Raw genomic sequence first — 56373 nt, 5'->3', positions numbered from 1 at the left:
CGCTTTGCGGCACCAGCTCGCCGCCGACGAGCGAAAGGCCGAGCAGCAGCAAGACGCCGGCGCCCGCCGACAAAAAGAAGCCGAGCCAGTCGAGCCGGCCCGGATGTTCTTCGCGCGAGTCGGCGATGTAGCGATTGGTCAGGTAGATGCCCGCAATGCCAATCGGAATATTGATGAAGAAGATCAGCCGCCAGTGCAGATACGTCGTGATGAAGCCGCCGAGCAGCGGGCCGGCGGCCGGGCCGAGCATCGCGGGAACGGAGAGATAGTTCATCGCGCGAATGAACTCGGAGCGGCGCACCGAACGGAAGATGATGATGCGGCCGACCGGTACCATCATCGCGCCGCCCACGCCCTGTATGAAGCGCGCGACAGTGAAGGGCCCGAGCGACGTCGATGCCGCGCACAGGATCGAACCGGCAACGAACACGCCGATGGCCGCGCGAAAGACGGCGCGCGCGCCGAAGCGGTCGGCCACCCAGCCGCAGATCGGAATGAAGACGCCCAAGCCAAGCACGTAACTGGTGACGGCGACCTTGAGTGTGACGGGATCGCGTCCGAAGGCGCGCGCCATTTCGGGGATTGCAGTGACGATGACGTTGGCGTCGACGCTTTCCATGAACATCGCACACGCGACGATGAGAGGAGCGATGAAAGCTTTGACGGCGAGCGGCATCAGAGAATGCGATCAGTCATGGCGGCAAGAGCGGCGATTATGGCACCGATACCACGCGCATGCGATCGCACGCCGGGCGCTATGCGATGCGATGCGACGCGATCAACCCAACGAGGAGTGAAGACACGATGGACCCGCAAGACCTGCAGCGTCTCGTGACGCAGACCATGCCTTACGGCAAGTACAAGGACAGACTCATCGCCGACTTGCCCGGTCACTATCTCGCGTGGTTCGCGCGTGAGGGTTTTCCTGAAGGCAAGCTCGGTGCGTTGCTTGCGCTCATGCACGAGATCGATCACAACAATCTGCGCTCATTGCTGAACCCTTTGAGGCGTTGACTCCACGCGCTATAGGTAGTAGAGCAGCGCTAGATCGGACACAATATATAGTGGTAAAGCAAGGCCGCGAATGCTAAACTTCGGCACGAATTCGAAGCGCGCGAAGGCAACGAAGACACGTCGCTCAGCACGCAAGCGTCATCGAGCGCAGCCGCAACGCAACCGCAGCCGAACGCGCTTTCATCTTCGCTTGCATCGCACCACAACTAAGCAACAGGACACGCGTCGATCGATCATCGCGGGCTGTCGCCAAGCGTTCGCATGACCGCATCGAAGCATCGACCGAATCATCGATCGAAGCATTGAAGCCACGCAGTCCGATCACACATCGCAACGCTTGAAGAGAGTCGATGAGGACCGCTTCACACCCGTCTTCCTCTTGCTCGCATCACGCATGAAAGACCATGCGCAGAGCCAAGTGTTGTATGCAGGTAGCAACGCTGAATCCAAATCGCTAGAAAACGAGAATTTTCATGAGCAAGCTCTTTTATCGCTCATGAAAAGATGGTACAAACCGATCTAAATTGATGGTGAGAATTTATGCTCAACTGGGATGACGAGACCACTGCCGTAACTCCGTCGAGCGGTTCGCAACACAACACGTTGCGCAACGCTCAAGGCACGGCTTTCGGTACGCAGAGCGCAGCGCATGCTGCCCAATCGTTCGATCATCAAGCCGCCCATCAGACTGCCCAGGCGCAGAACATCTTCTCGGATGGCTTCGTGCCTCCCGCAGCCGCCACGCCTTCCGCTGGCGCCATCGCCGCGCAGAGCGAAGCGCGCGTCAACGTCGCCGACAAGCGCATCATCAACGGCAAGACCGACGTCAACCAGCTCGTGCCGTTCAAGTACAAGTGGGCGTGGGAGAAGTACCTCGCCGGTTGCGCGAATCACTGGATGCCGCAGGAAGTGAACATGTCGCGCGACATCGCCCTGTGGAAAGACCCGAGCGGTCTGTCCGACGACGAGCGCCGCATCGTCAAGCGCAACCTCGGCTTCTTCGTCACGGCCGACTCGCTCGCCGCGAACAACATCGTGCTCGGCACGTATCGCCACATCACCGCTCCGGAGTGCCGCCAGTTCCTGCTGCGCCAGGCGTTCGAAGAGGCGATCCACACGCATGCGTATCAGTACATCGTCGAATCGCTCGGCCTCGACGAAAGCGAGATCTTCAACGCGTATCACGAGGTCAAGTCGATCCGTGACAAGGACGAGTTCCTGATCCCGTTCATCCAGACGTTGACCGACCCGGCCTTCACCACCGGCACGCTGGAAGCGGACCAGAAATTGCTCAAGTCGTTGATCGTGTTCGCCTGCATCATGGAAGGGCTCTTCTTCTATGTGGGCTTCACGCAGATTCTGGCGCTGGGTCGCCAGAACAAAATGACGGGCGCGGCGGAGCAGTATCAGTACATCCTCCGCGATGAATCGATGCACTGCAACTTCGGCATCGACCTCATCAACCAGATCAAGCTCGAAGAGCCGCAACTGTGGACCGCCGAATTCAAGGCGGAGATTCGCGAGCTCTTCAAGCAAGCTGTCGATCTTGAATATCGCTACGCTGAAGACACCATGCCGCGCGGGGTTCTCGGCCTGAACGCGTCGATGTTCAAGAGCTACTTGCGGTTCATCTGCAATCGGCGTTGCCAGCAGATCGGCCTGGACCCGCTCTACCCGAACGAGGAAAACCCGTTCCCGTGGATGAGCGAAATGATCGACTTGAAGAAGGAACGCAACTTCTTCGAGACACGCGTGATTGAGTATCAAACCGGCGGCGCGCTGACCTGGGAATAACAACAAGCCCAGGACGTGTTGCAGACGAAATCGATGGGACGGCGGGGCAGCAGCGTGCGTCATTGCGCGCGCCCCGCCGACAAGGTTTAGGAGAACGGTCGCCTGATGCAAAGTGCGCCTACTGACTTGACGGACCGTGTGGTTCGATTGAAAGACAGGCGTTTTGCGTTCCCTTCAATGGGATGGGCAAACTTCCCCCCGGAAAATGCCGGCGACAAGCTCGCTGGCTCGATCAAGCGATGGCCGGCGCCGTGTATGGGCGCTGACTTAATTTGGCGCGCGGTGCCTCGGGGCACGGCGCGCCTTGCCGTATTCATTAGCGTAAGCAGGTGGGATCAGCGTACGCCGATGAATAATCCGCTTCGTAGCGTGTGCCCTGAGAGCCTCCACGCCAAGAAGCGGGTTTTGACGAAGGGTGTTGTTTGAACTGACTCTCATCTGAAAACCTGAAGGAGAAAAACCATGGCAGTTGCCAAGAAGAAACCCGCCGCGAAAAAAGCTGCAGCAAAGAAAGCCCCCGCCAAGAAAGCCGCCGCACCGGCGAAGAAGGTAGCAGCGAAGAAGGTCGCCGCGAAGAAGGTTGCAGCCAAGAAAGTCGCCGTGAAGAAGGTCGCGGCGAAGAAGGCTGCGCCGGCCAAGAAGGCAGCAGCAAAGAAGGTCGCAACGAAGAAGGTAGCGGCCAAGAAGGCGCCCGCGAAGAAAGCCGCAGCGAAGAAGGTTGCCACCAAGAAGGTAGCCACGAAGAAGGCCGCAGCCAAGAAGGCGCCTGCGAAGAAGGCCGCCGCGAAGAAGGCGCCTGCGAAGAAGGCCGCCGCCAAGAAGGCGCCCGCGAAGAAAGCGGCGGCGAAGAAGGCCGCTGCGAAGAAAGCGCCCGCGAAGAAGGCTCCTGCGAAGAAGGCGTCGGCGAAAACCGCCGCTGCTCCCGCTGCGCCTGCTGCTTCCGCGCCTGCTCCCGCAGCGAAGAAAGCCGAGCCTGCTGCGAAGAAGGCGCCGGCCAAGAAGGCTGCTGCTGCAAAGAAGACGACGGCTGCCGCTCCCGCAACGACGGCTACCACGGTGTCGACGCCCGCTCCGGCGGCTCCGGCCACTGCGGTCAAGACGGCGCTGAACCCGGCGGCGGCATGGCCGTTCCCGACGGGCAGCCGTCCGTAAGTCGCGGCAACGGCAGTCCGAAGCACTGCGGCACACGTCGATGTGCCTTACGACCGGGTAGGCCTACCCGGCCTCGACCCGTCGCCGGTCAACTCCGGCGGCGGGTTGTTCGCTTCGGCGCCCGAAGCAAGTTAGCGCCGTGCTCGCAGCCCGTGACGAACGACAAAAGCGCATGCTTCTTTCGATGCATGCGCTTCTTCGAGCAACCGCAGGCTCGCTGCGATTCCCCGGTCGAATACCTCAGACGAACTCAGTGCGTCACGCGCGTCACGCCGCCGCTCGAGAGCAGCCGTACGCGCTCGCCCGCTTGAAACACTTCGCCATTCGACGTCTGGGTGATGGCGCGCAGATCGCCGTTGTCCAGACGCACGGTGATTTCCAGCCCGTTCTTCGTCGAGACGCTGTTCTCGACCGCGTTGCCCGCGACTGCGCCGGCCAGACCGCCGATGATGCCCGCGATGATCGACCCGTTGCCGCCGCCGATTGCGCTACCCGCCGCGACGCCGCCGAGCGCGCCGCCGCCGATGGCGCCGAGGCCGGTCGGCTGGCCGTTGTTCGAGCTGATCTTCACGCCGCGCACGCTTTCGACGGTCGCCATGCGCACCGTTTCCTCGCGCTGCGCCTGCGACGCCGTGTAGACGTCCGGCGAACTGCTGTTGTAGGCGCAGCCCGTCAGCGCGACTGAGCCGATGAGCGATGCTGCCAGCACGATGCGACTTACCGTTTTCATTCCTTTACTCCCTTCATCCACTCGATCACGACAGGCTGCTTCCGAATGCCTGCTTGAAACGCTCTTCGATTTCGGCGCGCGTCGGCGCATAAGTTTGCGGGCCCTGATGCTCGATCTTCAACGCACCCATCAGACTCGCGAGACGCCCCGTCTTTTCCCAGCCAAGCTTGTTCTCGATGCCGTACAACAGGCCGCCGCGAAATGCGTCGCCGCAACCGGTTGGGTCCACCACTTGCCGCGCCTTCACGGCCGGCACGTCCATCACGCCATCTTCATGATAGATCTGCGCGCCGTGTTCGCCGCGCGTGACGACCAGCGCCTCGACCCGGCTCTTGATGTCTTCGATCGACCAGCCGGTCTTGTTGCTCAACAACTTGGCTTCGTAATCGTTGACCGTCACGTATGTGGCAAGTTCAATCATGCGACAAAGCTCTACACCTTCAAGAATGGGCAAACCCTGACCCGGATCGAAGATGAACGGCACGCCCGCCACCGCAAACTGCTTGGCGTGTTCGCGCATGCCATCCGCGCCGTCCGGCGCCACGATGCCGAGCGTAATGCCCTGCGCTTCGTCGGCGCGGTTCAGGTGCGATTCCATCATCGCGCCGGGGTGGAAGGCGGTGATCTGATTGTTCGCGAGGTCGGTCGTGATGAAGCATTGCGCCGAATGCTGGCCGGGCAGCACGCGCACGTATTCCTTCGACAATCCGAGCGCGTCGAGCCGGTCGATATAGAGCTGCGCGTCCGCTTCGCCGAGCGTCGCCATGATCTTCGCATCGCCGCCGAGCAGCTTCAGCGCATACGCGATGTTGCCCGCGCAGCCGCCGAAGTTGCGCCGCATCGTCGGCACCAGGAAGCTGATGTTCAGCATGTGCACCTGGTCCGGCAAGATGTGGTCGCCGAAGCGGCCCTGGAAGGTCATGATGTTGTCGTAGGCGAGCGAGCCGCAGATAAGCGTAGCCAAGGCGAACGTCCTTATTAGTTAGGCGCGAGGAAAGAGTAGCGCATACGGCGCGCGGCGGCGTTGGCATCGGCCGAACCGAAAGACCGCCGCGTCCCGTATGCGGACCGCCGCAGCGGTCCGTCGATGCACTTTACTTCAGTGCGGCGAGCGCCGAATCGTAGTTCGGCTCGTTCTTGATTTCCGGCACGAGTTCGGCGTGTACCACCTTGTCGTTTTCGTCCAGCACGACGACCGCGCGCGCGGTCAGCCCTTTGAGCGGACCGCTCGTCACGTCCACGCCGTACGACTGCGCGAACTCGTGGCCGCGGAACGTCGAGGCCGTCACCACGTTAGCCAGACCTTCCGTCGTGCAGAAACGCTTGGCCGCGAAGGGCAGGTCGCCGGAGACGACGAGCACCACGGTGTTGTCCAGCTTGCCGGCCGCTTCGTTGAACTTGCGCGTCGACGTGGCGCACGTGGGCGTGTCGAGGCTCGGCACGATGTTCAGCACCTTGCGCTTGCCCGCGAAGCTCGCGAGCGTGATATCGCCGAGATCCGCGCCGACGAGCGTGAACGCGGGCGCTTGCTGTCCTTCGCTCGGGAACGTGCCGCTGACTTCGATCGGGTTGCCGCCGAGGGTAACTTGACTCATGTTGCGCTCCAGAGGATGTGTCAGATGCTGACGGGAACTGTGCGACCGGCTCGTGCTGCCGGGTCGCGTCTTGAAAAGCCGGGCGCTCGCGCCACTATCCGGTTACGGATAGAAGACCTGCACCCGGTAATTCGCGGCGACGGCATCGCCCGTATCCAGCCGGACGACGACCGGTTGCGCGCTTTGCGGCGGAAGGCCGATGGCGAATATCGTACCCGGTCGCGCGTAATCCTGCGGCCACAGCACGCGGCGAATGGCGACGTCGCTCTTGTCGTCGAGCAGCGTGAGTTCGAGCGCCGGATAGGCAAGCGCCACATCCGAGCGGTTGCGCAGCATGAGCTTCAGTTCGAGCTTGTGCGGGCCGTCCACCTGACGCAAGCCGGAGCTCTCGATTTGCAAACCGGAGATGTAACGCGGCGGCGAAATCGCGCAGCCGATCTGGTCGCAGATACTGACGTAAAACGCATGCGTGCCGGGGACATTCACCATGATCGTTTCGCGTTGCCACCAGGCGAACTGGACCAGGAGCAGCAACGCGAGCAAGACTGCAATGACGATACCGAGCGCACGCAAGCCCTTGCGCGCAGACTTCGCCGGTGGCGTCGTCTCGATGCGCGGTTCCCGCGAGACCGGAAACGCTTCGTTGGCGCTCGGCGGGTGCGCGGTGCCGAGACCGGCCGGCCGCGCGCCGAAGCCGGGCTCGTCCTCGTCCCATGCGGAAGCCGGCGTCGGGGGCGGGGTCGGGGTAGCGGCGGGGCGCGCGCGCGGCGGTTCGGGCCGGTTTTGTGCCGGACCGATGAAAGGCTCCGCGCGGTCGTCGAGCGGATCGACAAAGCGCGAGGGCGGCGGCGCGGGTTCCGGGCGCCTCGGCGCTTCGCTTCTGGTGGGCGGCGCGGATGCGTCGTCGTTGAGCGGCGTGCCGGACACGGCCACCGGCTTCACGCGGCCGAGCGGCACCGGTTCGACGACAGGCTCGGCGTCGGGTTCGTTCGCGGCGTCCTTGCGCGGCACGTTGCGTTCGGGCGGCGGCATCGACGCGCCGGCGAATGCGGGTGCCTTTGCATGCACGGTCGGATCGTTGTCCTCTTTCGCCGGGGGCGGCGAGAAGGACTTCGCGGCCGACTTGTTGCCGAGATCGAGCTGACGCGGCACTGCCAGCGTGGGCGGCACGCTCGTGGCTTCCTTTTTCGACGACGAGAACGTCGAAGGCCCGACCGCGACTTCATCGTCGATCAGCGCGGCGTGCTGCGCTTCGTCGGCTTCGGCCGACTCGTCCGGCAACTCGAACCGATGATGCGCGGCGTCGAAAACTTCCTGGCAATGGCCGCAACGCACCCGCCCGTCATGCGGCGCGAGCAGATGCGGATCGAGCTTGAAAACGGTTTCGCAGTGTGGGCAGCGGGTAGCCAGCGCCATAGGAAGTGCCAGTGGAAAGTGCCAGCGGCCTCACGGCCGAAACGGTGACGATGGCGCTATTCTAAAGGCTTTCGCGCCGCGTTCCGGCAAGGCACACCCAGCCTTCGTGCTCGCGCCAGACGCCGATGTCGATCCACTTCGCATAGACCGCCGCGACCTCGTCGGCCTGGCGCGCGAGGATGCCCGACAGCGCGATCCGCCCGCCCGGCTTCACCTTCGCGGCGAGCATCGAGGCCATGAGTTTGAGCGGATTCGAGAGGATATTGGCGACCACGATATCGAACTCGCCGGCGGGGCAGTCGTCGGGCAGGCCGTAGGTGACGTCCGCGTGATTGCGCTCGCTGTTCTGGCGCGCGGACTCGACCGCTTGCGGGTCGATGTCGATGCCATAGACCGGATTTGCGCCGCACTTCTTCGCGAGAATGGCGAGGATGCCGGAGCCGCAGCCGTAGTCCAGCAACGACTGCCCCGGTTTCACCGATTGCTCCAGCCACTCCATGCACAAACGCGTGGTCGGATGGCTGCCCGTGCCGAACGCGAGGCCCGGATCGAGTTCGAGCACGAGGGCGTCGGGATCGGGCGCGTCGTGCCATGACGGCACGACCCAGATGCGCTCGCCGATGGCAATCGGATCAAACTGCGCCTGCGTCAGACGCACCCAGTCCTGCTCCTCGACTTCGCGCAGCGAGAACGCGGGCGTCGCTTCCAGGCCGATGTCGTTGGACGCCGCGGCGAGCAGTACGGCCGGGTCCGCGTCTTCTGCGAGCAGCGCGACCACGCGCGAACGCTTCCACGCGCTGCGCTCGGGCGTGAGCCCCGGCTCGCCGAAGAGCGGCTGCTCGTCGGGCGTGTCGGCGTCGGCGTCCTCGACGGACACCGAAAGCGCGCCCATGTCCAGCAGCGCATCCGACAGCGCCTCCGCGTGCTCGCGGTCCAGCTCGGCGATCAGTTCCCGGTAACTCATGCTCGTTTCTCTGCCAAGGCGCTTCAGGACTCTTCGGCTACCGCCGCCTGACGCGCGGCGAGCTTGTTTTCGAGGTAATGGATGCTCGTGCCGCCTTCGACGAACTTGGCGTCGATCATCAGTTCGCGATGCAGCGGAATGTTGGTCGAGATGCCTTCCACGACCATTTCGGACAGCGCGATGCGCATGCGGTTGATCGCCTGCTCGCGCGTCGCGCCGTACGCGATCAGCTTGCCGATCATCGAATCGTAGTTCGGCGGGACGAAATAGCCGTTGTACGCGTGCGAATCGACGCGAATGCCCGGGCCGCCCGGCGCGTGCCACGACGTGATGCGTCCCGGCGACGGCGTGAACTTGAACGGATCTTCCGCGTTGATGCGGCATTCGATCGCGTGGCCGCGGAACTGGATGTCCTTCTGGCGCAGCGTGAGCTTCTCGCCAGCGGCAATGCGAATCTGTTCCTGCACGATATCGACGCCCGTGATCAGCTCCGTCACCGGATGCTCGACCTGCACGCGCGTGTTCATTTCGATGAAGTAGAACTCGTTGTTCTCGTACAGGAATTCGAACGTGCCCGCGCCGAGATAGCCCATCTTCTTGCACGCTTCGGCGCAGCGGTCGCCGATGCGGTCGATCAGACGCCGCGCGATGCCCGGCGCCGGCGCTTCTTCGATCACCTTCTGGTGGCGGCGCTGCATGGAGCAGTCGCGCTCGCCGAGCCACAGCGCGTTGCGGAACGAATCCGACAGCACCTGAATCTCGATATGCCGCGGGTTCTCCAGGAACTTCTCCATGTAGACCTGCGGATTGCCGAACGCGCGGCCCGCTTCTTCACGCGTCATGTTCACCGCGTTGACGAGCGCCGCTTCGGTATGGACCACGCGCATGCCGCGACCGCCGCCGCCGCCCGCCGCCTTGATGATGACGGGATAGCCGACCGCGCGCGCAATTTTCACGATCTCTTTCGGATCTTCCGGCAACGCGCCTTCCGAACCCGGCACGCACGGCACGCCGGTCTTGATCATGGTCTGCTTGGCGGTGACCTTGTCGCCCATCAGGCGAATGGTTTCCGGACGCGGGCCGATGAACGTGAAGCCCGATTGCTCGACGCGCTCGGCGAAATCCGCGTTCTCGGAAAGAAAGCCGTAGCCGGGATGGATGGCTTCGGCGTCGGTGACTTCGGCCGCGCTGATGAGCGCGGGCATGTTCAGATACGACAGATTCGACGGCGCCGGTCCGATGCAGACGGCTTCGTCGGCGAGCTTCACGTACTTCGCTTCCTTGTCGGCTTCTGAATAGACGACGACTGTCTTGACGCCCAGTTCGCGGCACGCGCGCTGGATGCGAAGCGCGATTTCGCCGCGGTTCGCAATGAGAATTTTTTCAAACATGGCAGTGGGTCGGCTCATCAACGGGCACGCGCGAGCGGCCCTCGGGATTCGAATCGGCGGCGCGCGCAACCGGATGCTTGCGGATGGCGCGCGCCGGCGCGGTGAAGCCGGGCGGACCGGAGCGAGGCGTCCGGCGCACGGCCCGACGCGCTTAGTCGCCGATCACGAAGAGCGGCTGGCCGTACTCGACCGCTTGACCGTTCTCGACAAGAATTTCCTTCACGACGCCGGACTTGTCCGATTCGATTTCGTTCAGAAGCTTCATGGCTTCGATGATGCACAGCGTCTGGCCTTCCTTGACCGTATCGCCGACCTGCACGAAAGGATCGGCGCCCGGCGACGGCGCGCGGTAGAACGAGCCGACCATCGGCGAGGTCACGACGTGGCCCTGCGGCGCGGCGGCGCTCGCGGCGGCGCCAGCGCTCGCGCCGGCATCGCCCGATGCGGATGCGCTCGGTGCGGCTTGCGCCTGCACTTGCGGCGCGTATTGCTGCGGCGCCTGCATATAGACGGGCGCCGCGTTCTTGACGATGCGAACCTTGCCTTCGCCCTCCGTCACTTCCAGCTCCGAGATGCCGGATTCCGAGACGAGGTCGATCAGCGTTTTCAGTTTACGAAGGTCCATCGAAAAATCCCCTTTCAATACTTGGAGACCGGGACTGCCCGGTGCTTGACTTGATTTGTGGGTGTGTTCTGTGCGTCAGCCGCGTGCCGGCGCGGCCATCATCCGGTGCGCGCGGGCGTGCGGCACGGCGCGCCCGCGGCGAAACTGGCGGCGAAGCGACCTGTCATTTGGGGCGCGGTGGCTCGGCCGGCGCCGCTTTCGCTGGCGGCGGAACGGGCGGCTGCGTGGCCTTGCTGCACCGGCGGAATAGTCATGGTCGCTTCGGGTTGTGCGGAATTCGGCGCACTTTAGCGCCGTTTAGAGAATTTTGTCTAGTTTTACAGCGCGACAGACCGTGCTCGTTCGCGCGTGCGACCCGACATTATCGCAGCGAAACAGAGAAGATACAGCAAACGTCCGGCAACTAGCTGCTTAATCCCGCGAACGTCAGCCGAAGTCGCAGCGAATTTTTACAGCGCGTCGAGCGCGTGGCGCAGTTCGGCTTCGTTGACTTCGCCGAGCTTGGTCGAGTGAACCACGCCCTTGCTGTCGATGACGACGGTGAACGGCAGGCCGCCCGCGTTGTTGCCGAAGCTACGCGCAAGGTCCGCGCCACCAAAGCCGGTAACGTAGACGGGATAGTCGACCGGGACCTTCTTTAAGAAATCGTTGACGTTCTTCTCGCTGTCCACGCCCAGCCCGATGAACGTGATGCCCTTCTTCTGATATTCGCGCTGCAAGGCCGAAAGCGTCGGCATTTCCTTGACGCACGGTCCGCACCACGACGCCCAGAAATTCACGACGACCGGCTTGCCCTTGTATGCCGCGAGCGGTTGCGACGTGCCGGACGCGGCGGGCGGCGTGATCTTCCACAGTTGATCGACGGCGTTTCCGCCCGGCTGCGTCGCAGCTTCGGTGTCGTTGCCGGTAAGCAGATGACCTGCGTAGAAGCCGCCGACCGTCGCGGCGATGGCGACCGCCAGGGCCGCAAAGATACGTGTGCTGTTCATGGAGGTGAGATTGAAAGCGCCTTGCCGTTTCACTCGCCAATGTAAAGCGGCGGGCGATCCGGATCGTCGGATTGATCGAGCAGCGCGCGCACGGCGGCGGCGTTCGCGCGGGCGAGCCGGCCGCGTCCGTCGGCGCGCACCGCGCCGCGCAGATCCACGGTGGTGTAGAGCGCGATGTGGACCCCGATCGGCTCCTCGCCGCGCAAGCGATGCAGAAAGCTCAATGTCTCCACATAACCGCGCCCCGCGAAGTGCCGCGTCTCCGAGACGTCGTATTGAATATTGGCGTTGAGCAGATAGATCGCGACTTCCTTCGGGTTGTCGCAGAAGCATTGAAGATGAATATCCGAATGCTCGCCCGCCGTGCCGTTGAGCACCGCGCCGGTCAGATACGGATCGTAGGGCTTCAGGCGCTCCATCCATTCGAGCGCGGTTTCGCGCATGCGGCGCAGCACGGCGGGCTGGCTGTCGCTCTGGAAAATCGCCTGATATTCGCGGATTTCCTCTTCGATCTGATCGTTGTCGGGCAAAAACTCGCCGCCGATCTTGCTTTCGCCCACCACGAGCCGCGCCGCTTTGCGCTTGGCGGTGGAGTAGTCGAGACCGTCTTCGGCGATCATTCTCGCGGCCGCGATCGCGATTTCCTCGCGCACGCGCTGCGGATCGATATGTGATTTGCGAACCATGGGGGCATCATACTAGATAACGTCTGGGCGTCCGGCGGGGGCGGCGGCCGTGGCAGCCCTGGCCTCAGGCCGGCGGGCGCGCTCGGTTACAATATGCGCCTCCGGGCGCACTCCCGCACGGCTTTTATCCGTGGTGCGCCGTTCCAGTTTTCCGCACTCCATCGCCCGCGCGGCGCGACACGCTTTATGCACATCCACATCATCGGCATCTGCGGCACCTTCATGGGCGGTCTCGCCGTCCTGGCGCGCGAGGCCGGACACAAGGTCACCGGCTGCGACGCCGGCGTCTATCCGCCGATGAGCACCCAGCTCGAAGCACAAGGCATCGAACTGATCGAAGGCTTCGGGCCCGAGCAGATCGAGCTCGCGCCGGACCTCTTCGTCGTCGGCAATGTGGTGTCGCGCGGCAATCCGCTGATGGAAGCCATTCTCGATCGCGGCCTGCCGTACACGTCAGGCCCGCAATGGCTCGGCGAGCATGTGCTTGCGGGGAAATGGGTGCTGGCGGTCGCGGGCACGCACGGCAAGACCACGACAAGCTCCATGCTCGCGTGGCTGCTCGAAGACGCCGGCATGAATCCGGGCTTTCTGATCGGCGGCGTGCCGCTCAACTTCGGCATTTCCGCGCGTTTGACGGATTCGAGCTTCTTCGTGATCGAAGCCGACGAGTACGACACCGCCTTCTTCGACAAGCGTTCCAAGTTCGTCCACTACCGCCCGCGCACGGCGGTGCTCAACAATCTCGAATTCGATCACGCCGATATCTTCCCCGATCTCGCGGCTATCGAAACGCAATTTCATCACCTCGTTCGAACGGTGCCGGGCGTGGGCCGCATCGTCACGAACGGACGCGAGGCGGCGCTCGAGCGCGTGCTCACGCGCGGCTGCTGGTCGGGCGTGGAGCGTTTCGGCGTGGAGGGCGGCTGGCAGGCGCTGCCCGCCGAGGACGGCGCGACCGTCGACGAACAGTTCGCTGTCTACTGGCAAGGCGAGCGGCAGGGCGTGGTCGACTGGCAAGTGCAGGGCGAGCACAATCGCATGAACGCGCTGGCGGCCATCGCGGCGGCGCGCTCGGTCGGCGTGCCGGCGGCGCAGGCGGCGAAGTCGCTCGCGAGCTTTCGCAACGTGAAGCGGCGCATGGAAGTGAAGGGCAGCGTCGACGGCGTGACTGTCTACGACGACTTCGCGCACCATCCGACCGCCATCGAAACGACGGTGGCGGGATTGCGCACGCGCATCGGCGATTCGGGTCACGCGCGCATTCTCGCCGTGCTCGAACCGCGCTCGAACACCATGAAGCTCGGCACGATGAAGGCGCAATTGCCCGCGAGCCTCGCCGGCGCGGACCTCGTCTTCGGCTATGGCGCGCGCGAAGGCCGCGACAAGCTCGGCTGGAATCTGGCGGAGGCGCTGTCCCCGCTCGGCGACAAGGCGCACGCCTTCGACGAAATTGACCCGCTCGTCAAGGCGGTCACCGCCGCCGCGCGCCCGGGCGATCACGTGCTCGTGATGAGCAACGGCGGTTTCGGCGGCGTGCATCAGAAACTGCTCGACGCGCTTTCCGCGCGTCCGTCCGGCACCACGACACGAGGCCCCGCGTGATCCTCTACCTGCACGGCTTTCGCTCGTCTCCCCAATCGTTCAAGGCGCGCGCCATGCGCGCGCGCCTCGCGGAACTTGGCCGGTTGAGCGAATGGCAGTGCCCGGTGTTGCCCGTGTCGCCGTGCGAAGCCATCGCGCTGGCGGAAACCATCGCGAGCACGGCGGCGTCGGACGATGTCACCGTCGTCGGCAGTTCGCTCGGCGGCTATTACGCGACCTATCTCGCGGAAAAGCACGGCTGGCGCGCGGTGCTGCTCAATCCCGCCGTGGTGCCGCAATCGGACCTGAGCGCGTACCTGGGCGAACAGCCGTTGTGGCACGGCGGCGGCAGCATCACCGTGTTGCCGCGCCATCTGGACGAACTGCGCGCGCTCGCCGTCGATGCCATCACGCGGCCCGAGCGCTACTTTCTGATTGCCGCGACCGGCGACGAAGTAATCGACTACCGCACGATGCTCGCGCGCTATCCCGGCGTGCGCACCACGTTGATTCAGGGCAGCAATCACGCGATCAGCGACTTCGCGGACTATCTCGGCGACGTGCTCGCCTTCTGCGATCAGTCGCCGCGCGCGGCCGTCGCGCCCGCGGCGGCATGACGCCTCATTCATCCACCGGCGCATGCCGCGTCCGGTCCACCGTCTTACGAGAGTATTGAGTGAACGTTTTCTTCGAGGAATCGGGTAGTTTCAAGGCCGGCTCGGTCTTGTCGAAACAAGGCGACGCGTTTCAGGTCGAGTTGCCGGGCGGACGCCGCGCAAAGGTGCGCGCGAAAGACGTGCTGATCGAATTCGAGAAGCCCGCCGCCGCCGATCTGATGCAGGAAGCCGACGCCATCGCGCAGGACATCGACCTCGATTTCCTGTGGGAATGCGCGCCCGAGGAAGAGTTTCCGTTCACCGCGCTCGGCGCGGACTACTTCGGCGACAAGTTCGGTCCGAGCGAGCGCGCCGCGCTGGTGCTGCGCATGCACGGCGCGCCGGTGTACTTCCGTCGCAAGGGGCGCGGGCAGTATCAGCGCGCGCCGCAGGAGCAGTTGCAAATGGCGCTCGCGTCGCTGGAGCGCAAGCGCCAGCAGGCGCTCGTGCAGGCGGGCTACGAGGAAGAACTGAAGGCGGGCAAGCTGCCCGAGGCGCTGAAGGACAAGGCCATCGGCCTTCTGACGAAGCCGGACAAGAATTCCATCGAATACAAGGCGCTCGAGGCGGCGGCGGCCGCGCGCGGCATTTCGCAGGCGCGGCTCATGCTCGAATGCGGCGGCATTGCGTCCGCGCGTCAATTGCACGAAGCGCGTTTCCTCGCCGAGTACTTCCCGCACGGCGTCGGCTTCCCGTCCGTGCAGCCCGCGCCGCTGCCCGAAGATTTGCCCGAAGCGGACGTCGAAGCGTTCTCCATCGACGATGTGACGACCACCGAAATCGACGATGCGTTCTCCGTGCAGCATCTGGCGGACGGGCGCGTGCGCATCGGCGTGCATATCGCGGCGCCGGCGCTCGGCATCGCACGCGGCGACACCATCGATTCGATCGCGCGCAGCCGTCTTTCGACGGTCTACATGCCCGGCGACAAGATCACGATGCTGCCCGACAACGTCGTCAATGTCTTCACGCTCGGCGAGGGCGGACTGCGGCCGGCGCTGTCGCTGTACATCATCGTGAATCGCGAGACGCAGGACATCGTCGCGAGCGAAACGCGGGCCGAGCGCGTGTTCATCAAGTCGAATCTGCGCCACAACCATCTCGACGAGCACGTCACCGAAGAAAGCCTCGCCGCCGGCACGGGCGATTATCCGCACAAGGAAGACATCGCCGTGTTGTGGCCGCTCGCGCAGGCGCTTTTCGAAAAGCGCCAGCAAGCCCGCGCGACGTACGGCCTCAAGCGCGAAGTGCAGCGCAACAACGACTTCAACTTCTACGTCGAAGGCGAGCACATCACCATCACGCCGCGCCGTCGCGGATCGCCACTCGACCTGATCGTGGCGGAACTCGCGATTCTCGCGAATTCGTCGTGGGGCGCGTTCCTCAACGATCACGGCGTGCCGGGCATCTACCGCTCGCAGCGCGGCTTCGGCGGTCCCGGCCCCAAGCGCACGCGCATGCAGACGACGCCCGCCCCGCACGAGGGCCTGGGCGTCGCGCAATATGCGTGGAGCACGTCGCCGCTGCGCCGTTACGTCGATCTGGTCAATCAGTGGCAACTGCTCGCGTGCGTGCAGCACGGCGTGACCGCGAAGCTGGCCGCCCCTTTCAAGCCGAAGGACGCGGACCTGTTCGCCGTCGTGCAAGGTTTCGACGATACGTACACCGCTTACGCGGATCATCAGCGCCGCATGGAGTACTTCTGGTGTCTGCGCTGGCTGAAGCAGGAGAACAAGCGGCAGGTTCCGGCGTCGGTGGTGAAGGACGATCTCGTGCGCTTCGAGGAGATCCCGCTGATCCTGCACGTGCCCGGCCTGGGCGTGCATGCGCGCGGCACGCGGGTGATGCTCGAAGTGGTGTCGATCGATGAACTCACCGTCGAGGCGTCGTGTCGTCTGCTGCACGTGATCGACGCGCCGTCCGCGGCCGCGCCCGTCGAAGAAGACGAAGCCGAGGAAGAAATCATCGAAGCCGACGACCTCAGCGCCGAAAGCGAAGCCGAAGCGCAGGCGGAGGCATCGGTGGATGAATCGGCGGAAGCATCGCCGCAGCCACAGGAGCCGAACGCATGAACGCGCCGCAGCCGCGCGACCGGTACGCGGTGATCGGCAATCCGGTCGAGCACAGCAAGTCGCCGTGGATTCACGCGCGCTTTGCCGAACAGACCGGCGAAGCGGTCGAATACGGGCGCATTCTCGGACCGCTCGGCGGCTTCGAGCAGGCAGTCGAAGCGTTCATCGCGTCGGGCGGACGGGGCATGAACGTGACGGTGCCGTTCAAGCTCGACGCCCACGCGTTCGCCGATTCGCTGTCGCCGCGCGCGGCGGCAGCGGGCGCAGTCAACACGCTGTCGTTCACCGAAGACGGCGTGCGCGGCGACAACACCGACGGCGTCGGCCTCGTGCGCGACATCGAAGCGAATCTCGGCGTGAGTCTGGAAGGCGCGCGCGTGCTGCTGCTCGGCGCGGGCGGCGCGGCGCGCGGCGTCGTCTTGCCGATTTTCGACCGGCGGCCGGCGTCGCTCGTCATCGTCAATCGCACGGCGGCGAAGGCGCAGCAACTCGTCGGTCAGTTCGCGCAGGCCGCGCAGGAGGCGAACGTGCGCCTGTCGGGCGGCGGCGCCCACAGCATCGAAAAGACGCGCTACGACGTGATCGTCAACGCGACGGCCGGCAGCCTCGACGCCGCGCTGCCCGAATGCGACGACGCGGCTTTCGGCGCGGGCACGCTCGCCTACGACATGATGTACGGCCCGAAGCCGACGGTCTTCATGCAGCACGCGGAGCGGCTCGGCGCGCGCGCGGCCGACGGCCTCGGCATGCTGGTCGAACAGGCCGCCGAATCGTTCTTCATCTGGCGCGGCGTGCGCCCGGACGGCGGCGCCGTGCTGCGCGAACTGCGTCAGACACTGACGGCAAAAGCCTGATGACCACCGCGCCCGGCCACAGCCGCACGTCGCCGAGCGACCGGCCTACGCGCCGCGCGGTGCGGCTCGGTCCCGCGCGATGGATCGCGTACGGCGTATCCGTCTTCTTCATCGCGGTTCTCGCGACGCAGCTCTACTTCTTCCTTCAGATCGGCGTGTGGACGGTGACGAATCCCGGTTCGACCGCCTTCATGCGCGCCGACGCGTGGACGCTCGCGAAGACGCATCCCGGCATCGCACTGCAACGCACATGGGTGCCATACGACCAGATCTCGCGCAATTTGAAGCGCGCGATCATCGCGTCCGAAGATGCGAACTTCGTCAATAACAACGGCTACGAAACCGACGCCATCTTGCAGGCGTGGGAGAAGAACAAGTCGCGCGGAAAGATCGTCGCGGGCGGCTCGACCATCTCCCAGCAACTCGCGCGCAATCTGTTTTTGTCGCGCGAGAAGAGCTATATCCGCAAGGCGCAGGAGCTGGTGATCACGTGGATGCTCGAGTTCTGGTGGACCAAGGAACGCATCTTCGAGGTCTATCTGAATTCGGTGGAGTGGGGCAACGGCGTCTACGGCGCGGAAGCGGCGGCGCGTTATTACTACAAGACGTCGGCGGCCAAGTTGACGGCGGGACAGAGCGCGCGCCTCGCCGTGATGCTGCCGCGTCCGAAGTACTTCGACGACCATCGCAATTCGGCGTATCTGACGATGCGGGCGCGCGTCATCGCCCGGCGAATGGGCGCCGCCGAACTGCCGGAATAGAATTTAGCTCGCGTCGCTAAACTCGATAAAGCCCTGATCCGTCAGGGCTTTTTTGTTCGCGTGTCGCTTTCAGTTGTCAGCTAGACTCCCATTATGTGAACAGCGCGGTCACATATTGAAGATTTGAGATAGCCGGAACTACAATCCGGTCCAAGCCTTCGACGACACCGCCAGAAGGCACTGCGCAGGCCAGGATGCCTCGCGCCAACAAGAACAAAACCGGAGACACGTCATGCATTCGATCGCCTGCCCGCGCTCGCGGGTCGCGCCGCACGATTCATCCGCCTCACGCGAAAAGCGCGCGCCGTCTTGCTCGCTCATCGAGGGGTGATCGACATGACCAAGCTCCAGCATGCCGATACGGACAACGGCCTCGCCGCCAACGACGCCCGAGCGCGCGAAACCGGCCGCCGCGACGCCGACGCCATCGCGCTGCCGAGCGCGCTCGTCGATGTCACGCCGCAGCAGGCCGGCACGCAGACGCTGTTGCGCGGCCTGGCGATTCTCGAAGCGGCCGCGAACGGCGCGCGCGATCTGCGCTCGTTCAGCGCGGCGCTCGGCACGACGCGCAGCACCACGCACCGGCTCGTAAGTTCGCTCGTGCAGGCGCGGTATCTGCGGCAAGTGCAGGGCGGCTATCTGCTCGGGCCGAAGCTGATCGAACTCGGCACCATCGCGCTCGAACAGATGCCGCTGACGGCGGTCGCGCGTCCGCATCTTCAGGCGCTCGCGCAGCATACGCACGACACGATTCACTTGGGCGTGCGCGACGGCGACGACGTGCTCTACATCGACAAGATTCCCGGCACGCGCGGGCTCGAAATGCGTTCGCGCGTCGGGCACCGCATGCCGCTCGCATCGACGGGCATCGGCAAGGCGATGATGCTCGACCTCGAAGCGAACGCGTGGAAGAAGCTGCTCGACGCGTCGCACCGGGCGCTCGCCCGCACGAGCTTCAAGCCGGAGAACCGCCCGGACGTCGATACGTTTCTTCAACGCATGACGCGCTATTCGCAAGGCGGTTACACCTTCGACCTCGAAGAAAACGAGGCGTCGATTCGCTGCGTCGCCGCGCCCGTGCGCGATGCGTCGGGCGCGATCGTCGCGGCGCTTTCTGTCGCGAGCACTATCCCTTATATGCCGGACGAACGCATGGAAGAACTGATCCCGGTCGTGCAGCGCGAAGCGCGTTCGATCTCCGAAGAACTCGGCTGGCGCGCGCCGCAGGCCAATCGCAGGATCAAGCGATGACCGCGCCCGCTCTCATTGCGCTCGACTGGGGCACCACGTCCCTGCGCGCCTATCTGCTCGGCGACGACGGCACGGCGCTCGACACGCGCGCGTCGTCGGCAGGCATCATGAAGCTGCCCGCCGGCGGCTTCGACGAGGCGTTCGAGGTAACCTGCGGCGCGTGGCTCGACGCGCATCCGCGCTTGCCCGTGATCGCGGCGGGCATGATCGGCAGCGCGCAAGGCTGGATCGAAGCGCCGTATGTCGATACGCCCGCCGACGCCAACGCGCTTGTCTCGGGCATCGTCACGGTGACGGCGGCGCGCGGTGTGATCGTGCGCGTGGTGCCCGGCGTGCTCGAACGCGGCGTGCTGCCGAACGTGATGCGCGGCGAGGAAACGCAAATCGTCGGCGCGCTTTCGGCGGACGCGTCGCTGTCCGCGCCGGGCGGCGCGCTGATCGGCCTGCCCGGCACGCATGCGAAATGGGCGTTCGTCGAAGACGGCCGCATCGAGCGTTTCTACACCTTCATGACCGGCGAGACGTTCGGCGCGCTTCGCGACCACACGATTCTCGGCCGCACGATGCAGCACGGCGCGGCCCCCGATGCGGCCGCGTTCATTCGCGGTGTCGATACCGCGCGCGATGCCGGTCATCCCGGCGTGCTCGCGACCATTTTCAGCACGCGCACGCTGGGCCTCACCGGGCAACTGACGCCCGAACAGCAGCCTGATTACTTGTCGGGACTGCTCATCGGCCATGAACTGCGCGGGCTGAACGAAGTGCTGGCGCGGGATGCGTCGTCGCTCGCAGGCAGGACGCTGCGCCTCATCGGCAACGATGCGCTCTGCGACCGCTATCGCGCCGCGCTCGCGCGTTTCGACTGCCAGGACGCGCAGACGGTCGCGCACGCCACCGAACACGGTCTGTACCGAATCGCCGCGCAAGCCGGGCTCGTGACCGCGCCCGCGAGCGCCGGCTGACGCACGCAGACGAACCCGAACACGCAAGGAGCAAGACGATGCAACCTCACATCAATCTGCCGGGGCCGTACGAGATGCACGCCGGTCTCGCGAAGGCGTTCGCCCAGTGTCCGCTCATCGCAATCCTGCGCGGCGTCACGCCCGCCGATGCCGCCGAGCACGGCCGCGCGCTCTACGAAGCGGGCTTTCGCATCGTCGAGGTGCCGCTCAATTCGCCGCAGCCGTTCGACAGCATCTCGGCGATCCGGCAGGCGCTGCCGGACGACGCCATCGTCGGGGCGGGCACGGTGCTGCATCCGAGCTACGTGGACAACGTGAAGGACGCGGGCGGCGAACTGATCGTGATGCCGCACAGCGACGGCGATGTCGTGCGGGCCGCGAAGGCGCACGGACTCGCGTGCGCGCCGGGCGTGGCCACGCCGAACGAAGGTTTTCTCGCGCTGAAGAACGGTGCGGACGTGCTGAAAATGTTTCCCGCCGAGCAACTCGGCCCGACGGTGGTGAAGGCGTGGCGGGCGGTCATCGCGAAAGAAGTGCCGCTGGTGCCGGTCGGCGGCATCGCGCCGGACAACATGGGGCCGTTTCTCACGGCGGGCGCGAACGGCTTCGGCCTAGGCTCGGCGCTCTACAAGCCGGGGCAAAGCGTGAGCGTGACGGCATCGCACGCGAAGGCGTTCGTCGAAGGACTCGCCATCGCGAAGGGTGAGAAGCGATGAACCGGCTCGCCGGCAAAGTCGCGATGGTCACCGGCGCGGGCCGCGGCATCGGCGCGGCGATCGCGCTGGCGTTCGCGCGCGAAGGCGCGGCGGTCGCGCTCGCGGAACTGGATATCGAGACGGCGCGCGAGACGGCGAAGCGCATCGCCGACGAAACGCAATCCGAGCGCGTCATTGCGGTGCAGACCGACGTGACGCAAAGCGCGTCAGTGAAAGACGCCGTCGCGCAAACGGAAGCGAAGTTCGGCGCGCTCGACACGCTCGTGAACAACGCCGGCATCAACGTGTTCTGCGATCCGCTCACCATGACCGACGACGACTGGCGGCGCTGCTTCGCCGTCGATCTCGACGGCGTGTGGAACGGCTGCCGCGCGGTGCTGCCGGGCATGGTGGAACGCGGCCGGGGCAGCATCGTGAATATCGCCTCGACGCATAGCTTCAAGATCATCCCGGGCTGCTTTCCGTATCCGGTCGCGAAGCACGGCGTCATCGGCCTGACGCGCGCGCTCGGCATCGAATACGCGCCGAACAACGTGCGCGTGAATGCCATCGCGCCGGGTTACATCGAAACGCAATTGACGCTGGACTGGTGGGACTCGCAAGCCGATCCGAAGGCAGCGCGGCAGGCGACGCTCGATCTCCAGCCGATGAAGCGCATCGGCAAGCCGCAGGAAGTCGCGATGACGGCGGTGTTCCTCGCATCGGACGAAGCGCCGTTCATCAACGCGAGTTGCATCACGGTAGATGGCGGGCGTTCCGCGCTCTATCACGACTAAAGACGCACGTATCGAAGAAATGACGCACTGGCCGCGGTGCGGCATCCACGCAGAATGACACGCGGCCACACGCTTTTTACCGCCCGCACGCGGGTATTTTGAGACAACGGAAAAAGTCGGGAGACAAAAGATGAAACGCAGACTGTTCCTCACGCTGATCGCCGCCGCCACGGCCACGAGCGCCACGATGATCGCCGCGCCCGTCGCGCAGGCCGCCGACGACATCAAGATCGGCTTTCTCGTGAAGCAGCCGGAAGAGCCGTGGTTCCAGGACGAATGGAAGTTCGCCGAGACCGCCGCCAAGGAGAAGGGCTTCACGCTCGTGAAGATCGGCGCGCCGTCGGGCGAAAAGGTGATGAGCGCGATCGACAACCTCGCCGCGCAGAAGGCGCAGGGTTTCATCATCTGCACGCCGGACGTGAAGCTCGGGCCGGGCATCGTCGCGAAGGCGAAGGCCGACAAGCTGAAGATGATGACGGTGGATGACCGCCTCGTCGATGGTTCCGGCAAGCCGATCGAGTCGGTGCCGCACATGGGCATTTCGGCCTACAACATCGGCAAGCAGGTGGGCGACGGCATCGCCGCCGAAATCAAGAAGCGCGGCTGGGACATGAAGGATGTCGGCGCGATCGACGTGACTTATGAGCAGTTGCCGACCGCGCATGACCGCACGAGCGGCGCGACCGACGCGCTTCTCGCCGCCGGTTTCCCGAAGGCGAACGTGATCGCCGCGCCGCAAGCGAAGACCGACACGGAGAACGCGTTCAACGCGGCGAACATCGCGCTCACGAAGAACCCGCAGTTCAAGCACTGGGTCGCCTACGGCCTGAACGACGAAGCCGTGCTCGGCGCGGTGCGCGCGGCGGAAGGACGCGGCTTCAAGGCGGACAACATGATCGGCATCGGCATCGGCGGCTCCGATTCGGCGCTCAACGAGTTCAAGAAGCCGAACCCGACGGGCTTCTTCGGCACGGTCATCATCAGCCCGAAGCGTCACGGCGAAGAGACCTCCGAACTGATGTACGCGTGGATCAAGGACGGCAAGGCGCCGCCGCCGCTCACGCTCACGACCGGCATGCTCGCCACGCGTGAGAACGTGTCGTCGGTGCGTCAGCAAATGGGCCTGGCGTCGAACTAAATCCATCGAGGCAGGCGGGCCGCATGACAGCGCGGCCCGCGCAGAACAAGGAGGCGATGTGTCAGCGACGCTGCGTTTTGACAATATCGGCAAGGTGTTTCCAGGCGTGCGCGCGCTCGACGGCGTGTCGTTCGACGTCAACGCCGGCGAAGTTCACGGTTTGATGGGCGAGAACGGCGCGGGTAAATCGACCTTGCTCAAGATTCTCGGCGGCGAGTATCAGCCCGATTCGGGGCGCGTGCTCATCGACGACCGCGAAGTGCATTTCGGGAGCGCCGCGGCTTCGATTGCATCGGGTATCGCGGTGATTCACCAGGAATTGCAGTACGTGCCGGACTTAACCGTCTCCGAGAACCTGCTGCTCGGCGCGCTGCCGAACCGGCTCGGCTGGGTGGACAAGCGCGCGGCGAAAAAGCACGTGCGCGAGCGGCTCGCCGCGATGGGCGTCGATCTCGATCCCAACGCGAAGCTGCGCAAGCTCTCCATCGCGCAGCGGCAGATGGTGGAAATTTGCAAGGCGCTCTTGCGCAATGCACGCGTGATCGCGCTCGACGAGCCGACTTCTTCGCTCTCGCACCGCGAAACCGAGGTGCTGTTCAAGCTCGTGCGCGACCTGAAAGCGGACAAGCGCGCGCTCATCTATATCTCGCACCGCATGGACGAGATCTACGAGCTATGCGACGCCTGCACCATTTTCCGCGACGGCCGCAAGATCGCATCGCATACGCGCTTGGCCGAAGTGCCGCGCGACACGCTCGTGCAGGAAATGGTCGGCCGCGAGATCTCGGATATCTATAACTACCGTCCGCGCAAACTGGGCGACGTGCGCTTCGCGGTGCAGAACGTGCAGGGCGAGGCGCTTTCCGCGCCGGTGAGCTTCGAGGTGCGGCGCGGCGAGATCGTCGGGTTCTTCGGGTTGGTCGGCGCGGGGCGTAGCGAACTGATGCATCTGATCTACGGCGCGGACAAGAAGAAGGAAGGCACGATCCAGCTCGACGGCCAGCCGATCAAGATTCGCAGCACCGGCGAAGCGATTCGCCACGGCATCGTGCTGTGCCCGGAGGATCGCAAGGAAGAGGGCATCGTCGCGATGGCGACTGTCGCGGAGAACATCAACATTTCGTGCCGCCGTCATTTTCTGCGCGCGGGGCTTTTTCTCGACCGCAAGAAGGAAGCCGAGACGGCGGACCGCTTCATCCAGCTTCTGAAGATCAAGACGCCGAGCCGCCGTCAGCGCATCCGCTTTCTGTCGGGCGGCAATCAGCAGAAGGCGATTCTCTCGCGCTGGCTCGCCGAGCCGGATCTCAAGGTCGTGATTCTGGATGAACCGACGCGCGGCATCGACGTCGGCGCGAAGCACGAAATCTACAACGTGATCTATCAACTGGCGGAGCGTGGCTGCGCGATCGTGATGATCTCGTCGGAACTGCCGGAAGTGCTCGGCGTGTCCGACCGCATCGTCGTGATGCGGCAGGGGCGCGTCGCGGGCGAATTGCCGCGCGGACAGGCGAACGAGCAGTCGGTGCTGAGCCTCGCGCTGCCGCAATCGGAGACGGTCGCCGAGGCCGCGTAAAAGTTAAAGGGGACAAGGGACGAATCATGGAAGCCAGAGAAAACATCGTGGGACAGGCTAGCGAAACGGTCGCGAACGCGCTGATCCCGCAGAGAAGCGACAAGCAGAAGTGGTGGCAGCAGATCACGGAATACAGCCTGATCGTGATCTTCATCGTGATGTTCGTCACGATGTCACTGACCGTCGATCACTTTTTCTCCATCGAGAACATGCTCGGGCTGGCGCTGTCGATCTCGCAGATCGGCATGGTCGCCTGCACGATGATGTTCTGCCTCGCCTCGCGCGACTTCGACTTGTCGGTGGGCTCGACCATCGCGTTCGCGGGCGTGCTCTGCGCGATGGTGCTGAACGCGACGAACAACACCTTCATCGCAATCATCGCGGCGGTGGCGGCAGGCTCGGTGATCGGCTTCGTGAACGGCGCGGTGATCGCGTATCTGCGCATCAACGCGCTGATCACCACGCTCGCGACCATGGAAATCGTGCGCGGGCTCGGCTTTATCGTGTCGCACGGGCAGGCGGTGGGCGTGTCGTCGGATACGTTCATCGAACTCGGCAGCCTCACCATGCTCGGCATTTCTCTGCCGATCTGGGTCACGCTCGCGTGTTTCATCGTGTTCGGCGTGCTGCTGAACCAGACGGTTTATGGCCGCAATACGCTGGCTATCGGCGGCAATCCGGAAGCGTCGCGGCTCGCGGGTATCAATGTCGAACGCACGCGCGTATGGATTTTCCTCGTGCAGGGCGCGGTAACGGCGCTCGCAGGCGTTATCCTTGCATCTCGGATCACGTCGGGACAGCCGAACGCGGCGCAAGGTTTCGAACTGAACGTGATTTCGGCCTGCGTGCTCGGCGGCGTCTCGCTGCTCGGCGGCCGCGCGACGATTTCCGGCGTGGTGATCGGCGTGCTCATCATGGGCACGGTCGAGAACGTGATGAACCTGTTGAACATCGACGCGTTCTATCAGTACCTCGTGCGCGGCGCGATTCTGCTCGCTGCCGTGTTGCTAGACCAGTTGAAAAATCGCGGATCGCGCGACTGAAAGGACGGCGAAACATATGACATCCATCGACAAATCCCTCGCGCGCTACCCGAGCCTCGCGGGCAAGACCGTGCTCATCACGGGCGGCGCGACCGGCATCGGCGCGGCGTTCGTCGAGCATTTCTTCGATCAGGGCGCGAAAGTGGCGTTCTTCGATATCGACACCGAAGCCGGCGAGGCGCTGGCCGACCGGCTCGGCGCGGACCTTGGCGCGGACCGCACGCGGCCGATGTTCCTGCGCGTGGACCTGACGGACATCGACGCATTGCGCCAAGGCATCGCGGATGTGCGCGGCGCGCTCGGGCCGATCGGCGTGCTCGTGAACAACGCGGCCAACGACAAGCGTCATACGATTGAGGAAGTCACGCCCGAATCGTTCGATTGGGGCATCGCGGTGAATATCCGTCACCAGTTCTTCGCGGCGCAGGCGGTCGTCGACGACATGAAGCAACTCGGCGGCGGCTCGATCATCAATCTCGGCTCCGTCAGCTGGATGCTTAAGAACCCGAATCTGCCCGTGTACGTGACGGCAAAATCGGCGGTGCAGGGCTTGACGCGCGGTCTCGCGCGCGACCTCGGCAAGTTCGGCATCCGCGCGAATTCGCTGGTGCCCGGCTGGGTGATGACGGAAAAGCAGAAGCGCCTGTGGCTCGACGAGGCGGGCAAGCTCGCGATCAAGCAGGGACAGTGCATCGACGCCGAAGTGCTGCCCGAGCATCTCGCGCGCGCCGCGCTCTTTCTCGCATCGGACGATAGCAGCATGATGACGGCGCAGGAAATCATCATCGACGGAGGATGGGTCTAATGAACCAAAGCGGCGCGACCGATGCAACCGAGGCACGTCTTCTGATCGACAGCCGGTGCGCGCTCGGCGAGGGCGCGACGTGGTGCGCCGCGAGCGGGCGGTTCTACTGGACGGACATCGAAGGCAAGCGGTTCCTGCGATACGATCCGCGCGACGGATCGACCGAAGCCTTCGACATGCCGGAGCGCCTCGCGTGCTTCGCGCTCTGCGCGGACCCGGACGTCGTGCTGCTCGGGCTTGCGTCGCGGCTCGCGTTCTTCCAGTTCTCGACGGGCAAGATCGAGACGATCACGGAAGTGGAAGCCGGCCTGCCGACGCGCCTGAACGACGGCCGCTGCGACCGCGAAGGGCGCTTCGTGTTCGGCACGAAGCACGACGTGGACGATGCAGAGCCGCTCGGCGCTTACTATCGGTTGAACCTGGATTTGTCGCTGGAGCGCCTGCCGCTCGGGCAGTGCGCGATCAACAACAGCACCGCGTTCAGTCCTGACGGCACGACGCTCTACTACTGCGATACGCCGACGCGACGCATTCGCGTCTGCGATTACCCGAGCCTCGCGAACGACCGCGTGTTCGTCGAATTGACGGACGATACCGGCGCGCCCGACGGCTCCACGGTCGACGCAGAAGGCGGCCTGTGGAACGCGCAGTGGGGCGGGCGGCGCGTGGTGCGCTACGCGCCGGATGGCCGCGAGACGGCGCGCATCGAGGTGCCGAGCGCGCAGCCGAGTTGCGTCGCGTTCGGCGGCGACTCGCTCGATACGCTCTTCGTGACGACAGCGCGCATCGGCTTGAGCGAAGACGCGCTCAAGACCGACGCCCACGCAGGCGGCATCTTCACCGCGCAGCCCGGCGTGCGCGGCATCGCGGAGCCGGTTTTCGCGGGCAAGCCGCAAGCATAAGAAACCGAGGCGGCGCGCGATCCGACGCGCCGCCCGTCCAGCCCCCGGCCGCGGCCGCGCCGGGTTTTTCGCCTCTCGATGGAGCACAGGTCATGACGGTTGCGCGCAATGAGCAAAGGGTGAATAGGCCGTCCGCGTCCACGGCGCAGGCGAACGCGCGCCGTTCGCGGCTCGCGGCCGCCGCCGAACCGCCGATCCGGCCGGGGCCGAGCACGGCGGTCGTCGCCATTGGCGGCGCGGCCGTCGAAGGCTGCATCACGCTCGCGAACGCGCACTTGAGGCTCGATGTCGCGCCGGCGCTCGGCGGCGGCGTCACGCGTTTCGACTGGCGTCACGAAGGCGCCCTCGTGCCGATTTTCCGGCCGTGCGCCGAACCGGGCCCGGACACCGATCCGAACCAGCTCGCGTGTTATCCGCTCTTGCCGTATTCGAACCGCATCGGCAACGGGCATTTTCGATTCTCCGGACGCGCCATCGACGTGCCGCGCAATCGCCCGGATGAGCCGCTGCCGCTGCACGGCGACGGCTGGCTCGGCGCGTGGACCGTCGAAGAAGAAGAGGCGACTCGCGTGCGGCTTGCGTTCGAGCGCAGCGACGGCAAGCCGTACTCGTTTCGCGCGTCGCAGACGTATGCGCTCGACGAAGCTACGCTCGTCGTCACGCTCGACGTGCAAAACACCGGCGACGAGGCGCTCCCCTTCGGTCTTGGCTTGCACCCGTTTCTGATGCGCGAAGCCGATACGGAGCTTTCGGCGGCGGCGGGCGGACTGTGGCTTTGTGGCGACGACTGGCTTCCGGTGCGCCATGTGCCCGCGCCGCCCGCGTGGCAATTCGGCGTCGCGTATCCGATGCCGTCCGAAATGGTGAACAACGCGTTCACCGGCTGGAGCGGACGCACGAGCGTGCTCTGGCCGAGGCGCCGTCTATCGCTGACGATTGCCGCGGACACCGATTACTACGTGCTTTATGCGCCACCGGGCGAGGACTTCTTCTGCTTCGAGCCGGTCGATCATCCGATCAACGCGGTGAACCTGCCGGGCGGCGGCGAGGCGAACGGCATGACAGTGCTCGCGCCCGGCGAGCGGCTTTCGCGCGAGTTCCGCTTCACCGTCGAGCGCACCGGCGAGGCCGCGCGCCGCGGCCGGCCGCGCACGCGTGCGGGAGCGAAGGCGCGAGGCCGCGCGGCGCTCGCGCGCTGAACGCGCCAAACCCGCCAAACCCGCCAAACCCGCTGAACGCGCCGAACGCGCCGAACGCGCCAAACGCCCGAACAGGAAAGCGATGCCGCGCACGTTAAAATGCGTGGCATCCCTTTCCGCCGATTTTTCCCATGTCTTTCATCCAGTCGCTCAACGCCGCGTGGTCGCGCACGCAATCGCTCCTGTGCGTCGGCCTCGATCCCGAGCCGTCGAAGTTTCCCGGCGCGCTCGCGGGCCGCGCCGACGCGATCTTCGAGTTCTGCAAGACCATCGTCGATGCCACCGCGCCGTACGCGTCGTCGTTCAAGCCGCAGATCGCGTACTTCGCCGCGCATCGCGCGGAAGATCAGCTCGAAGCGCTGATCGCGCATATCCATGAAAAGCACGCGGGCCTGCCGGTCATTCTCGATGCGAAGCGTGGCGATATCGGCAGCACGGCCGAGCAATACGCGAAGGAAGCGTTCGAGCGCTACAAAGCGGACGCCGTGACGGTGAATCCGTACATGGGTTTCGATTCCATCGAGCCGTATCTCGCGCATGAAGGCAAGGGCGTGATCGTGCTGTGCCGCACGTCGAACGCAGGCGGTTCCGACCTGCAATTCCTGACGACGGACGGCAAGCCGCTGTATCAGGTCGTCGCGAAGCTCGCGGCCGAGAAGTGGAACGCGAGCGGGCAACTGGGGCTCGTCGTCGGCGCGACGTTTCCGAAGGAAATCGAAGCGGTGCGTGGCATTGTCGGCGACATGCCGCTGTTGATTCCGGGCATCGGCGCGCAAGGCGGCGATGTAGAAGCGACCGTCCGCGCGGGCCGCACGGCGAATGGCACGGGCATGCTCATCAACTCGTCGCGCGCCATTCTGTACGCCGGCAAGAGCGACGATTACGCGAACGCGGCGGCCGAAGCCGCGAAGAAGACGCGGGATACGATCAACGCGTATCGGTGATGAGGGCGGCGCGGGTTATCGCTCGCGCTGATTCAGGAAGCGGAGCCGTTTCTCGCAGCGCACGTCTAAGAAGCCAATGCGAGCGGCGCAAATTCACCGTTCCCGCTGTTCCAAAAACTCCAGCAACTTCCTCAAAGCGTGCGCCGCCGCCTGCGTGCGCACCTGCTCGCGGTCGCCCTTGAAATGCTGCGTCTCGAACGCGGTATGCAGGCGATTGCTCCACGCAAAGCAAACCGTGCCGACCGGCTTCGCTTCGCTGCCGCCGGCGGGACCGGCGACGCCCGTGATCGACACCGAAACCTGCGCGCGGCTGTTGCGCAGCGCGCCTTCGGCCATGGCTTTCGCGACCGGCTCGCTCACCGCGCCGTGCTGCTCGATCAGCGCGGCCGGCACGCCGATCATCTCCGTTTTCGCCAGATTCGAATACGTGACGAAGCCGCGCTCGAACCACGCGCTGCTGCCCGAGATATCCGTGATCGCGGCCGCCACCATGCCGCCCGTGCACGATTCGGCGGCGGCGAGCATCAGCCGTTCGTCGCGCAGCTTGTTGCCGACGCGGATCGCAAGTTGATGAACGACGGTATCGGTTGGCATGGCGGTGTCTCGCAGACAAAGGAGTGAAACGTCACACGGTCATGCGCCACAGCGCAATCACGAGCAGGCTGAAGAACGCGGCGACGAGATCATCGAACATGATGCCAAAGCCGCCTTTCAGATGGCGGTCGAAATAGCGAATCGGCGGCGGCTTCACCATGTCGAAGAAGCGGAACACGATGAACGCCCACAACTGCCCGGTGAACGTCGCGGGCGTCACGACCAGCAGCACGAGCCAGAACGCGACGATCTCGTCCCACACGACCGGCGACGGGTCCGCGACGCCCATCTTCTTCGCGGTGAAGCCGCAAAACCAGCATCCGGCGATGAAGCCGACGGCGATCAGCGCGCCCCATTCCGCCACGGTCAAATGCCGGTTGAGCGGCACGAACGACGCCCACGCGAAGAGCGTGCCGACCGTGCCGGGCGCAATGGGCGAAAGGCCGCTGCCGAAGCCGAGCGACAGAATGTGCAGCGGATGCGTGAGCATGAATCGCGCGCTCGCCTTGCGCGGTTTGGAGGGAGACGGCGAACGCGGCGGCGCGGATTCGCTCGCGGCGGTGGGGTCAGTCTGCATGAAAGTGATCGAAGCCTTGCAACGTCAGGGAAAGCGGCGCGCCCGCGCCGTCGCGCCAGGCGATGGCGGGCGCGCCCGCGGAGTCGATTGTACCGATGCGCGTGAGCGGCACGCCCACCCGCTCGCCGATGCGCGCCACCGCATCGCGCGCCCCGCGCGGCGCCGTGAAGCAGAGCTCGTAGTCGTCGCCGCCCGCGAGCGTGCACTGGCGGCGCGCGGTTTCGGGCATCGCGCGCACCGCGTCGGAACACGGCACGGCGTCGGCATCGACTGTTGCGCTAACGCCCGAGCGCGTGAGGATGTGCATGAGGTCGCCCGCGAGGCCGTCGGAGATATCGAGCGCCGCGTGCGCGATGCCGGCGAGCGCGAGTCCGAGCGCCACGCGCGGCTCCGGGCGTTCGAGCGCCTGCTTCCATGCCGATGCACTCGCTTCGTCCGGCGCGCGCCATTCGTCGCGCAGGACGCCCAGGCCAGCGCGGGCATCGCCGAGCACGCCCGACACGTAGATCTCGTCGCCGGGTCTTGCTGCGTCGCGCCGCAGCGCCGCGCCGTGCGCAACATCGCCGAATACAGTGATGCAGATGTTGAGCGGCCCGCCCGTCGTGTCCCCGCCGACGAGCGCGCAGTCGAAGCGTTCGGCCAATGCGAACATGCCGTCGCTGAACGCGGCGAGCCACGCTTCATCGGCGCGCGGCAAGGCGAGCGCGAGCGTGAACGCGTGCGGCTTCGCGCCCATCGCGGCGAGATCCGACAGATTCACCGCGAGCGCCTTGTGACCGAGCGCGTACGGATCGACCTCGGGGAAAAAGTGTCGGCCGGCGACGAGCATGTCCGTCGAGATCGCAAGCTGATGGCCGGCGGGCGGCGCGATCAGCGCGCAGTCGTCGCCGATGCCGAGCGGCGCGTCGCCTTGTCTCGGCGAGGGCGCTTTGGCGCGGCGGGCGAAGTATCGATCGATCAGGGAGAACTCGGAAAGCATCGTCGGGGAAGCGGTTATTTGTGCGGTGCAAGAGAAAGACGGCGCGGCAACGGCTGCGCCTCCAAGCGCCGCCGCACGTCTCGAAAAAACGGAATGATGTGTCGAAAGCCTTGCCCAGCCGGGCGATCAGGCGTTCTCCGGTCATGGCACTTGTAGCCGAATTGCATGGACTGCGCGTAAAAGCGGGGCTTGATTGGCGCTACAATGCGTTCGAGGTTCCATTCTAATTCCCGCACTGCTAGCCCGCCTTATGACGACTCCCGCCAATACGAAGTTGCGCGAAGCCGCGCTCGATTATCACGAGTTTCCGACGCCCGGCAAAATCGCGATCGCCCCGACCAAGCAGATGATCAACCAGCGCGACCTTGCGCTGGCCTACTCGCCGGGCGTGGCGTTCGCATGCGAAGCGATCGTCGAAGACCCGCTGAACGCCGCGCGCTTCACCGCGCGCAGCAACCTCGTCGGCGTCGTGTCGAACGGCACGGCGGTGCTCGGGCTCGGCAACATCGGGCCGCTCGCCTCGAAGCCGGTCATGGAAGGCAAGGCCGTGCTCTTCAAGAAGTTCGCCGGCATCGACGTGTTCGATATCGAGCTGAACGAAAGCGACCCGCACAAGCTCGTCGATGTGATCGCCGCGCTGGAGCCGACTTTCGGCGGCATTAATCTGGAAGACATCAAGGCGCCGGACTGCTTCATCGTCGAGCGCGAGGCGCGCAAGCGCATGAAGATTCCCGTCTTCCACGACGACCAGCACGGCACGGCCATTGTCGTCGCGGCGGCCATCACGAACGGCCTGAAGGTGGTCGGCAAGAACATCGGCGAAGTGAAGCTCGTCGCGTCCGGCGCGGGCGCGGCGGCGCTCGCGTGCCTGGATCTGCTCGTCGATCTCGGCATGAAGCTCGAGAACATCTTCGTGACGGATCTGGCCGGCGTGGTCTTCAAGGGCCGCGTCGAACTCATGGACCCGGACAAGGAACGCTTCGCCCGCGAAACCAGCGCGCGCACGCTTGCCGAAGTGATCGAAGGCGCGGACGTGTTCCTCGGCCTCTCGGCGGGCGGCGTGCTGAAGCAGGACATGGTGAAGGGCATGGCCGCGAAGCCGCTGATTCTCGCGCTCGCCAATCCCACGCCGGAAATCCTGCCGGAACTCGCGTTGGAAGTGCGCCCGGACGCGGTGCTCGCCACCGGCCGCACGGACTACCCGAATCAGGTCAACAACGTGCTGTGCTTTCCGTTCATCTTCCGTGGCGCGCTGGATGCCGGCGCGACGACCATCACGAAGGAAATGGAAATCGCGGCAGTGAACGCGATCGCCGAACTCGCGCGCCAGGAGCAGAGCGATATCGTCGCGACGGCGTATGGCATTCAGGACTTGTCGTTCGGGCCGGAATATCTGATTCCGAAGCCGTTCGATCCGCGTCTCATTGTGAAGATCGCGCCCGCGGTGGCGAAAGCCGCGATGGAATCCGGCGTGGCCACGCGTCCTATCGAAGACATGGACGCGTACGAGCAGCACTTGCAGCAGTTCGTCTACCACAGTGGCACGACGATGAAGCCGGTGTTCCAGCTCGCGCGCAGCGTGGAGCCGGAGAAAAAGCGCATCGTGTTCGCGGAAGGCGAGGAAGAACGCGTTCTGCGCGCCGTGCAGATCGCCGTGGACGAGAAGATCGCGAAGCCCATTCTCATCGGCCGTCCGGCGGTCATTCAGCAGCGCATCACGAAGTTCGGCCTGCGCCTTACGCCGGGCGTCGATTTCACCGTGGTCGACACGGACCACGACGAGCGTTATCGCGACTTCTGGCAGACCTATTACGCGATGATGGCGCGCAAGGGCATCAGCCAGCAAATGGCGAAGCTGGAAATGCGCCGCCGCACCACGCTGATCGGTTCCATGCTCGTGAAGAAGGGCGAAGCGGACGGCATGATCTGCGGCACGGTGAGCACCACGCATCGGCATCTGCACTTCATCGATCAGGTCATCGGCAAGAAGGACGGTTGCAACGTCTACGCGGCGATGAACGCGCTCGTGCTGCCGGGCCGCCAGATTTTTATCGTCGATACGCATGTGAACGTCGACCCGACGCCGGAGCAGCTCGCCGAAATCACGATTCTCGCGGCGGAAGAAGTGAAGCGCTTCGGCATCATGCCGAAGATCGCGCTCTTGTCGCATTCGAACTTCGGTACGAGCAACGCGCCGACCGCGCAGAAGATGCGCGACGTGCTCGCCATCCTGAAAGAGCGCGCGCCCGATCTCGACGTGGACGGCGAAATGCACGGCGACGTGGCGCTGGATGCCCGTCTGCGCAAGGAAGTGCTGCCCGAATCGACGCTCGAAGGCGACGCGAATCTGTTGATCCTGCCGAACATCGACGCGGCGAACATCTCGTACAACCTGCTGAAGACGGCAGCGGGCAACAACATCGCGATCGGGCCGATCCTGCTCGGCGCGGCGAAGCCCGTGCACGTGCTGACGGCTTCGGCGACGGTGCGGCGCATCGTGAATATGACGGCGTTGCTGGTGGCGGACGCATCGGCGGCGCGCTGATTCTCGCTGGATGTAATCCCCGACGCGGCGGATCTTCCCGCCGCGTTTTTTTTCGCCCAAAAAAAACGTGCCGCGAATGCGGCACGCTGGGGCAATAGCAAGGGGGAAGTTTGCTGTTCCCTAAAAGCGCAGGGCGTCCGGCATGGAGCGCATGCCGTGAAACTGGCGACAAGTGAGGCGGCTTGTCCAAGGGTTTCGATTCCCAGCGCTCGAAATTATTATCTTGCGCAGTTGAAATGTCTCTCAGATTTGGGCTAGATATAGCTGCCGTTTCTCCACAAACTGGTGCATGCGCCCGCGAAGTTGAGAAAAAATTTCCGAAATCCCGCCGAACGTTGCTTCGGTTTGGCATTAGCGATACCCTTACATCTTTCGGGGTTGTCGCATTTTTCGGTTCATCGCGGGGACAATCGTTTCGTGAAGCGCGCTACGGCACTTGCCTGCATCGTCGCACTCGGCGTCTTTCTGGGCGGCTGCGGCAAGGACGAATCCCGAAGCGCGGCAGACACGGTCATGCCCGCGAAGCCGGCGAATCAGGCCGATTCGGCGAAGATCCCGCCGGAGGCCAGCCGGTCGTCCGCAGCGCAGGCCGGCCAAGCGCGTAACGACGACTTCGCGACCGTGACCGTCGCGCAGTTGCCGAAACAGGCGGTCGAGACACTGCAGTTGATCCAGGCGGGCGGGCCTTTCCCTTACGAGAAAGACGGCGTCGTGTTCGGCAACCGCGAACGCTTGCTGCCACGGCGCGCGCGCGGCTACTACCACGAATACACAGTCCCCACGCCGCGAGCGCGGGATCGCGGCGCACGCCGGATCGTATGCGGCGGCCCCAAGCGGCAGATCGACGATTGTTACTACTCGGACGACCACTACGCCAGTTTTAAACGCATTGCGGGATAACGAGGGATTAACGGCATGAGCGACAACATCTACGCGCACGACAACGGCGTCGCGGGTGATTTTTTCGCAACCGGCGACGGCAACCTGTTCCAGCGAGTATTGCGGCTACGCATGACAGAACACGACAACAGACCCGATGACGAGCCGAATCCGAACCTGCATCCGGCGGCGCATCCGCAGGACGAGTCGGAGTCTCTGTTTGCGACGGTGCGGCCGAACATCGTGCAGTCCATCCGCGCGTTTCGCGTGCAGGAACTCGCCGACGAGGCCAACCGCCTCGGCCAGCATTTTCTGTATGCGTATCTCGGCCAGGCGCAGAGCAAACAGGAAGTGCTCGAAACCATCGCGACGTCGTTCCTGTTTCCGAAGCACTTCGGCAAGAACTACGACGCGCTCTACGACTGTCTCACCGACCTCGTGCACCGCGCGGGTTCGCAGCCGGGCTTCGTGATCGTGCTGGAGCAGTTGCCCATCGCGCAGAAGTTCGACAAGGAAGGGCGGGAAACGCTGCTCGATGTGTTCCGCGATGCCGCCGAATTCTGGGCCGAGCGGCGCGTGGCGTTCCGCGTGTTTTATTCTTTCGTCTGAGTTCGTTTGCGTTCGTTTGCGTTCCTTCGATCGCGTCAGCGGTTAGCAGAACAGCCCGTCATCGGGCTGTTTGCTTTTGTGGCGGCCGGGCGCGGATTCACCATCCGCCCCAGCGCGCGGCCAGCGCCGCGAGCACCGCGATTCCCGCCGTTTCCGTGCGCAGCACGCGCGGTCCGAGGCCGAGCGCCGCGAAACCCGCCGCGACGATCTCGCTTTCTTCTTTCGGCGAAAAGCCGGCTTCCGGACCGATCACCAGCGTGACGCGGCCGCGCGGCGGTTCCGAGGGCAGCGCGGCGAACGACACATCGGCGCGAGGCGAAAGCAGCAGGCGAAGGTCGCCATCCGCAGCGGCTGGCAATGACGCCAGCCACGCGCTCAGGTCGCGCGGCGCGGCCACTTCCGGCACGCGATTGCGCCCGCATTGCTCGCACGCCGCGCGCGCGAGCGCCTGCCAGTGCGCCTGACGCCGCAGCGCGCGCTCGCCGGCGAGCCGCACGACGCCGCGCTCGGCCGTGAGCGGCACGATCTGCGCGACGCCCAGTTCCACCGTCTTTTCGATCAGCCAGTCCATCTTGTCGCCGCCCGCGACGCCCTGCGCGAGCGTCACGCGATACGGCGGCTCCGCTTCGCGTTCGCTGTGCGCGTCGATGCGCGCGAGCGCCGCGCGTTTGCCGATCTCGACGAGCACGCCGTGATACTCGCCGCCGGTGCCGTCGAAGAGCGTGATCGCGTCGCCGTTCTGCAAGCGCAGGACGTGCACGTGGCGCACGACGTCGTCGGGAAGAGACATGGTCTGGCCCGCCGCGAGCGGGCCGTCAACGAAAAAGCGTGGCATGGAGATCGATCACGGACGCTCGGTCCGCGGATAGCGCCTTGCGGCGAGTTCAACGAAGGTGGCGCGCAATCGCCCAGCGATAGCCGTCCGGGTCTTCGATTTGCGCGAAGCGGTCGCCCCAGAACTGGTCTTGCGGCTCGATGAGCGCCTTTGCGCCGACGGCGAGCGCCTGCGCGAAGGTGGCATCGACATCGTCGACGTAGAGATAGAACGACTGCGGCGCCATCTGGCCCGCGCTCTTCGGCGTGCGCGCCTGCGATCCGTACGCGCCCTCCGGCGCGAACATCAGAATCAGTTGCCCGCGATACGTCATCTCGACGTGGATGATGGTGCCGTCGTCGTTCACGCTGTCACGTACCGCGAAGCCGAACGCCTTCTCGTAGAACCCGATGCTCACGCGCGCATCGCGCACGGTGAGATAGGGCGTGAGCCAGGGGACGTCGGCGGGGCGAGGGTCAGTCATCGAAAGCACTCCTTGAAGCCTTTTGCTCGTACCAGTGAGGGGCATTTTGCCATGAGGCGCGAACCGCCCGCGGCGCGACGCCGCCTGATGACGCGATGAACGGCTTCGCCCGGCTGCACGGAACATGCCCGCGAACGCTGGAAGCCGCACGTTCGGCGCCGTGTCGCACGCCTGTCGATCGGACCGGTCTGTTAGAATGACCGCCTCCCGATCCTCGTCGTTTCTCGTCGTTCCGGTACTGAAAACGCGGTGTGCCGCGGGTCCGGCGTCCGGTGCGAAGTACCGGTCAGACGCAGCGTCAAGAAGCACCGTGGATCATTTCAGCACTGCTTCGACGTACTGCCTCGACGCACTGCCTCACTGCTTCCGTAGCCGCCGACACCCGACATGACGATCCCGACTTCCAGCCCGACCGCCCTCATGGCCAACGCAATTCGCGCGCTCGCCATGGATGCCGTGCAACAAGCCAACTCCGGTCACCCCGGCATGCCCATGGGCATGGCCGAGATCGGCGTCGCGCTGTGGTCGCGCCATCTGAAGCACAACCCGTCGAATCCTCACTGGTTCGACCGCGATCGTTTCGTCCTGTCGAACGGTCACGGCTCCATGTTGCTGTACGCGCTTTTGCACCTCACCGGCTACGACCTGCCGATGAGCGAGATCAAGAACTTCCGCCAGTTGCATTCGAAGACGCCGGGCCATCCCGAAGTGGGCATCACGCCGGGCGTCGAGACGACCACCGGCCCGCTCGGCCAGGGCGTCGCCAACGCGGTCGGCATGGCGCTCGCCGAAGCGCTGCTCGCCGCCGAGTTCAACAAGGCCGACGCGAAGATCGTCGACCACCACACGTACGTGTTCCTGGGCGACGGTTGCCTGATGGAAGGCATCTCGCACGAAGCCTGTTCGCTCGCGGGCACGCTGAAGCTGAACAAGCTGATCGCTCTGTACGACGACAACGGCATTTCCATCGACGGCCACGTCGAGCACTGGTTCCACGACGACACGCCGAAGCGCTTCGAGGCGTACGGCTGGAATGTGATTCGCGCCGTGGACGGCCATGACGTCAACGCAGTCGATGCCGCCATCGCGCAGGCGAAGCAATCCGACAAGCCGACGCTCATTTGCTGCCGCACGGTCATCGGCAAGGGCGCGCCGACGAAGGCGGGCGGTCACGATGCGCACGGCGCGCCGCTCGGCGGCGACGAGATCGCGGCCACGCGCGCGGCCATCGGCTGGCAGTACGAGCCGTTCGTGATTCCGCAGGAAGTCTACGCAGCGTGGGACGCGAAGGAGCAGGGCGCGCGCGTCGAAGGCGAGTGGAACAAGGCGTTCGACGCCTATCGCGCGAAGTACGCCGAACAGGCCGCCGAATTCACGCGCCGCATGAAGGGCGAACTGCCCGCCGACTGGAACGCGAGCGCCGCGAAGATCATCGAGGACGCGAACCAGCGTGCGGAAACGGTGGCGACGCGCAAGGCATCGCAACAAGCCATTGAAGGCCTCGCCGCCGCGCTGCCGGAACTGCTCGGCGGTTCGGCCGACCTGACCGGCTCGAATCTCACGAACTGGAAGGCGTCGAAAGCCGTGCGCGCCGCCGGCGACGCGGAGAACGCCAACGCGGGCCATGCGGGCATCCAGTGGGGCAATCACATCAATTACGGCGTGCGCGAATTCGGCATGAGCGCGGCCATCAACGGCATTGCGCTGCATGGCGGCTTCCGTCCGTTCGGCGGCACGTTCCTGACCTTCTCGGACTACAGCCGCAACGCGCTGCGCGTCGCCGCGCTGATGAAAGCGCGGTCGATCTTCGTCTTCACGCACGATTCCATCGGCCTCGGCGAAGACGGTCCGACGCACCAGTCGGTCGAGCACGTCTCCAGCCTGCGTCTGATTCCGCAGTTGCAGACGTGGCGCCCGGCGGATACCGTGGAAACGGCCGTCGCGTGGACGCATGCCATCGAGCACGAAGGCCCGTCGACGCTCATTTTCAGCCGCCAGAACTTGCAGTTCTCGCCGCGCAACGACATTCAGATCGCGAACATCGCGAAGGGCGGTTACGTGCTCGTCGACTGGAACGACGACATTCCCGCGCGCAAGATCATCCTGATCGCGACGGGATCGGAAGTGCAACTCGCGATGCAGGCCGTCGAGGCGCTCGCGAAAGAAGGCATCGGCGCGCGCGTCGTCTCGATGCCCTGCACGAACCTCTTCGACAAGCAAGACGCCGAGTACCGCGAGCGCGTGCTGCCGAAGGGCGTGGCGCGCGTAGCGATCGAAGCGGGCGTGACGGATTTCTGGCGCAAGTACGTGGGCCTCGAAGGCGGCGTGGTCGGCATCGACACGTTCGGAGAGTCCGCGCCGGCCGGTGCGCTCTTCAAGCACTTCGGCTTCACGGTGGAGCACGTCGTCGAAACGGCGAAGGCCGTTCTGGCCGCGTAAGCAACCGCGTGCAGCGAAGCAGGTTTTTTTAAGCCAAGGAGATAGACCATGACGATTCGCGTTGCAATCAACGGCTACGGCCGGATCGGCCGCAACACGTTGCGCGCCTTCTACGAGAACGGCAAGAAGCACGACATCGAGATCGTCGCCATCAACGATCTCGGCGATGCCAAGACGAACGCGCACCTGACGCAGTACGACACCGCGCACGGCAAGTTCCCCGGCGACGTGTCGGTGGACGGCGACTACCTCGTCGTCAACGGCGACAAGATTCGCGTGCTGGCGAACCGCAACCCGGCCGAACTGCCGTGGGGCGAGCTGAACGTCGACGTGGTGATGGAGTGCACCGGTTTCTTCACGACGAAGGAAAAGGCGAGCGCGCACATCAAGGGCGGCGCGAAGAAGGTCATCATTTCCGCGCCGGGCGGCAAGGACGTGGACGCGACCATCGTGTACGGCGTGAACCACAACGTGCTGAAGGCATCGGACACGGTCATCTCGAACGCATCGTGCACCACGAACTGCCTCGCGCCGCTCGTCAAGCCGCTGAACGACAAGATCGGCCTCGTCAACGGCCTGATGACCACGATCCACGCGTACACGAACGACCAGGTTCTGACCGACGTGTATCACGAGGACCTGCGCCGCGCGCGCTCGGCCACGCACAGCCAGATCCCGACGAAGACCGGCGCTGCGTCGGCGGTCGGCCTCGTGCTGCCGGAGCTGAACGGCAAGCTGGACGGCTACGCTATCCGCGTGCCGACTATCAACGTGTCGGTGGTGGATCTGTCGTTCATCGCGGCGCGCGACACGACGGTGGAAGAAGTCAACAAGATCATGAAGGAAGCGTCGGAAGGCGAGCTGAAGGGCATTCTCGGCTACAACGACGCGCCGCTGGTGTCGGTCGACTTCAACCACAACCCGGCTTCGTCGACGTTCGACGCGACGCTCACGAAGGTGTCGGGCCGTCTCGTGAAGGTGTCGAGCTGGTACGACAACGAGTGGGGCTTCTCGAACCGCATGCTGGATACGGCAGTCGCCCTCGCGAACGCGAAGTAACGTTCGGTCCGCTGAAATGACAAAGCCGCTCCTCGGAGCGGCTTCGTTTTTTGCGCGGCGTTATGCGAACCGCTGGCGGAGGAACGATATGACATACGGCGTCGCGGCGGCCGCAACGGTCGACGCCGTGGCCGGGTCGAGGCCCATGCGCGCGCCGATGGATTCCGCGATGCGTCCGGTCAGCACGCCTTCGCCGCCCTCTTCCAGCGACTTGAAGAAGCCGTCGCCGCGCACGAGTCCCGCCGCGAACGCCGCAAAGAAGCTCTTGCCGGGATGGTCGCCCAACAAGCCCTGGCTTTGCTCTTCGGCGTGCGCGTGCGCCGTTTCCGCAGCCGTACTAAGCATTTGCTGACTGTCTTCCTGGCTGAAGCCCTGATCGGTCAGCGCCTGCGTGGCTTGCGCGCCGTGCGACGAAGACAGAAATTCTGATACGAGTTGTTGCACGTCCATTGACGTTACTCCTTTTGACGTTCGCTGATTGCAGGTCCGCGGAAAGCTGATTGAAGCCACGGAGGGCTAGTGATCGCTCGCGGCCGGTGCTATGACCGCGGCTGTCGCGGGAAGTGCCATGGCGCCAATTGCGGACGGTATGGACGAAACGAAACCGCCGTCCATCGAAGCCGATGGACGGCGGTTTTGGAATCGCGGCGCGCCTGGCCGGGCGCGGGTCGCTCAGTGCTTGCGGTGCGGGCAGTTTTCCTTGGTGCAGGCGCCGTAGAGCGCGAGCGCGTGCTCGTGCAGCTTGAAGCCGCGTTCCTTCGCAATGGACTGCTGGCGGCGTTCGATTTCGGCGTCGAAGAACTCTTCGACGCGCCCGCAGTCGATGCAGACGAGGTGATCGTGGTGCGAACCTTCGTTCAGCTCGAACACCGCTTTGCCCGATTCGAAATTGCTTCGCGACAGCAGGCCCGCTTGCTCGAACTGCGTGAGCACGCGGTACACGGTGGCGAGCCCGATATCGAGCTCTTCATTGAGCAGGTTGCGATACACGTCTTCAGCGGTCAGGTGACGCACCGGACTATGCTGGAAGATTTCCAGAATCTTGAGGCGGGGCAGGGTCGCCTTGAGCCCGATATTTTTCAGATCGGAGGGATTGGTCATGGCTAGGCATCCCTAGAGTACAATTGAAGGTTCTCATAGTAATGCGTTTTTCCGAATCCTGACATCTCATGCGGAAAGTACGCAAAACCGCGCGGAAGGCACGTAATAACGAGGCAGAAGCGCACTGAGAGCGGAACGAGAAGCGCGGCGTTGTCAGTGTCATCGGCGCTGTGCGCGAAAGGTGAAATGATCTCAAAATTTTTATCGAATTGCAGGGAGAGCCGTCGCATGCGGGGAACCATCATCGCAGCAACCCTCGCCGCGCTGCTCGCGGGTTGCTCGACGTACGACAGCGTCACGCAGAAGATCGCGCAGAGCATCACGCCATACCGCATCACGGTCGTGCAGGGCAACTTCGTTTCGCAGGAAGCGGCGAGCCAGATGCAGGTCGGCATGTCGCGCGATCAGGTCAGGCAACTGCTCGGCACGCCGCTGCTCACGGACATGTTCCACGCGGACCGCTGGGACTACGTGTTCTACTTCAAGCGCGGTTCCACCTCCGTCGTGCAGCAGCGCGACTTCATCGTGAACTTCGCGAGCGATCGCGTCGTGAGCTGGTCGGGCGGCGAGAATCTGCCGTCTAACCTCGAACTGCTCGCCGAGATCGACGGCGACCGAGGCCTGAAGGTCGCGAAGTCGCCAACGGCGCCCGCAGCGGTTGCGGCATCGGCATCGGCGGCGTCGGCAAGCACCGTGACCGCGCCGGTCGGCGAGCCGTCCACGCAGCCGAACACCGCGGCAGCCTTTGCGGGCGATGCGAACCAGCAGGCCGCGCAGGCAGCGAATCGCGCGACGGCGCAAGTCGAAATGCCGACTGGCCGCACGCAATCGTCCGTGCGACCGAACGTGCCGCAAAGCGCGGGCGCGGCGCCCGGCGCGGCGAGCGTCGGCGGCAACTCGCAGATTCAGTTGCAGCGCAAGCCGCAGACGATCACGATTCCGGACAGCAGCGCGGTCGGTCCCGCGAGCACGTCGCCGGCTCCGGCCAACTCGGGCGGACAAGCGCAATTCAGCATGCCGCAGTAGCGCGGCGAAGCATCGCCGGGAAGGCGCGCCGTCGCGCTTTTCCGGACAGACCGGCGTCGCGGGCGCTCGCCGCGTGACGCCGTATCAATCAGCCGCGCTCGCCGCGCGGTCCAACACGAGACAGCCATGAAGATCGCCATCGCCGGGGCGTCGGGCCGCATGGGCCGGATGCTGATCGAAACCGTTCTCAACGACCCCGACGCGCAACTCGTCGGCGCGCTCGACCGTCCGGGCGTGCCGCAACTCGGGCAGGACGCGGGCGCGTTCCTCGGCAAGACAACGGGCGTCGCGCTCACCGACGACATCGAGCGCGTGTTCGCCGACGCCGACTATCTGATCGACTTCACGCGCCCTGAAGGCACGCTCACGCATCTGGAAGCGGCGCTGCGTCATAACGTAAAGATGGTGATCGGCACGACCGGCTTCTCCGACGAGCAAAAGGCGCAGTTGAAGCAGGCGGGCGACAAGATCGGCGTGGTGTTCGCGCCGAACATGAGCGTCGGCGTGAACGTGACGCTCAAGCTGCTCGAATTTGCCGCGAAGCAGTTCGCGCAGGGTTACGACATCGAGATCATCGAGGCGCACCACCGGCATAAGGTGGATGCGCCGTCCGGCACCGCGCTGGCGATGGGCGAAGTGGTGGCCCGCGCGCTCGGCCGCGACCTGAAAGACTGCGCGGTCTACGCGCGCGAAGGCGTGACCGGCGAGCGCGATCCGTCGACCATCGGCTTCTCGGCGATACGCGGCGGCGATATCGTCGGCGATCACACGGTGCTCTTCGCGGGCATCGGCGAGCGCATCGAGATCACGCACAAGTCAGCGAGCCGTCTGTCGTACGCGCAGGGCGCGCTGCGCGCGGTGCGCTTCCTCGCCGCGCACGACAAGGGCTTCTTCGACATGCAAGACGTGCTCGGCTTGCGCTGAGGCGTTCACGGACGATGGCGGCAACGGGCGTTATCCACTATCTGCAAAGCGGCGATGCCGTCACGCATGCGGTCGCGGGCGTGCTGCTCGCCATGTCGCTCGCGAGTTGGTGCTTCTTGCTCGTGAAGGCGTGGGTGCTGGCACGCGCAAAATGGCAGGGGCCGCTCGCGCTGCAACGCTTCTGGCAGGCATCGACGCTGAAAGACGGCATCGGCGCGTTGCGCAGCGCGGACCGCGAGCGCGTGTATCTGCCGCTCGCCGAAGCAGCGTGGCGCGCTTCCGAAGCGGAAGTGCCTGGCGCGCTGCTCGCCCGCGTCGAGCGTAACGAGCGCGTGTTGCGCGCGCTGCGCCAGGCGTTGCTGCGCTCGCAACGTCGGCTCGAATTCGGACAGGTGTTGCTCGCATCGGTGGGCAGTACGGCGCCCTTCGTCGGCTTGCTCGGCACGGTCTGGGGCATCTATCACGCGCTCGGCAGCATTGCGGCGAGCGGGCAGGCGATGATCGAAAACGTCGCGGCTCCGGTCGGCGAGGCGCTCATCATGACAGCGTTCGGGCTCGTCGTCGCGATTCCGGCGGTGCTTGCGTACAACGTGCTCGGCCGCTGCGTGCGGCAGATCTCCGAGGAACTCGACGGTTTCGCGCACGATCTGCACGCCTTTGTTTGCGGCGAGAAAGAATAGGGAGCGCGCGATGGCCTTCGGCGGACTGGACAACAAGCCCAACGGCTCGCCCATGGCCGACATCAACATGACGCCGCTCATCGACGTCATGCTCGTGTTGCTGGTGATCTTCATCATCACCGCGCCGCTTTTCACGCACGCCATCCGGCTGGATTTGCCGAAGGTCTCGTCGCAGCCTGCGCGCGAGACGCCGCAGACCATCACGCTTTCCATCGACGATGGAGGCAAGCTCTACTGGAACGACGCGCCGATCAGCGCCGCTGACATGCGCGCGCGTTTCGCCGCGGCGGGCAAGGCGGCCGAGAAGCCGGAACTGCATCTGAGGGCGTCGAGCGCCACGCGATACGAAATCGTCGCGCAGGTGATGGGCGCGGCGCAGCAGGCCGGAATCGAGCGGATCGGTTTCGTGACGCAGCCCGTGCCGGCGCGCTGAGACGCTCGGATTCGGCCTATGCCGTTCGGCTGAATTGCCGGACGACCGCGCGCCGCGCACACTTGCAGCGAATGGCCCTGAATTCGCGCGGCCAGCGGCTTTACGAATCCAGGACACGCGGGGAGCGGACGGTATAATCGCCCTTTGCCCGTCCAACGCGTCCCGCGTCAATCAGAGCAGGCCCGATTCCGCCGTTGCATCGCGCGGGTCGCGCCGGCCGGTCGACCACGCAGCGTCTGGATTCGCCACCGCAAGCCAGCGCGGTCAAGCCCAACGAAGCTCGCGCCCGTTCACAGCATCAAGCGTAAAGCCACCACACCATGCACGATAAATACGTACCCGCCGACGTCGAATCCGCCGCGCAGAGCAACTGGCGCGCGAACGACGTCTACCGGACGACCGAGACGTCGGCCAAGCCCAAGTTCTACTGCGTCTCGATGCTGCCGTATCCGTCGGGCAAGCTGCACATGGGGCACGTGCGCAACTACACCATCAACGACGTGATGTACCGTTATCTGCGCATGAACGGCCACAACACGCTGATGCCGATGGGCTGGGACGCGTTCGGCATGCCCGCCGAAAATGCCGCGATGGCCAATGGCGTGCCGCCCGCGAAGTGGACGTACGACAACATCGCGTACATGAAGAAGCAGATGCAGTCGATGGGCCTCGCCATCGACTGGTCGCGCGAAGTCGCCACGTGCTCGCCCGAGTACTACAAGTGGAACCAGTGGCTGTTCCTCAAGATGCTGGAGAAGGGCATCGCGTACAAGAAGACCGGCACGGTGAACTGGGACCCGGTCGATCAGACGGTGCTCGCGAACGAACAGGTCATCGACGGGCGCGGCTGGCGCTCGGGCGCGCTCGTGGAGAAGCGCGAGATTCCGATGTACTACCTGCGCATCACCGATTACGCGGATCAGCTGCTCGACGATCTCGAAGGCCTCGGCTGGCCCGAGCGCGTGAAGATCATGCAGCAGAACTGGATCGGCAAGAGCTTCGGCGTGAACTTCGGCTTCCCGTATGAAATCGACGGGGAAGCGAAACTCTTGCGCGTGTTCACCACGCGCGCCGACACCATCATGGGCGTGACGTTCGCGGCGATCGCGGCAGAGCATCCGCTCGCCACGCGTCTTGCCCGCGACAACGCCGGTTTGCAGGCGTTCATCGAGGAATGCAAGCGCGGCGGCGTCGCGGAAGCCGACGTCGCGACGATGGAAAAGAAGGGCATGGCGACCGGCTTTTTCATCACGCATCCGCTGACGGGCGAGAAGGTAGAAGTGTGGATCGGCAACTACGTGCTGATGTCCTACGGCGAAGGCGCGGTGATGGGCGTGCCGGCGCACGATGAGCGCGACTTCGCGTTCGCCAAGAAATACGATCTGCCGATCAAGCCGGTGATTGCCGTCGAAGGCAAGACCTACTCCACCGCGGCGTGGGAAGAGTGGTACGGCGACAAAACTGCCGGCCGCCTCGTCAACAGCGGCAAGTACGACGGCTTGACCACCGAGGAAGCGATCGACGCGATCGCCGCCGACCTGAAAGCGAAGGACCTCGGCGACAAGCAGGTCACCTGGCGTCTGCGCGACTGGGGCATCTCGCGGCAGCGTTACTGGGGCACGCCGATCCCGATCATCCACTGCCCGAGCTGCGGCGACGTACCGGTGCCGGAGAAGGATCTGCCGGTCGTGCTGCCTGAAGACCTCGTGCCGGACGGCACGGGCAATCCGCTCGCGAAGTCCGAAGCGTTCCTGAACTGCTCGTGCCCGAAGTGCGGCGCGGCGGCGAAGCGCGAAACGGACACGATGGACACCTTCGTCGATTCGTCGTGGTACTTCTCGCGCTACAGCGCGCCGGACGCCACGACGATGGTCGACGAGCGCACCGATTACTGGATGCCGATGGATCAGTACATCGGCGGTATCGAGCACGCCATTCTTCACCTCTTGTATTCGCGCTTCTGGACCAAGGTCATGCGCGACATGGGCCTCGTGAAGTTCGGCGAGCCGGCCAAGAACCTGCTCACGCAGGGCATGGTGCTCAACGAGACGTTCTATCGGGAAGACGCGAGCGGCAAGAAGACCTGGTACAACCCGCTGGAAGTCACCGTGTCGCATGACGACAAGGGCCGTCCGACGGGCGCGACGCTCATTGCCGACGGCCAGCCGGTCGTGCTCGGCGGCGTCGAAAAGATGTCGAAGTCGAAGAACAACGGCGTGGATCCGCAGACGCTCATCGACCAGTACGGCGCCGATACGGCGCGTCTCTTCGTGATGTTTGCGGCGCCGCCGGAGCAATCGCTCGAATGGTCGGGCGCGGGCGTCGAAGGCGCGAGCCGCTTCCTGCGCCGCGTGTGGCACTTCGCGCACGACAACGCGGAGGCGCTGCGCCAGCACCGCAAGCTGGATGCATCGAAGCTGAGCGACGCCGACCGCGCCCTGCGCCGCGAAATTTACACCGTGCTGAAGCAAGCCGATTTCGACTATGGCCGCCTGCAGTACAACACGGTCGTGTCTGCCGCGATGAAGATGCTCAACGCGCTCGATAGCGCGAAGAATGCAGGCGAAGGCGTGCTGAACGAAACCTTCGGCGTGCTGCTGCGCGTGCTGTATCCGGTTGTGCCGCACATCACGTTCCAGTTGTGGTCGGAACTCGGTTATGCCGACGAATTCGGCCCGCTGCTCGACGCGCCGTGGCCGAAGGTCGACGAAGCCGCGCTCGAACAAGCGGAAATCGAACTGGTGCTGCAGGTCAACGGCAAGGTGCGCGGTGCGCTGACCGTGGCGAAGGATGCAACGCGGGAAGCCATCGAACAGGCGGCGCTCGCGCATGAAATGTTCGAAAAGTTCTCGGAAGGCCGCGCGCCGAAGAAAATCGTCGTGGTGCCGGGGCGTCTCGTCAACGTGGTGGTCTGATGGCCAAAACCTGGGGATTCGATGTGAGCGTCAAAGCCGTCGAAAATCGCGCGGCGCGCGTGAGCCGGCGTACTTTCCTCGCGCTCGTGGGCGGCGCGGTCGCGCTGTCCGCGTGCGGGTTCCAGTTGCGCGGCGAGCAGGACTACGCCTTCAAGCGCCTGGCGATCAGCGGCGGCGCGCCGCAGATGGTCGGGCGGCTCGAACGCATGGTGCAGGGCGGAAGCGATACGGTCATCGTGAAGCCCTCGGAGAAGCCCGACGCGACGCTCTATCTCAACGAAGGTCAAGGTCTCAGCACACTCAGCCTCAATTCGCAGGGCGTGATCCAGGAGTACGAGCTCGTCTACAACCTGAGCTATACGCTCGTCGGCGCGGACGGAACGGTGCTGATTCCGCCTAGCGCCATCGCGCTGAATCGCGCGATGACCTATAGCAACCAGTACACGCTCGCGAAGTCGCAGGAAGCCACGCTGCTCTACAACGACATGCGCAACGACGCCGTGGATCAACTGACGCGCCGGCTCGCGGTCGTGCGTTCGCTGCATCCGACGCCGGCCGAGCAGACGCCGGGTATCGCGCCGCGGGCGCCGTTGCCCACGCCGCCGCTGTAACGGGCTACGCGACCGTCCACCATGCAACTGAAGCTCGACGCGCTCGAAGCGCATCTCGCCAAAGGCCTGAAGGCGCTGTACGTCGTCTATGGCGACGAGCATCTGCTCGTGCAGGAAGCGTGCGACCGCATCCGGGCCGCCGCGCGCGCGGGCGGCTTCACGGATCGCACCGTGTTCACGGTCGAGCGCGGGTTCGACTGGAGCGCGCTCATCGGCGCAACGCAGTCGATGTCGCTCTTCGGCGACCGGCAACTGATCGAGTTGCGCATCCCGACGGGCAAGCCCGGCAAGGAAGGCGGCGAGGCGCTGAAGATGCTCGCCGCCGCCGACAATCCGGACGTCGTGACCTTGGTCACGCTGCCGCGCCTCGATTCGGCAGCGCAGAAGTCCGCGTGGTTCACGGCGTTGATCGGCGCGGGTGTCGCGCTGAAGGTCGATCCCGTCGAGCGCGCGCAACTGCCGATGTGGGTCGGCCAGCGGCTCGCGCAGCAAGGCCAGCGCGTCGCGCCGGGCGAAGAGGGGCGGCGCGCGCTCGTTTTCATCGCGGAACGCGTCGAGGGCAATCTGCTTGCCGCGCATCAGGAAATACAGAAGCTCGGGCTGCTTTATCCGCAAGGCGTGCTCACGTTCGAGCAGATCCACGACGCCGTGCTGAACGTCGCGCGCTACGACGTTTTCAAGCTGAACGAGGCGATGCTGACGGGCGACGTCGGCCGGCTTTCACGCATGCTCGACGGTCTCAAAGGCGAAGGCGAAGCGGCCGTGCTCGTCTTGTGGGCGCTCGTCGACGAGGTGCGCACGCTCCTGCGCATCAAGCGCGGCGTGACGTCGGGCAAGCCGCTCGCGACGCTGCTGCGCGAAAACCGCGTGTGGGGACCGCGCGAGCGGTTGATCGGCCCCGCGCTTTCGCGCGTGACGGAAGACGCGCTCGAACGCGCGCTCTCACTCGCGGCGCGGCTCGACCGGCAAGTCAAAGGGCTCTCGGGTAGTTCCGGCAGCGCGGGTGCGCGCGGCAGCGAGCCGCCGCCCGATCCATGGGCCGGCATGTTCGAACTGGCGATGGCCGTGGCGCAAGGCGCGTCGCCAGCGCCGCGACCGCGTCGCTAAATACGCGACACGGCTTAGAATGATCCTTTGCGCGTCGGGCCATGCAGCCGAACGCGACTCCCATCTCACTGATGCCGCGCTTTCGCAGCCGGCATACGGAATGATCCAGATGAACATCGACCAGTACATGACCGATCTCGGCCGCCGCGCGCGCGCGGCGTCACGCGCGATGGCGCGGGCATCGACGGCGGCGAAGAACGCGGCGCTCGTCGCGGTGGCGGATGCGATCGAGCGGGAACGCGACGCGCTCAAGGCCGCGAATGCGCGCGATCTGGATCGAGCCCGCGAGAAGGGCTACGACGCGGCGTTCATCGACCGTCTCACGCTCTCCGACAAGGCGCTCCGCACGATGGTCGAAGGCTTGCGGCAAGTGGCGTCGCTGGCCGATCCGATCGGCGAGATCAGCGGACTCAAATTCCGTCCGACGGGCATTCAGGTCGGGCAGATGCGCGTGCCGCTCGGCGTGATCGGCATCATCTATGAATCGCGGCCGAACGTGACCATCGACGCCGCCGCGCTCTGCCTGAAATCCGGCAACGCGACGATTCTGCGCGGCGGTTCCGAGGCGCTCGATTGCAACACTGCGCTTGCCAGGCTGATCGGCGAGGGACTGCGAGCGGCCGGGCTGCCGCAGGACGCGGTGCAGGTCGTCGAGACGGCGGATCGCGCGGCGGTCGGCAAGCTCATCACCATGACGGAGTTCGTCGACGTAATCGTGCCGCGCGGCGGCAAAAGCCTCATCGCCCGGCTGATGGAAGAGTCGCGCGTGCCGATGATCAAGCATCTCGACGGCATCTGCCACGTGTACGTGGACGACCGCGCCGATCTCGCAAAAGCGGCGGCGATCTGCGACAACGCGAAGACGCATCGCTACGGCACCTGCAACACGATGGAAACGCTGCTCGTCGCGCGCGCTGTCGCCGACGCCGCGCTGCCGATGCTCGCGCGTGCGTTTCAGGCGAAAGACGTCGAACTGCGTGTCGACGCGGCGGCGCGCAAGGTGCTCGAAGCGGCGCAGATCGGCGGGCTCGTCGATGCCACCGACGAAGACTGGAGCACCGAATATCTCGCGCCGATTCTGGCGGTGAAAATCGTCGATGGTCTGGACCAGGCCATCGACCATATCAACACGTACGGCTCGCACCATACGGACGCGATCGTCACTGAAGATCACGACCGCGCCATGCGCTTCCTGCGCGAGGTGGATTCGGCGAGCGTCATGGTCAACGCGTCGACGCGCTTCGCGGATGGTTTCGAGTTCGGGCTCGGCGCGGAAATCGGCATCTCGAACGACAAGCTGCACGCGCGTGGCCCGGTGGGACTGGAAGGCCTGACATCGCTGAAATACGTTGTGCTGGGCCACGGCGAAGTGCGTCAATAAGAACGACCCAAAGACAAACGATGCTCTGGATCAAATCGCTGCATATCGTGCTGGTCGCCTCGTGGTTCGCGGGGCTGTTCTACTTGCCGCGCATTTACGTCAATCTCGCGATGGAGAAGGACCCGACAGCGACCGCGCGCCTGCTGCTGATGGCGCGCAAGCTCTTTCGCTTCATGACGTTCATCGCGGTGCCGGCGCTCGCGTGCGGGCTGTGGCTGTGGCTGGATGTCGGCATCGGGCGCGGACAGGGCTGGTTGCACGCGAAGCTCGGCATCGTCGTGTTGCTGATTGTTTATCACGCGTATTGCGGCGTACTGCTGCGCACGTTCCAGCGCGGCGAGAACACGCGCTCGGACAAGTGGTACCGCATGTACAACGAGCTGCCGGTGCTCGGCTTGCTCGGCGCGACGCTGCTGGTGGTCGTCAAACCGTTCTGATGTCTCTTACGTGAGCCCGGCGCCGGCTCACGTGCCTACCCGGCGTCCTTCCAGCACGTCCTTCGCCTCGGCGAGCTTCTCCGCCAGTTGCGGACCGCGCGCCAGTGCCAGTCCCACCGCCAGAATATCGCCGATTGCGAGATGCGAGACGCGCGACGTCATCGGCGAAAAGATATCCGTGTCCTCGTCGACGTTCGCGAACAGGCCGACGCTCGCCAGTCGCGCGAGCGGCGAATTGCCGTGCGTGATTGCGATCACTTTCGCCCCGCCATTGAGCGCGGATTTGCACGCATCGAGAATGTCCTTTGTGCGGCCGGTGTTCGAGATGGCGACCACCACATCGCCGGGACCGAGCAGCGCCGCCGACGTCGTGTAGGTATGCGGATCGGCGTACGCGACTGACGGCACGCCGAGACGGAAAAACTTGTGCTGCATGTCGAGCGCGGCGATGCCCGAGCCCCCGGCGCCATAAAACTCGATGCGCCGCGCATCCGAAAGAATCGCGATGGCCGCCGCCACGCTGTCCGACGACAAGCTGTTTCGCACCGCGATCAGCGCCCCGATGGTGCGGTCCAGCACTTTCGCCGCGACGCCGGCTGCGGGTTCGTCGCTGCGGACGTCGCGGTAGACCGTGGGCACATCCGCTGCGACGCTTTGCGCGAGCCGAATCTTGAATTCCCGGAAGCCGGAGAAGCCGAGCGCCTGACAAAAACGCGCGATGGTCGGCTGGCTCACGCCTGCTCGCGCGGCGAAATCGGTCATCGAAAGGTCGAGGACCTCGCGCGGCGCTTCCAGCACGTAATCGGCGAGCTTGCGCTCGGACGGGCGCAACTGCTCGCGCATTGCTTCAACTTGGGACAGCAACATCGGAAAACTCGCCTATGCTGGAATTTGCCTGCGACTATAGCCGATGAATCACCTTGTACAAATACTACATAGTGTCGACTGCGGTTCTTAGGGATTTCCCTGAGATGTCGATCGATAAAGGCTTTGACTTAGGTGTCTGCTGAATTGGCGGGCGCATTTAGTGCATTGTCACCGTGTAGTTTTTCTACTAATATGACGCCAAACGGCCAGCCATACAACAACGACTCAGCCGCCGTTCCTCGCGATTGTCCAATCCATAACTCGACGGCACGCGCGCCGCAGTGAGACAAGGAGCTTCGATGGTTTCCCCGCATTCACAACTCAAGAAGGTCACCGACCGCGTGATCGAGCGCAGCAAGTCCACGCGCGCGGCGTATCTCGCGCGCATCGACGCGGCGCACGGCAAGTTCCCGGCGCGCGGCGCGCTGTCCTGCGCGAACCTAGCGCACGGTTTCGCCGGACTCGAAGGTCAGGAGAAGATCGCGATCAAGGCGGTGCGCGAGCCGAACATCGGCATTGTGTCGTCGTATAACGAGATGCTTTCCGCGCACGCGCCGTACAAGAGCTTTCCGGACATCATCAAGCAGGCGGCGCGCGAACACGGCGGCATCGCGCAATTCGCGGGCGGCGTGCCGGCCATGTGCGACGGCATCACGCAGGGCAACGCGGGCATGGAGCTGTCGCTGTTTTCGCGGGAAGTGATCGCGATGAGCACGGCCGTCGCGCTCACGCACAACATGTTCGACGCGGCGCTGTGCCTCGGCGTCTGCGACAAGATCGTGCCGGGCCTGGCCATCGGCGCGCTGCAATTCGGCCATCTGCCGACCATCTTCGTTCCCGCCGGCCCGATGACGAGCGGCCTCACCAACGACGAGAAGGCAAAGGTTCGCCAGGAGTTCGCGACCGGCAAGTGCAATCGCGACGCGTTGCTCGAAGCGGAGGCCGCCGCGTATCACGGTCACGGCACCTGCACGTTCTACGGCACGGCCAACAGCAATCAGATGCTGATGGAAGTGATGGGGCTGCACCTGCCGAGCGCGGCGTTCGTGCACCCGCACACGCCGCTGCGCGATGCGCTCACCGCCGAAGCCGCGCGCCGCGTGCTCGATCTCACGCTCGAGCGCGGCAACTACACGCCGATCGGCCATGTGGTCGATGAGAAGGCGATCGTCAACGGCATCGTCGCGCTGCTCGCGACAGGCGGTTCGACCAATCACACGCTGCATCTCGTGGCGATCGCGCGGGCGGCGGGCATCGTGATCGACTGGAACGACTTCGACGAGTTGTCGCAGGTCGTGCCGTTGCTCGCCAAGATCTACCCGAACGGCAAGGCCGACGTGAACCATTTCCACGCGGCGGGCGGCGTGGCGTTTCTCGTGCGCAATCTGCTGGAAGGCGGCTTGCTGCACGAAGACGTGCAGACGGTCGCGGGCCGCGGCTTGTCGCACTACACGAAGGAGCCGAAACTTATCGACGGCAAGCTGCAATGGGTCGATGGCGCCGCTGAAAGTCACGACACGAAGGTGCTGCGCGGCATTCGCGAGCCGTTCCAGCCGGATGGCGGCTTGCGGCTGATGCAGGGCAAGCTCGGTCGCGGCGTCATCAAGATTTCTGCGGTGGCGCCTGAGCATCGCGTCGTGAAGGCGCCGGCCATCGTGTTCAATTCGCAGGAAGAAGTGCAGGAAGCCTTCGACAAGGGCGAACTGAAGCGAGATTTCGTCGCGGTCGTGCGCTTTCAGGGCGCGCGCGCGAACGGCATGCCGGAACTGCATCGGTTGACGCCGCTTCTCGGCGTGTTGCAGGATCAGGGCTTCCATGTCGCGCTGGTCACCGACGGCCGCATGTCGGGCGCATCGGGGAAGGTGCCGGCCGTGATCCACGTGTCGCCGGAGGCGCTGTTGCACGGGCCGCTCGGCAAGGTGCGCACCGGCGATGTGGTGGTGATCGACGCGCCGGCTGGCGTGCTCGACATCGAAATCGATGCGCGCGAATGGGCGTCGCGCGAAGTCGAAGCGCCGGCGAATCAGGCGGAGAACGAAGTGGGCTTCGGGCGCGAACTGTTCGGCGTGTTCCGCAGCGCGGCGCTGCCGGCCGAGGAGGGCGCGTCGGTGTTCGGTCCGCTGATCGGCGCGAAGACCGCGTCGACGGATGGCGGCGCGACGGCGGCTGCGGGCCACGCCGATCGTCAAATGGTGCATGGACGCTAACGAATCTAGCCACGGTTCAACCTGACAGAAACCCGCGGTCCGACGACAGCGTCGCCGCACACAAGAAGGAGTCGCATCACATGAAGACGGTAAGCGAAATCGTGCGTCTGGGCCCGGTCATTCCGGTGCTCGCATTCGATTCGGTCGAGCAGGGCGAACACGTATCGCGGGCGCTGCATGCGGGCGGCGTGAAGGTGCTCGAAATCACGTTGCGCACGGCGGCGGGCATCGGGGCGATCGAACGTGCGAGTCAACTCGCGGAGGACATCGTCGTCGGCGTCGGCACGATCACGAAGCCGGAGCATTGCGAGCAGGCCAAGAAAGCGGGCGCGCAGTTTGGCGTGTCGCCGGGCTTGACCAAAGACATGCATAAGGCCGCGCAGGACGCCGGATTGCCGCTGCTGCCGGGCGTGATGACGCCGAGCGACATCATTACCGCGATGGAACTGGGCTATGAGATCGTGAAGTTCTTCCCCGCGCAGCAGGCGGGTGGTGTTCCGATGCTCCAGGCGTTTTATGGGCCGTTCCCGAATCTGAAGTTCTGCCCGACTGGGGGCATTACGGCGGAGACGGCGTCGCTGTTTCTCGCGCAGCCGAATGTGGTCTGTGTTGGGGGATCGTGGCTGACGCCGAAGGCTGCGCTTGCTGCGCAGAATTGGGAGGAAGTGACGCGATTAGCGCGTGCGGCGAGTGAGCTTGCGCCTCAAAAATAAGCCGATGGCGGCGCGACTTCGGCAATAGATTGCACGAGGTAAGGCCGCCCTGCCCGGAGGATTCAGCGGAACGCGCGCTGGTGCTTCGCGTTCCGGCGACGCATTCCGTGTCACATGCGGCCGCTGTGTACACCGGTGTCACTCAGTGCACCGGAATGAACACTCAGTCTACGGCAGGCCGCCGGCCTGCCAAGGCCCAATGAACCGGTTAGTGTACCGGGGCCTGCGAGATATCAATGGTCACATTGGTCGAGGAAGTCGCACTCGAACTTGCCTTGGTGGACCCGCCTGCCATTTGCGCTTGGGCCAGCACACTACGATCGATCTTAATCATAATAACCTCTTCGCTTTAGTCACAGAGTTTGTTTTGCATGCGCGAGAATATGTCGTCTCCATCAAGCGTTCGCTCGGTTCGCGTTTCTTGAGTGCCGATCATGAGCCGAACACTTCTCGATCGCAGCGAGCATGACAAAAGCAAAGCAATGCTTCTAGCCGACGTAGCTGTCGGTTAATCCCAATTGATTCGCTGACGTCATGCGCGTTGGCATACTAGCAGTTGCTTCGCATACAATTAACGCTGATTGTTCTTAAATCGAATAGAACTAGAATGATAATAATCAGCGATCTCGCTATCTAACTGCCGATACGCTTGGAGTAATCGCCTTACCTGCTTATTGGCGAGCATATCGGCGCGGTTGGAAGGCAGTTCGTGGATCACGTCCACCGCCGGTCGCCGGCAAACACACAACCGACTCGATCAGTCCATTGCAGCGCCCTGTCGTAGCCGGTAGTCTCCTTCCCGTCTATCTTGACTCGGCGCCTTGTCTCCTCGTTGCGAATTCTGAAACGTTAGGACGACTCTTATAAATATCCGGATTGCTGGGAAATCTAGAAAATCTTCTATATATTCAAGCGTAGGTTGGCTGTTCCATTCGCCCTGATCTAGCGCTTCTCCCGCTCCTGCTAAGGGCCGTCGGCGAATGTGTCGTGCTGCGGCGCACCCGGCGCTGCCAGTGAGCAAGCAAAGCATTGCGGCTTTATTTACGAATACGCAATCCGGCATTTCTGAGAAATCAACTGTGACTATTCGAATCGGAATTTCTGTCGTCACGCATCAAGGGCAGAACATTTGGCAAAACGGTCTCGGCCAGAATGTCGTCTTTCTGGCGGAGGCTTTGCAGCGGCTACCTTTCGTGGAAAGCGTTTCGCTGATCGATGTCGGTGATCAGAACGCGTTGCCTCCGCAAGTGAATGCATCGGCGAAGGGGATGCGCATCATGCGGATCCACGACGCCACAGATCAGGTCGACGTCATCTTCGAAATGGGCGGTGCGCTCGACACGCAGTGGCTCGACCTCATGCGCGCGCGTGGAAAGAAGGTCGTCTACTACTGTTGCGGCCAG

The 56373-nt window shown here is 64.6% G+C and carries 53 protein-coding genes and 3 pseudogenes (2 of these 56 only partly in view); 38 read left to right on the top strand and 18 right to left on the bottom strand.

Features of this window, described 5'->3' with window-relative positions; translation table 11 throughout:
- Positions 1–676 carry the beginning of an MFS transporter gene (locus JYK05_RS11085; RefSeq protein WP_175945126.1) on the bottom strand. The gene continues 722 nt to the left of window position 1, outside the view, so 676 of the gene's 1398 nt are visible here — the first part of the coding sequence; the start codon lies at positions 674–676; its stop codon lies off the left edge, out of view.
- A 128-nt stretch (positions 677–804) separates the two neighbouring features.
- Here JYK05_RS11085 and JYK05_RS11080 point away from each other — a divergent pair, with 128 nt between their 5' ends.
- From JYK05_RS11080 to JYK05_RS11070, 4 genes and pseudogenes are all read left to right on the top strand, one after another.
- Positions 805–1014, top strand: a complete 210-nt coding sequence (locus JYK05_RS11080) for a DUF3820 family protein (protein WP_206467052.1) — start codon at positions 805–807, stop codon at positions 1012–1014.
- Positions 1015–1554: 540 nt separating this feature from the next.
- On the top strand, positions 1555–2808 hold the full coding sequence (locus JYK05_RS11075; protein ID WP_206467050.1) for a ribonucleotide-diphosphate reductase subunit beta: 1254 nt from the start codon (positions 1555–1557) through the stop codon (positions 2806–2808).
- Between the two features lie 105 nt (positions 2809–2913).
- Positions 2914–3239 (top strand): annotated as a pseudogene (locus JYK05_RS26305) (hypothetical protein).
- 31 nt (positions 3240–3270) lie between these two features.
- On the top strand, positions 3271–3960 hold the full coding sequence (locus JYK05_RS11070) for a histone H1-like DNA-binding protein (protein WP_206467049.1): 690 nt from the start codon (positions 3271–3273) through the stop codon (positions 3958–3960).
- A gap of 250 nt (positions 3961–4210) precedes the next feature.
- Here the strand turns inward: JYK05_RS11070 and JYK05_RS11065 are convergent, their stop codons facing one another.
- The 9 genes from JYK05_RS11065 to JYK05_RS11025 form a co-directional block, all read right to left on the bottom strand.
- Positions 4211–4690: a hypothetical protein gene (locus JYK05_RS11065; protein ID WP_175945119.1), complete on the bottom strand. Its 480-nt coding sequence runs from the start codon at positions 4688–4690 to the stop codon at positions 4211–4213.
- Positions 4691–4715: 25 nt separating this feature from the next.
- Complete coding sequence (locus JYK05_RS11060; protein ID WP_175945117.1) at positions 4716–5654, bottom strand: carbohydrate kinase family protein; 939 nt, start codon at positions 5652–5654, stop codon at positions 4716–4718.
- A 130-nt stretch (positions 5655–5784) separates the two neighbouring features.
- Positions 5785–6285, bottom strand: a complete 501-nt coding sequence (tpx, locus tag JYK05_RS11055) for a thiol peroxidase (RefSeq protein WP_175945115.1) — start codon at positions 6283–6285, stop codon at positions 5785–5787.
- 102 nt (positions 6286–6387) lie between these two features.
- Positions 6388–7701 (bottom strand): zinc-ribbon and DUF3426 domain-containing protein, encoded by a 1314-nt coding sequence (locus JYK05_RS11050; RefSeq protein ID WP_206467047.1) that lies wholly within the window; start codon positions 7699–7701, stop codon positions 6388–6390.
- A 61-nt stretch (positions 7702–7762) separates the two neighbouring features.
- Positions 7763–8665, bottom strand: a complete 903-nt coding sequence (gene prmA / locus JYK05_RS11045; RefSeq protein WP_206467045.1) for a 50S ribosomal protein L11 methyltransferase — start codon at positions 8663–8665, stop codon at positions 7763–7765.
- 23 nt (positions 8666–8688) lie between these two features.
- Complete coding sequence (gene accC, locus JYK05_RS11040) at positions 8689–10056, bottom strand: acetyl-CoA carboxylase biotin carboxylase subunit (protein WP_175945109.1); 1368 nt, start codon at positions 10054–10056, stop codon at positions 8689–8691.
- A gap of 151 nt (positions 10057–10207) precedes the next feature.
- Positions 10208–10681 carry an acetyl-CoA carboxylase biotin carboxyl carrier protein gene (gene accB, locus JYK05_RS11035; protein WP_175945107.1) on the bottom strand — a complete coding sequence of 158 codons (474 nt, stop codon included), beginning with the start codon at positions 10679–10681 and terminating at the stop codon, positions 10208–10210.
- Positions 10682–11130: 449 nt separating this feature from the next.
- Entirely contained in the window at positions 11131–11670 is a 540-nt protein-coding gene (locus JYK05_RS11030; protein ID WP_206467043.1) for a TlpA disulfide reductase family protein, read from the bottom strand.
- 29 nt (positions 11671–11699) lie between these two features.
- Positions 11700–12356, bottom strand: a complete 657-nt coding sequence (locus tag JYK05_RS11025) for a UDP-N-acetylmuramate--alanine ligase (RefSeq protein ID WP_175945101.1) — start codon at positions 12354–12356, stop codon at positions 11700–11702.
- A 186-nt stretch (positions 12357–12542) separates the two neighbouring features.
- On the opposite strand from JYK05_RS11025, the gene mpl reads away from it, so the two are divergent.
- The 16 genes from mpl (at position 12543) to pyrF (ending at position 29589) form a co-directional block, all read left to right on the top strand.
- The gene (gene mpl, locus JYK05_RS11020) at positions 12543–13958 is read left to right on the top strand and encodes a UDP-N-acetylmuramate:L-alanyl-gamma-D-glutamyl-meso-diaminopimelate ligase (protein ID WP_206467042.1); all 1416 of its coding nucleotides are present in this window, start codon (positions 12543–12545) and stop codon (positions 13956–13958) included.
- Positions 13955–14554: a YqiA/YcfP family alpha/beta fold hydrolase gene (locus tag JYK05_RS11015; protein ID WP_206467041.1), complete on the top strand. Its 600-nt coding sequence runs from the start codon at positions 13955–13957 to the stop codon at positions 14552–14554. The genes mpl and JYK05_RS11015 overlap by 4 nt, the downstream gene beginning before the upstream one ends.
- A gap of 59 nt (positions 14555–14613) precedes the next feature.
- A complete protein-coding gene (locus JYK05_RS11010) occupies positions 14614–16665 on the top strand; it encodes a ribonuclease catalytic domain-containing protein (protein WP_206467040.1) in 2052 nt (683 codons plus the stop codon).
- Positions 16662–17519, top strand: a complete 858-nt coding sequence (gene aroE / locus JYK05_RS11005) for a shikimate dehydrogenase (protein ID WP_175945093.1) — start codon at positions 16662–16664, stop codon at positions 17517–17519. The genes JYK05_RS11010 and aroE overlap by 4 nt, the downstream gene beginning before the upstream one ends.
- Entirely contained in the window at positions 17519–18280 is a 762-nt protein-coding gene (mtgA, locus tag JYK05_RS11000; protein WP_206467039.1) for a monofunctional biosynthetic peptidoglycan transglycosylase, read from the top strand. Before aroE ends, mtgA begins: the two co-directional genes overlap by 1 nt.
- A gap of 336 nt (positions 18281–18616) precedes the next feature.
- Positions 18617–19531, top strand: a complete 915-nt coding sequence (locus JYK05_RS10995; RefSeq protein ID WP_241269802.1) for an IclR family transcriptional regulator — start codon at positions 18617–18619, stop codon at positions 19529–19531.
- The gene (locus JYK05_RS10990) at positions 19528–20493 is read left to right on the top strand and encodes a 2-dehydro-3-deoxygalactonokinase (protein ID WP_206467038.1); all 966 of its coding nucleotides are present in this window, start codon (positions 19528–19530) and stop codon (positions 20491–20493) included. Before JYK05_RS10995 ends, JYK05_RS10990 begins: the two co-directional genes overlap by 4 nt.
- Before the next feature lie 38 nt (positions 20494–20531).
- Positions 20532–21209: a 2-dehydro-3-deoxy-6-phosphogalactonate aldolase gene (locus tag JYK05_RS10985; protein WP_206467036.1), complete on the top strand. Its 678-nt coding sequence runs from the start codon at positions 20532–20534 to the stop codon at positions 21207–21209.
- Complete coding sequence (locus JYK05_RS10980; RefSeq protein ID WP_206467034.1) at positions 21206–21985, top strand: SDR family oxidoreductase; 780 nt, start codon at positions 21206–21208, stop codon at positions 21983–21985. Before JYK05_RS10985 ends, JYK05_RS10980 begins: the two co-directional genes overlap by 4 nt.
- A 130-nt stretch (positions 21986–22115) precedes the next feature.
- Positions 22116–23123 carry an arabinose ABC transporter substrate-binding protein gene (locus JYK05_RS10975; protein ID WP_206467033.1) on the top strand — a complete coding sequence of 336 codons (1008 nt, stop codon included), beginning with the start codon at positions 22116–22118 and terminating at the stop codon, positions 23121–23123.
- A 58-nt stretch (positions 23124–23181) separates the two neighbouring features.
- On the top strand, positions 23182–24696 hold the full coding sequence (araG, locus tag JYK05_RS10970) for an L-arabinose ABC transporter ATP-binding protein AraG (RefSeq protein WP_206467032.1): 1515 nt from the start codon (positions 23182–23184) through the stop codon (positions 24694–24696).
- 26 nt (positions 24697–24722) lie between these two features.
- A complete protein-coding gene (gene araH, locus JYK05_RS10965) occupies positions 24723–25739 on the top strand; it encodes an L-arabinose ABC transporter permease AraH (RefSeq protein WP_206467031.1) in 1017 nt (338 codons plus the stop codon).
- Positions 25740–25755: 16 nt separating this feature from the next.
- The gene (locus tag JYK05_RS10960) at positions 25756–26544 is read left to right on the top strand and encodes an SDR family NAD(P)-dependent oxidoreductase (RefSeq protein ID WP_206467030.1); all 789 of its coding nucleotides are present in this window, start codon (positions 25756–25758) and stop codon (positions 26542–26544) included.
- Positions 26535–27446, top strand: a complete 912-nt coding sequence (locus JYK05_RS10955; protein WP_206467029.1) for an SMP-30/gluconolactonase/LRE family protein — start codon at positions 26535–26537, stop codon at positions 27444–27446. The genes JYK05_RS10960 and JYK05_RS10955 overlap by 10 nt, the downstream gene beginning before the upstream one ends.
- A gap of 92 nt (positions 27447–27538) precedes the next feature.
- The gene (locus tag JYK05_RS10950; protein ID WP_206467028.1) at positions 27539–28645 is read left to right on the top strand and encodes an aldose 1-epimerase; all 1107 of its coding nucleotides are present in this window, start codon (positions 27539–27541) and stop codon (positions 28643–28645) included.
- Positions 28646–28776: 131 nt separating this feature from the next.
- On the top strand, positions 28777–29589 hold the full coding sequence (gene pyrF / locus JYK05_RS10945; RefSeq protein ID WP_206467027.1) for an orotidine-5'-phosphate decarboxylase: 813 nt from the start codon (positions 28777–28779) through the stop codon (positions 29587–29589).
- A 93-nt stretch (positions 29590–29682) separates the two neighbouring features.
- On the opposite strand, the gene JYK05_RS10940 is transcribed toward pyrF, so the two are convergent.
- Genes JYK05_RS10940 through thiL form a run of 3 tightly spaced genes read right to left on the bottom strand, consistent with a single transcriptional unit; the run spans position 29683 to position 31739 of the window.
- On the bottom strand, positions 29683–30183 hold the full coding sequence (locus JYK05_RS10940; protein ID WP_175945071.1) for a CinA family protein: 501 nt from the start codon (positions 30181–30183) through the stop codon (positions 29683–29685).
- A gap of 31 nt (positions 30184–30214) precedes the next feature.
- Positions 30215–30760 carry a phosphatidylglycerophosphatase A gene (locus JYK05_RS10935; protein WP_206467026.1) on the bottom strand — a complete coding sequence of 182 codons (546 nt, stop codon included), beginning with the start codon at positions 30758–30760 and terminating at the stop codon, positions 30215–30217.
- Complete coding sequence (gene thiL, locus JYK05_RS10930) at positions 30750–31739, bottom strand: thiamine-phosphate kinase (RefSeq protein WP_206467024.1); 990 nt, start codon at positions 31737–31739, stop codon at positions 30750–30752. Before thiL ends, JYK05_RS10935 begins: the two co-directional genes overlap by 11 nt.
- 250 nt (positions 31740–31989) lie before the next feature.
- On the opposite strand from thiL, the gene JYK05_RS10925 reads away from it, so the two are divergent.
- The 4 genes and pseudogenes from JYK05_RS10925 to JYK05_RS10915 all read left to right on the top strand — a co-directional run.
- A complete protein-coding gene (locus JYK05_RS10925) occupies positions 31990–34284 on the top strand; it encodes an NADP-dependent malic enzyme (protein WP_206467023.1) in 2295 nt (764 codons plus the stop codon).
- Between the two features lie 417 nt (positions 34285–34701).
- The gene (locus JYK05_RS10920; protein ID WP_206468282.1) at positions 34702–35184 is read left to right on the top strand and encodes a ribonuclease domain-containing protein; all 483 of its coding nucleotides are present in this window, start codon (positions 34702–34704) and stop codon (positions 35182–35184) included.
- A gap of 15 nt (positions 35185–35199) precedes the next feature.
- Positions 35200–35307 (top strand): annotated as a pseudogene (locus JYK05_RS26645) (barnase inhibitor); the annotation flags it as partial.
- A gap of 69 nt (positions 35308–35376) precedes the next feature.
- A pseudogene (locus JYK05_RS10915) lies at positions 35377–35772 on the top strand (barstar family protein); the annotation flags it as partial.
- Between the two features lie 97 nt (positions 35773–35869).
- On the opposite strand, the gene JYK05_RS10910 reads toward JYK05_RS10915, so the two are convergent.
- Positions 35870–36607 (bottom strand): 16S rRNA (uracil(1498)-N(3))-methyltransferase, encoded by a 738-nt coding sequence (locus tag JYK05_RS10910; protein WP_206467022.1) that lies wholly within the window; start codon positions 36605–36607, stop codon positions 35870–35872.
- Between the two features lie 49 nt (positions 36608–36656).
- Positions 36657–37070 carry a glyoxalase/bleomycin resistance/extradiol dioxygenase family protein gene (locus JYK05_RS10905; protein ID WP_206467021.1) on the bottom strand — a complete coding sequence of 138 codons (414 nt, stop codon included), beginning with the start codon at positions 37068–37070 and terminating at the stop codon, positions 36657–36659.
- 387 nt (positions 37071–37457) lie between these two features.
- Here JYK05_RS10905 and tkt point away from each other — a divergent pair, with 387 nt between their 5' ends.
- A complete protein-coding gene (gene tkt, locus JYK05_RS10900; protein ID WP_206467020.1) occupies positions 37458–39509 on the top strand; it encodes a transketolase in 2052 nt (683 codons plus the stop codon).
- A gap of 48 nt (positions 39510–39557) precedes the next feature.
- A complete protein-coding gene (gap, locus tag JYK05_RS10895; RefSeq protein WP_175945054.1) occupies positions 39558–40568 on the top strand; it encodes a type I glyceraldehyde-3-phosphate dehydrogenase in 1011 nt (336 codons plus the stop codon).
- A 60-nt stretch (positions 40569–40628) separates the two neighbouring features.
- Here the strand turns inward: gap and JYK05_RS10890 are convergent, their stop codons facing one another.
- Both JYK05_RS10890 and fur read right to left on the bottom strand, forming a co-directional pair.
- On the bottom strand, positions 40629–41018 hold the full coding sequence (locus JYK05_RS10890) for a hypothetical protein (RefSeq protein ID WP_206467019.1): 390 nt from the start codon (positions 41016–41018) through the stop codon (positions 40629–40631).
- Between the two features lie 222 nt (positions 41019–41240).
- The gene (gene fur / locus JYK05_RS10885; RefSeq protein ID WP_159836963.1) at positions 41241–41669 is read right to left on the bottom strand and encodes a ferric iron uptake transcriptional regulator; all 429 of its coding nucleotides are present in this window, start codon (positions 41667–41669) and stop codon (positions 41241–41243) included.
- A gap of 228 nt (positions 41670–41897) precedes the next feature.
- Between fur and JYK05_RS10880 the strand changes: the two genes are divergently transcribed.
- From JYK05_RS10880 to JYK05_RS10840, 9 genes are all read left to right on the top strand, one after another.
- On the top strand, positions 41898–42695 hold the full coding sequence (locus tag JYK05_RS10880; protein WP_175945050.1) for an outer membrane protein assembly factor BamE: 798 nt from the start codon (positions 41898–41900) through the stop codon (positions 42693–42695).
- 126 nt (positions 42696–42821) lie between these two features.
- Complete coding sequence (dapB, locus tag JYK05_RS10875; protein WP_175945048.1) at positions 42822–43619, top strand: 4-hydroxy-tetrahydrodipicolinate reductase; 798 nt, start codon at positions 42822–42824, stop codon at positions 43617–43619.
- Between the two features lie 14 nt (positions 43620–43633).
- Positions 43634–44299: a MotA/TolQ/ExbB proton channel family protein gene (locus JYK05_RS10870; protein WP_206467017.1), complete on the top strand. Its 666-nt coding sequence runs from the start codon at positions 43634–43636 to the stop codon at positions 44297–44299.
- A gap of 10 nt (positions 44300–44309) precedes the next feature.
- Positions 44310–44732 (top strand): biopolymer transporter ExbD, encoded by a 423-nt coding sequence (locus JYK05_RS10865; protein WP_175945044.1) that lies wholly within the window; start codon positions 44310–44312, stop codon positions 44730–44732.
- 320 nt (positions 44733–45052) lie between these two features.
- Entirely contained in the window at positions 45053–47647 is a 2595-nt protein-coding gene (gene leuS / locus JYK05_RS10860) for a leucine--tRNA ligase (protein ID WP_206467010.1), read from the top strand.
- A gap of 59 nt (positions 47648–47706) precedes the next feature.
- Complete coding sequence (gene lptE / locus JYK05_RS10855; RefSeq protein WP_175945307.1) at positions 47707–48258, top strand: LPS assembly lipoprotein LptE; 552 nt, start codon at positions 47707–47709, stop codon at positions 48256–48258.
- A gap of 21 nt (positions 48259–48279) precedes the next feature.
- The gene (holA, locus tag JYK05_RS10850) at positions 48280–49365 is read left to right on the top strand and encodes a DNA polymerase III subunit delta (protein ID WP_206467003.1); all 1086 of its coding nucleotides are present in this window, start codon (positions 48280–48282) and stop codon (positions 49363–49365) included.
- Between the two features lie 109 nt (positions 49366–49474).
- Entirely contained in the window at positions 49475–50746 is a 1272-nt protein-coding gene (locus tag JYK05_RS10845; protein WP_206467001.1) for a glutamate-5-semialdehyde dehydrogenase, read from the top strand.
- A gap of 20 nt (positions 50747–50766) precedes the next feature.
- Positions 50767–51183, top strand: a complete 417-nt coding sequence (locus tag JYK05_RS10840) for a CopD family protein (RefSeq protein ID WP_206466999.1) — start codon at positions 50767–50769, stop codon at positions 51181–51183.
- Positions 51184–51210: 27 nt separating this feature from the next.
- Here JYK05_RS10840 and JYK05_RS10835 read toward each other — a convergent pair whose 3' ends face one another.
- Complete coding sequence (locus JYK05_RS10835; protein WP_206466997.1) at positions 51211–52050, bottom strand: MurR/RpiR family transcriptional regulator; 840 nt, start codon at positions 52048–52050, stop codon at positions 51211–51213.
- 299 nt (positions 52051–52349) lie between these two features.
- Here JYK05_RS10835 and edd point away from each other — a divergent pair, with 299 nt between their 5' ends.
- The 3 genes from edd to JYK05_RS10820 form a co-directional block, all read left to right on the top strand.
- Positions 52350–54257: a phosphogluconate dehydratase gene (gene edd, locus JYK05_RS10830; protein ID WP_206466995.1), complete on the top strand. Its 1908-nt coding sequence runs from the start codon at positions 52350–52352 to the stop codon at positions 54255–54257.
- 80 nt (positions 54258–54337) lie between these two features.
- Positions 54338–54970, top strand: coding sequence for a bifunctional 4-hydroxy-2-oxoglutarate aldolase/2-dehydro-3-deoxy-phosphogluconate aldolase (gene eda / locus JYK05_RS10825; protein WP_175945030.1), 633 nt, complete (start codon positions 54338–54340; stop codon positions 54968–54970).
- 1085 nt (positions 54971–56055) lie between these two features.
- Positions 56056–56373, top strand: partial view of a DUF2827 domain-containing protein gene (locus JYK05_RS10820; protein WP_175945305.1) — the start only. 834 nt of this gene lie beyond the right edge of the window; 318 of the gene's 1152 nt are visible here — the first part of the coding sequence; the start codon lies at positions 56056–56058; the stop codon falls past the right edge of the window.

Source organism: Caballeronia sp. M1242 (assembly GCF_017220215.1).
GTDB lineage: Bacteria > Pseudomonadota > Gammaproteobacteria > Burkholderiales > Burkholderiaceae > Caballeronia.
This window is presented reverse-complemented; position numbering and strand designations above follow the sequence as displayed.

What these genes read in the sequence shown, in the direction of transcription:
- JYK05_RS11080 (WP_206467052.1), top strand. Translation starts at nt 805, where the DNA reads ATGGACCCGCAAGACCTGCAGCGTCTCGTGACGCAGACCATGCCTTAC.
- JYK05_RS11075 (WP_206467050.1), top strand. Translation starts at nt 1,555, where the DNA reads ATGCTCAACTGGGATGACGAGACCACTGCCGTAACTCCGTCGAGCGGT.
- JYK05_RS11070 (WP_206467049.1), top strand. Translation starts at nt 3,271, where the DNA reads ATGGCAGTTGCCAAGAAGAAACCCGCCGCGAAAAAAGCTGCAGCAAAG.
- JYK05_RS11065 (WP_175945119.1), bottom strand. Translation starts at nt 4,690, where the DNA reads ATGAAAACGGTAAGTCGCATCGTGCTGGCAGCATCGCTCATCGGCTCA.
- tpx (WP_175945115.1), bottom strand. Translation starts at nt 6,285, where the DNA reads ATGAGTCAAGTTACCCTCGGCGGCAACCCGATCGAAGTCAGCGGCACG.
- JYK05_RS11050 (WP_206467047.1), bottom strand. Translation starts at nt 7,701, where the DNA reads ATGGCGCTGGCTACCCGCTGCCCACACTGCGAAACCGTTTTCAAGCTC.
- prmA (WP_206467045.1), bottom strand. Translation starts at nt 8,665, where the DNA reads ATGAGTTACCGGGAACTGATCGCCGAGCTGGACCGCGAGCACGCGGAG.
- accC (WP_175945109.1), bottom strand. Translation starts at nt 10,056, where the DNA reads ATGTTTGAAAAAATTCTCATTGCGAACCGCGGCGAAATCGCGCTTCGC.
- accB (WP_175945107.1), bottom strand. Translation starts at nt 10,681, where the DNA reads ATGGACCTTCGTAAACTGAAAACGCTGATCGACCTCGTCTCGGAATCC.
- JYK05_RS11030 (WP_206467043.1), bottom strand. Translation starts at nt 11,670, where the DNA reads ATGAACAGCACACGTATCTTTGCGGCCCTGGCGGTCGCCATCGCCGCG.
- JYK05_RS11025 (WP_175945101.1), bottom strand. Translation starts at nt 12,356, where the DNA reads ATGGTTCGCAAATCACATATCGATCCGCAGCGCGTGCGCGAGGAAATC.
- mpl (WP_206467042.1), top strand. Translation starts at nt 12,543, where the DNA reads ATGCACATCCACATCATCGGCATCTGCGGCACCTTCATGGGCGGTCTC.
- aroE (WP_175945093.1), top strand. Translation starts at nt 16,662, where the DNA reads ATGAACGCGCCGCAGCCGCGCGACCGGTACGCGGTGATCGGCAATCCG.
- mtgA (WP_206467039.1), top strand. Translation starts at nt 17,519, where the DNA reads ATGACCACCGCGCCCGGCCACAGCCGCACGTCGCCGAGCGACCGGCCT.
- JYK05_RS10995 (WP_241269802.1), top strand. Translation starts at nt 18,617, where the DNA reads ATGACCAAGCTCCAGCATGCCGATACGGACAACGGCCTCGCCGCCAAC.
- JYK05_RS10990 (WP_206467038.1), top strand. Translation starts at nt 19,528, where the DNA reads ATGACCGCGCCCGCTCTCATTGCGCTCGACTGGGGCACCACGTCCCTG.
- JYK05_RS10985 (WP_206467036.1), top strand. Translation starts at nt 20,532, where the DNA reads ATGCAACCTCACATCAATCTGCCGGGGCCGTACGAGATGCACGCCGGT.
- JYK05_RS10980 (WP_206467034.1), top strand. Translation starts at nt 21,206, where the DNA reads ATGAACCGGCTCGCCGGCAAAGTCGCGATGGTCACCGGCGCGGGCCGC.
- JYK05_RS10975 (WP_206467033.1), top strand. Translation starts at nt 22,116, where the DNA reads ATGAAACGCAGACTGTTCCTCACGCTGATCGCCGCCGCCACGGCCACG.
- araH (WP_206467031.1), top strand. Translation starts at nt 24,723, where the DNA reads ATGGAAGCCAGAGAAAACATCGTGGGACAGGCTAGCGAAACGGTCGCG.
- JYK05_RS10960 (WP_206467030.1), top strand. Translation starts at nt 25,756, where the DNA reads ATGACATCCATCGACAAATCCCTCGCGCGCTACCCGAGCCTCGCGGGC.
- JYK05_RS10955 (WP_206467029.1), top strand. Translation starts at nt 26,535, where the DNA reads ATGGGTCTAATGAACCAAAGCGGCGCGACCGATGCAACCGAGGCACGT.
- JYK05_RS10950 (WP_206467028.1), top strand. Translation starts at nt 27,539, where the DNA reads ATGACGGTTGCGCGCAATGAGCAAAGGGTGAATAGGCCGTCCGCGTCC.
- pyrF (WP_206467027.1), top strand. Translation starts at nt 28,777, where the DNA reads ATGTCTTTCATCCAGTCGCTCAACGCCGCGTGGTCGCGCACGCAATCG.
- JYK05_RS10940 (WP_175945071.1), bottom strand. Translation starts at nt 30,183, where the DNA reads ATGCCAACCGATACCGTCGTTCATCAACTTGCGATCCGCGTCGGCAAC.
- JYK05_RS10935 (WP_206467026.1), bottom strand. Translation starts at nt 30,760, where the DNA reads ATGCAGACTGACCCCACCGCCGCGAGCGAATCCGCGCCGCCGCGTTCG.
- thiL (WP_206467024.1), bottom strand. Translation starts at nt 31,739, where the DNA reads ATGCTTTCCGAGTTCTCCCTGATCGATCGATACTTCGCCCGCCGCGCC.
- JYK05_RS10925 (WP_206467023.1), top strand. Translation starts at nt 31,990, where the DNA reads ATGACGACTCCCGCCAATACGAAGTTGCGCGAAGCCGCGCTCGATTAT.
- JYK05_RS10910 (WP_206467022.1), bottom strand. Translation starts at nt 36,607, where the DNA reads ATGCCACGCTTTTTCGTTGACGGCCCGCTCGCGGCGGGCCAGACCATG.
- JYK05_RS10905 (WP_206467021.1), bottom strand. Translation starts at nt 37,070, where the DNA reads ATGACTGACCCTCGCCCCGCCGACGTCCCCTGGCTCACGCCCTATCTC.
- tkt (WP_206467020.1), top strand. Translation starts at nt 37,458, where the DNA reads ATGACGATCCCGACTTCCAGCCCGACCGCCCTCATGGCCAACGCAATT.
- gap (WP_175945054.1), top strand. Translation starts at nt 39,558, where the DNA reads ATGACGATTCGCGTTGCAATCAACGGCTACGGCCGGATCGGCCGCAAC.
- JYK05_RS10890 (WP_206467019.1), bottom strand. Translation starts at nt 41,018, where the DNA reads ATGGACGTGCAACAACTCGTATCAGAATTTCTGTCTTCGTCGCACGGC.
- fur (WP_159836963.1), bottom strand. Translation starts at nt 41,669, where the DNA reads ATGACCAATCCCTCCGATCTGAAAAATATCGGGCTCAAGGCGACCCTG.
- JYK05_RS10880 (WP_175945050.1), top strand. Translation starts at nt 41,898, where the DNA reads ATGCGGGGAACCATCATCGCAGCAACCCTCGCCGCGCTGCTCGCGGGT.
- dapB (WP_175945048.1), top strand. Translation starts at nt 42,822, where the DNA reads ATGAAGATCGCCATCGCCGGGGCGTCGGGCCGCATGGGCCGGATGCTG.
- JYK05_RS10870 (WP_206467017.1), top strand. Translation starts at nt 43,634, where the DNA reads ATGGCGGCAACGGGCGTTATCCACTATCTGCAAAGCGGCGATGCCGTC.
- JYK05_RS10865 (WP_175945044.1), top strand. Translation starts at nt 44,310, where the DNA reads ATGGCCTTCGGCGGACTGGACAACAAGCCCAACGGCTCGCCCATGGCC.
- leuS (WP_206467010.1), top strand. Translation starts at nt 45,053, where the DNA reads ATGCACGATAAATACGTACCCGCCGACGTCGAATCCGCCGCGCAGAGC.
- holA (WP_206467003.1), top strand. Translation starts at nt 48,280, where the DNA reads ATGCAACTGAAGCTCGACGCGCTCGAAGCGCATCTCGCCAAAGGCCTG.
- JYK05_RS10845 (WP_206467001.1), top strand. Translation starts at nt 49,475, where the DNA reads ATGAACATCGACCAGTACATGACCGATCTCGGCCGCCGCGCGCGCGCG.
- JYK05_RS10840 (WP_206466999.1), top strand. Translation starts at nt 50,767, where the DNA reads ATGCTCTGGATCAAATCGCTGCATATCGTGCTGGTCGCCTCGTGGTTC.
- JYK05_RS10835 (WP_206466997.1), bottom strand. Translation starts at nt 52,050, where the DNA reads ATGTTGCTGTCCCAAGTTGAAGCAATGCGCGAGCAGTTGCGCCCGTCC.
- edd (WP_206466995.1), top strand. Translation starts at nt 52,350, where the DNA reads ATGGTTTCCCCGCATTCACAACTCAAGAAGGTCACCGACCGCGTGATC.
- eda (WP_175945030.1), top strand. Translation starts at nt 54,338, where the DNA reads ATGAAGACGGTAAGCGAAATCGTGCGTCTGGGCCCGGTCATTCCGGTG.